Here is a 43,079-nt window from a genome sequence, read left to right as displayed (position 1 = left end):
AAGGACTGGGACATCCACGTCAATCTGGCGGCGGTGCAGCTCGAAGAGCCGGGATTCGCCCACTATCTGGAGCGCCTGCTATACAAGCATCCGGATCTGCACAAGGACGCCCTCTGGCTGGAGATCGTCGAACGTGTCGCCTTGCGCGACATCCCGGCCACCGCCGGCATGATCCAGGCCTGCCGAAAACTGGGCGTGCACTTCACCCTGGACGACTTTGGCACCGGTGCGGCAGCCATCCAATATCTGGTAGAGCTGGAATGTTCCGGCCTCAAGATCGACAAAAGTCTGGTCTCGCCCCAGGGACAGAATGGCAAACATCACACCATGGTACGGGCCTTGGTGGATATGGCACAGTCGCTATCCGTGAAGATCGTCGCCGAGGGCATAGAAGATGCCGAGACTGCCGAGAAACTGATAAACCTGGGCGTAACGCATGCCCAGGGCTACCATTTCAGTCGCCCGGTACCGGCGGAGCATCTTGAGCAAGACGTAGTGGACAGCACCTGACCAATGAGCAAATCCCCTGAAAGCGTAGCTCCGCCCTTGCCACTTCCAAACGACGCCAGACAGTCCGCTGTGCTGATCGAGGCGATTCCCGATGCTGCTTTCTGGAAGGACGGTGCGGGTCGATGGCTATTGATCAACGAAGCCGCCAAGGCACTTTTCCACCTGGAACAAACGCCTTGGCAGGGAAAAACCGACCGGCAGCTGGCCGAACTGCATCCGGAATTTCGCAATGCCTATCTGGCTTGCGCGGAAGACGACGAGAAAGCTTGGCAGGCCGGAGAGCCCATCGTGGTGGTGGAGGAAGTGACCCGCCCGGACGGAACCCCGGGCATATTCGAAACCCGCAAGATCCCCGTCTTTACTACCTATGGGAAACGGGAAGGCTTGCTGATCCTGGGGCGGGACATCACGGCCCAGAAGCGCCTGGAGGCGGAGCTGCGACGACAGGTGGAGATCCAGGAACAACTCATGCAGTACAACCGCCTGCTAGGGAATGTAAATGAGGCCATTGCTCGGGCTGTGACGGCAGAGAAGCTCTTGCAGCGCATCTGTGAACTAACGGTGACGCATACCCGCGCGGCCCTGGTCTGGATTGCCCAGCCGGATACACAGGAATGGTTCCAAACCCTTGCTGCAGCAGGTAACACGGGCTATCTGCAAAAGATCCTGGCTTCCACTCGGGCAGATCTTCCCGAGGGCAATGGGCCAACGGGACGCTGCTGGCGGGCGCAGACAGCAAATTTCAATGGTCTCTTCACGCCCGATGATCCTCGTATGGCACCTTGGCAAGAGATTGCCAGGCAATTCGGACTGGCAGCCAGTAGCGCTATTCCCATCTTGCGTAGTGGCCAGATCTGGGGCGTTTTTACGATCTATCTGGGCCAGGAAGCCGACTTCACCCCGGAACTACGCGCTATTCTGAAAGAATTGGGACGAGACATCAGTTTTGGGCTGGATCACCTGGACACCCTGGAGCGGGAGCGACAGCTGCTGGAAGAGATCAAGGCACAGGCGACCACCGATTCTTTGACCGGCCTGCCCAACCGCCGGGCCCTGGATCTGGAGCTGGAGCGTGCCCTTTTCCGGGCCAGTCGTCGGCAACGCTTGCTGGCGGCCTGCATGCTGGATCTCGATGGCTTCAAGCCGGTGAACGATACCTATGGGCACGACGTCGGCGATCAACTGCTGATCGCCATCGGCAAGCGCCTGGCGGAGGTCCTGCGTGGCACCGATTTCCTCACTCGCCTTGGGGGAGACGAATTCATACTGCTGTTCGAAGACCTGGAGAATCTGTCTGATCTGCCCGCTATTTTGGACAGGATCGTGGACGCCGTGCAGTCGCCTCTTGCGCTCGGTAACGGGCAGGAGGTCCAGGTGAGCCTCAGCATGGGCGTGGCGATCCATTATGGGGGTGATCCGAAAGCAGGCGGGGGCGAGCTGCTACGCCTTGCCGACCAGGCCATGTACCAGGCCAAGGAGCACAAGCAAGAACGTCTGAAACCTTGGCTCATTGCCGGCGAAGCTCCCCAGCTGCGACGCAACAAGGCCCAAGAACTGATCGACCAGGGGGCAGTGGAGGTCTGGTATCAACCTATCCTGAATCTGCAACAGAGCCGCATTGTCGGTGTCGAGGCCCTGGGGCGGCTTCGTGATGAGACCGGAGAAATCTGGCCCCCAGCCCGCTTCCTGCCCCAACTGCAAAAAGAAGACCTTGCCACTCTGACGCGCAGGGTCATGGAGCAGGCCATCCGCGATCTCAGCACCCTGGATGCGCAGGGTCTGCAACTCTGGACATCGGTGAATATGGACCCTAGCTCGGTTTCGCCGGATTGCATTGCCTGCGTCAAGGAACGATTGCTTGAGGGAACCATCGATCCGTGCCGCATTACCCTGGAAATCCTGGAGGGCAGCGATTTTCAGGAGCAAAAGGAGGCCGTGACGGATCTGCTGGAACTCAAGGCACTTGGGGTCCGCCTGGCCCTAGATGATGTCGGCAGCGCCTACTCTTCCCTGCTGCGGATCAAGGAGCTGCCCATCGACAAAATCAAGCTGGACCAGGGCTTCGTCCGCACCCTGGAGGAACGACCAGAAGATCTGGCGTTTGTGCGCAGCATCCAGGGATTGGCCCAGGGGCTGGGTGTTGATCTCGTTGTAGAGGGTGTAGAAACCGCGTCCATCCAGGATGCCTTGCGGGCACTGGGCGTCGATCTGCTGCAGGGCTACGCCATTGCCAAACCGATGCCCCTGGAGCAGTTGCAGGATTTTCTGCAGCAACCCATCAGACTGCCGCAAGACTGCCCAAGTACGCTACTGGGACTCTATGCCGCCTCCCTGGTACACCACGAGGGCATCAAATCCGCCATTCGACTGCACTCCCGGCTGCTGAACCCGGTCATCCTGGCAGACGCCCGCTCCTGCGAAACTGCGGCGCAACTGCAGCGGCTACTTGCCGCAGATCCTGACACACTCGCCACCCTGAACGCGCTGCATGAGGAATATCACCATCAGCTCGCACAGTTGGAAGCCGTTGCTCTTTCGGATGCAGGTCATTCCCTGGACTGGACTGCGGCCGATGGCGCCGAGCGGGCCTTTCTGCAGGCCTTGCGCGACGTCTTTCATCAGAGACAACGGGAAGGTCGTGGTCCTGAGTAGGATAATCAAATGGCTTTGTTCCATGCGAACTTCTGCTGGCGGGAGGAATTGTTACAAAGGTGATTCATTACGATAACGCAGAAGTTAGCCGCTGGGTGCTTGGTGCTGTGTTGCTCGGGAGCTCAGATAGTTGGTCGATTCCGTGCGCAGGCAAATACGGGTGCAGCCGCCTAGCTGTCCATGCTTCTGAAATCACTGACGCACTAGTGTAGAGCGGTCTGCACCAATATGGTGCGCTAAGTGCCAACTATCACCCACAAGTGCCGATATGGTCACCGAATGGCGCAATGGCACATATATTGCCTATCGTATCGCGAAGAGATACGTAAGGATAACCGCAGTGATGAAAATTTGTGCCCCTATCTCCGATGCGTCTCCACCACTTCTAAACTCGACAAATTCTGACTCCGACTCCGTAGGAGCGAGGGGAGTTCAGGCCGGTGCCGGTGGGGTAACCTTCTGCCGACAGTTCTCCCTCAGAGGTGTCGGCCCCCGTAGAACTGAGCACGTTTTTCATCGACCTGATTGTTCCTGTCCTGGACAAAAAGCCTACAAGCCGAGGTTCCATTTTGAGTGGTCTTGTCCCAATCTCTGAAGGAAATTCATTTGTGATCCCTACTCCTGTAATGGAGCGCCTGCAGGCGCTGACCCGCCAGTATGATTTTTCGGCTTTTTTCATTGCAGCGGCAGCCCTGGCTGCGGAGAGCCTGGAAGCCGATGGTGCCGCATTCATCGTTCATGAGGGCAACAATCTCCGTTACTTGTTCTTTCATGGCCTACCTGCCAACTATGAGGCGTTATCGCAACACATATTTGCTGATGACGCCGGCATCAGCGGCGCAGCTTTACAAAATGACAGCATCATTTACACCCCAAATTATCCCCAAAGTATCTGGGCCATGCCCGAATATGTGGTTACCGGCCTTATGGGTAGCCTAGCCATACCCGTGCATGGCCCCAAAGGCTGTAGCGGTATCCTAGCAGTTTCCTGGTTCCACACGGCTCCCGCTCAACTTCCGGACAGCAATCTGCATCTGGCTCAACTTTTGGCCGACATGCTCGGCGCAGCGTGGCATCGGAAGGGAGTCGAGCAGCACTTGGAGCAGATCGCCACTTGCGATGTTCTTACCGGTGTCCCCAACCGCTACCAACTCGAAGAACGCATTCTCGCCGCCTGCGCCAGGGCGCAGCACAACGAGCACATGTTTGCCGTCATCCTACTCGACCTGGATGGCTTCAAAGGGGTCAACGATGCCATGGGACACCAAGCCGGGGATCGTCTCTTACGGGAGGTCGTAAGTCGACTCCAGGACGTAATACGCTCGGCGGACGTCCTGATCCGATATGCTGGCGATGAATTTGTTCTCCTTGTTGAGAACCTGCATCGATTACGCAACCTCGAAGAGCTTATGACCCGTATCATGACGGCCTTACGTATCCGCATGGGCTTCGATGAACAGCGCGTTGGCATTACCGTCAGTGCCGGGATCAGCGTTTATCCATTAGATAATGCCGCTCCTGCAGAATTGCTGCACCATGCTGACCAAGCACTCTACCGAGCCAAGACTGAGGGTGGTAATGGCTGGCGAATCTACAATCAAGAGGAGGGCCAGCGCGTCCTGATACGACAACGGCTGCGTGGGGAGTTGGATCGAGCCCTGCAAGAGTCCGAATTCATTCTCTACTGGCAACCCATCATCTCTCTACGCACGGGTAACTGCGTCGGTGCCGAGGCACTGTTGCGCTGGCAGCACCCCAGCCGTGGGCTTCTCTTGCCTGGCGCCTTTTTGGATGTCGCCGAGGATTCCCTCATTATGCAGCGCATCGGTCAGTGGGTGATGAAGGCCGCCTGCCAGCAGGGAGAGATCTGGCACGCTGAGGGCACGGACCTGGATATCCACATCAACCTTGCCGCCCGCCAGGTAGAAAACCACCGCCTTTGTGAAGATTTGCGGCGCAGCTTGAGCGCGTGCCCTGGTCTTCCTGCCGAAAAACTGTGCCTAGAACTAGTGGAGCGCATCGCATTGCGGGACATCCAAAAGACTGCCCAGCTGATTGCCGATTGCCGAAGTATTGGCGTGCATTTTGCCTTGGACGACTTTGGTACTGGCCCAGCGGCTCTGCAGTACCTGCTGGAGTTGGACTGCAATCAAATCAAGATCGACCACAGCTTTGTCATTCCCATGGCGCATAGTCGCCGCCATGCGCAAATGGTACAGGCAATGATCCAGATGGCCCATGCCCTGGATGTGGCCATCACTGCGGAAGGGATAGAAAATGAAGATAGCCTGCGGCTGTTGCGCGATATGGATGCCGATCAGGGGCAGGGATTTGGCATTGCCAAGCCCATGCCGGCCAGCGATTTCAGCGTTTATCTGCGTGATGATTCCGTGGTCCTTTAGAGATTCAACTGCGGTGAATGGACAATTGCCGCCCAGCTTCTATTTTACTACATCAGGGAGGCGCTATGACTTTGCCTAATGAGCAGGATGACCTGAACTATCTATCAAATTTTATGGTTGGATTACGACAAGATCAGGATCGCTTGCGCGATATACAGGTCAAGTACGATCATTTGACACTACTTGGTCAAATGTTGAGCGCCGGCACGAATATCACCAGCATGCGCGAAGATTTCAATGTGTTGGCCGAGACTCTTCTCGGTCAATTAGCCAGCGAGTTGTATAATAAGACGGTACTTAACCTGAAATCGACGGCGCGGATAGCTATAGACATTTTGATCCGCAACCTTTTCGAACGCACTGCTGACATCGGTTTCCTTGCCACGGATAGTGATATCTGCGCCTATGCACAGGCTTGCGAGACTAATCGGGCGGCTGTTCATGTGGACGATCCACAGCGAGTCTCCTTAAAAGCCCGCTTTATGGAATACGTGCGCAAGTACTCCGTATATCACGATATCATATTGCTTGCCCCGGACGGCAGGATCCTGTTACGGCTGAATGGCGATAGCGTTGGAACCTGTTCGAGCGATCCACTGATTGCCGCATCGCTGGGCACCGCCGATGCCTATGTAGAGACGTTCCGTCCCATCGATCTGCTCCCAGGAGATGAATCTCCTCTGATTTATTCTTACCGGGTGATGTCCAAGGATGGAAACAGACCGGTCGGCGTTTTATGCTTGTGTTTTCGATTTCAAGATGAGTGCCAGCGAATATTTAAAAATTTAGTAACTGACTCCGACTGGACGGTAGTAACCATTCTTAATTCTGATGGGAGAATCATTGCGAGTAGCGATGCCTACCAATTCCCAGTCGGTGCAAAGGTAACAGAAGTAAAGAATGATGGATGTCGTGTTACTCGCTTTGCTGGCCGAGAATATCTAGCAACAACGCAACAGGCTCAGGGTTATCAGGGTTATATGGGAGCAGGTTGGCAGGGACATAGCCTGGCGCCGTTAAATCACGCTTTCGAGATGGCCGTCGCTCATGAAATTGTCAACGTTCCTGCGACTATTTTATCCGGTGTGTTGGAGACCGCGAGCATTTTCTCTCCGGACCTGAGAGCCATTCCCCTACGTGCTGCCAGCATTCAACGAGAGCTCAATCGGGCGGTGTGGAATGGTAACACCTGGCTATCGCGGGACCGGCAAACTCTAAACACCTCTTTTGCCAAGGTGTTGCTGCGGGAGATAGGCAATACAGGTGTCCATACGCTAGACGTCTTCAGCCAATCCACGACCAACCTTTATAAAACAGTGGTATCCTCCGTGCTCTACAATTGCTCCCTCCAAGCTGCCCTAGCCATTGACATCATGGATCGCAATTTATATGAGCGGGCAAATGATTGTCGTTGGTGGGCACTGACCAGCGCCTTCCGGGAAGTTCTCGACCAATCAGGAGATGTGGAGGAGCAGCAACGGCAACAACTCGAGGTAATCCTGACTGGTATCAATAGGCTTTACACTGTCTACCATAATTTACTGATTTTTGATCGTACGGCAAAAATTATCGCGGTGTCGAATCAGACGTATAGCAATCTAGTGGGAAAGACATTGCAAGCTGCATGGGTAATGCCCACACTCGGCCTGCATGATAGCCAAGGCTATTGTGTATCTGCTTTTGAGCCTACCGAGTTGTATGCAGGACGCCATACCTATATCTATGCCGCAGCCATACCCCCTCTGAATTGTGCCACTGCCGCCGTCGGCGGTGTAGCTATTGTCTTTGACTCCACCCCGCAATTGCGGGCAATGCTCCTCGATGCGTTACCACGGAACAGAGATGGTTCCTTCGTGGAAGGCGCCTTCGCCATTTTTGCGGAACGCAACGGACAAATTGTTGCCAGTAGTGACCAAACTATTGCTGCAGGCACAAAGATAGCGATAAATCGTGAGTTTTTTGAACTGAGTGGTGGAGAGGGATATGCTAACATCGTCGAATTTAACGAGAGGTATTATGCTGTTGGCTCACGTATGTCATCAGGTTATAGGGAATACAAGGGGCAAGCGGATGCCTATCGCAATGACATCGTCGCATTGGTGCTTGTTCCCCTGTCCAGGGAATTGAGTCGGTTTGATGTGCATAAAACTGCGCAGCGTCAATATAGCAATGATCATTCTCCCTACCGAACCAGTGGAGATGATGTTCTGGAAGTGGCGACCTTTTATGTAGGTAACGGCTGGTACGGCATCCGCCTGGAATATGAGATCCAGGCTATTGATCCACAGCCAATCACCCAGACCCCTAAATCTCCATCTTGGGTACATGGTTGTATCGTGCACCAGGATCAGGTCCTTCCCATCATCGATCTTGCGTCATTTCTCCCTCGCGGCAAAGAAGCCGTCGGTGATCGACAGATCATGGTCATCAGAGTGCCTGAAAAAGAGATGTGTTTTGCAGTGATCGTAGATGAACTGGGGGACACGCGAGAGATTGCACTTTCTCAACTGGAAGAGGCACCGACCTCTATGAGTGGTACTACTGCTTTGATCGAAAGCCTCGTCAAGCCTCGCGGGACGGATCAGGACCAGCGGATCCTGATGATCTTATCAGTGCAGCACCTCCTAGAACGCCTTTCGCCCCTAGAGATGCGCGCCCAAAGTCCGATTGGCGAGTGCGAGCATATCTGCTCGTGTTAGGGACTGTAAGTGATGATAGCGTTGTAACTAGAGGATCCGCCAAACCCACGTAGTGCTTGCCCTGAAAATTCTTTCGACTTTTGTCGAATTGTCCGCATCTTTCGGTCTGACGGAGAGTTGCTGGCATCTCCGATAGAAGGGGCTGTTTCCGTGTCCTTTCTTCGTGGCCTGCGTCTGACGTCTTTTCATGCAATGGGGCCGGGATCTTCCTGATAGTGCATCCGTGCCCGCCAAACTCTCCTCCCGGTCATTCATCTTGATCTCGGTGTTCAGGGCATCCCACATCTTGTCGGTAATCGTCATCAGCGAGTTCTTCCGGATTCCAGGGTGGCGATCCGCCGTTCGGAGGCTTCGACCAAGGCTGGTACCAGAAATGCCCAATGGTGCAGCGCAAAGTTGCCGCTTGTGGGTGATGTCGGGAATTTCTATACTGAAGTCCTAGAATGTCACAAGGGAGCGTTTTTATGCACACACATCTCGTTATCCGGGTTCCGCGGCGGAGCTGGCAGGCGTTGCTTCTGGGTTGTGCCGGTCTCTTGGCTGCGCCGCTGGCGGTCGCTGACGGGGAGTTCCCCGCCAAGGTACCAGTACCTGCCAACAACCCCATGACCCCCGCCAAGATTGAGCTGGGCAAGCAGTTGTATTTTGATCCCCGAATTTCTCTTTCTGGAACTGTGTCTTGTAACAGCTGCCATATGGTGCAAAGTAATGGTAGCGATAATCTTCCCCTGTCTTTCGGGGTTTTTGGTCGAGTCGATGTCCCGCGTAACACGCCTACGGTCTACAACGCCGCCTTCAATACGGTCCAGTTTTGGGACGGGCGAGCCAGCAGTCTGGAGGAGCAGGCGAAAGGGCCCATCCTCAATCCGGTGGAGATGGGTATGCCCAACGCACAGGCGGTAGTCGACGTTTTGCGCAAGATTCCGGGGTATCATGCGCAATTCACGCAGGTTTTTGGTGGCAAGGAACCGATCACTTTCGACCATGCGGTGGAAGCGATCGCCAGCTTTGAGCGTACCCTGGTGACACCGGATAGTCCCTATGATCGCTTTGTAAAAGGCGATAAAAAGGCCCTGGACGTGACGGCGCAAGAGGGACTGAAGTTGTTCAACTCGGTGGGCTGTGGTACCTGCCACGCCGGCCCCATGTTCGATAACCCCGGGCTGCCGATGGGCGAGGGCTTTTATCAAAAATTTCCGGCCCAACCGCAGAATACTGCCTGCGCAAAATACGTGCAGAAATATCACCTGCATGGCGATTTGGGACGCTACGACGTGACGCACAAAGACGCCGACAAGGAACGGTTCCGAGTACCGGGCCTGCGCAACGTTGCCCTTACTGCACCTTATTTCAACTACGGTACGGTTCCCACTCTGCAAGAAGCTGTCCGGGTCATGGCCGCCTGTGAGTTGGGCAAAACCCTAACGGATACCCAGACCAAGCAGATCGTGGCATTCCTGAATAGTCTGACCGGCAAGTTTCCGCAGGTAACACTCCCGCATTTGCCCCAAACCCCGGATTCCACCTTGCTCATGAAGGTCGCGGATATGGCGAAGGAGATACAGAAAAAATAGCGTATACGCCAGGGCGGCGTGTCGGTCCCGTTCCGCGCGAACGCCGACCTACGCCGCGCCGAGGGTGCTAGACGGGATGGTTCGATGCTGACGATTGCCCTGAGAATGGCAATGTAGGATTATGGCCGGCTGATCAGTAAAGGCATGTTCCCGATGCAGAACCCTCTTTTTTTCGCCCAAGACCAATATTTGCAGGATGCGGCATTCACCGGCCTGTTGCAGGAATCTGGCATAACGATTCTCCAGGATTTTATGGAGTATCGACCCTATGCCGAGCAGTTTATCCAACAGTACGTTCCCGAGCCTTTGCCCCAGACGGTGATCCTGGGGCTCAATCCGGGGCGTTCGGGGGCCGCTTTGACCGGCATCCCCTTCCTTGATTTCCGCAGTTTGGCAAATTTGCTACCGGATATGCCTTTGCCGCGCAACGACACCGAGCCCTCGGCCAACTTCTTTCAGCGGGTGGTGCAGAACGTGGGCGTTAGAAGTTCTACCGCACGTTCTATGTGAGCAATGTTGCAGCGGTGGGCTTCCTGCGCGATGGCAAAAACTGCAATTATCCAGAGCTTCCCATATCCGCGCAGCGAGTGGTCGTGGAACGTTTTCTGGCCGAGATGGCGCAGATTCAGCCGAAGCGCATCATTGCCTTGGGGCGAGAGGTGGAAGCTACGGTGCAGCGGCTCTTTCCTGACGGTAGCGTGCGTATTTCCCACCTGCCGCATCCGTCCTGGATCATGACCTACCGCTTGCGGGAGGCGCAATCATGGGTGCGGCGCTACACCCAGATGCTGTTGCAGGGCTAGCGATTGGTCGCCGCGGGCTGGCGGCGTATGATGGCACTTTGCTGATACAGAGAGGAGGCCGTCATGGCTGATGAGTTGCCGGTTCTACCTGCCAAACGCAAGCTTGAACCGCTCTGCCAAAAAATCGGTCTGCCGACCATTCGTGCCGTGGTGGACGATTTTTACGATCGCATTCAACATCATCCCACTCTGGCGGAGCCCTTCGCCATTGTTGGCGACTGGACCTTGCACAAGGAACGTCTCACCCATTATTGGTGGACGGTGATGGGAGGTTTACCGTACCAGGATTTTCGCTATGCCCTGGGCGACAAGCACGCTCCTGTCGGGGTGACCAATGCCTTGGTAGACGACTGGCTACAGCTCTTTCACGAGACGATGCTAGACCATCTCGATGCGGACCTCGCCAAGCGTTGGTTGGGCCTGGCGAGTGGAATTGGCGAGTCGCTACGACTGATGTTCGCCCGCGACGCATAGACGCGGGGTCTGTTCCTCGCCCTGTCCAAGAAAGAAGCGATAGGCGGGATTGTCGGTCTCTTCGGCGTAGGGCAGGCCGAGGCGTTCGAGCATATCCCGGAAGGCTGCGGAATCTTCGGGCGGCACTTCAAATCCGGCCAGTACGCGATCGAAATCGACGCCATTGTTGCGATAATGAAAGAGGCTGATGTTCCAGCGCCCGCCGACCTTATCGAGAAACTCCATGAGGGCGCCGGGGCGCTCGGGAAATTCAAAGCGAAAGATACGCTCATTACGGGCCTGCACCGCATGGCCGCCGACCATGTGACGGATATGCAACTTGGCCATCTCGTCATTGCTGAGGTCTAGGGCGGTATGTCCCGTATCACGGAGCCCCTGCAGTAGCCCCTCGGCGTCAGCCCGGTCCCGCACGGCAACGCCGACAAAGATCTGCGCCTCGTCACGACGATGCAGGCGGTAATTGAATTCGGTGATGACGCGCTGTCCGCCAATGGCGGCACAGAAGGCCTGGAAGGCCCCGGGACGTTCGGGGATGGTAACAGCAAACAGGGCCTCGCGCGCTTCCCCAATTTCGGCGCGCTCGGCGATAAAACGCAGTCGGTCGAAGTTCATGTTGGCGCCGGAGAGGATGGCCACCCACGCCCCTTGGCCGGCCTGTGCGGGCTCTTCCAGCGCCAGATGCTTCAGCCCGGCAAGCGCTAGGGCCCCGGCCGGCTCCATCACCGTGCGGGTCTCGTCGAAGATATCTTTGATGGCGGCGCAGATTTCGTCATTGCTGACGCGCACGATCTGATCGACGTACTGGCGGCAGAGGGCGAAGGTGTGCTCGCCTACCTTGCGCACGGCGACACCGTCGGCAAAGATGCCGACCTGATCCAATTCGATCCGCTCCCCAGCCTGCAGGGATTGATACATCGCATCAGCTTCGAAGGGTTCGACGCCAATGATGCGGATCTCCGGCACGATACTTTTCAGGTAAGCGGCCACGCCAGCGATCAGACCGCCACCCCCCACGGGCACAAATATCGCATCGAGGGCACTCCCGCGCTGGCGCAGCAGTTCCGCCCCCACGGTGCCCTGACCGGCAATCACCAAGGGGTCGTCGAAGGGATGGACAAAGACCATGCCGGTTTCGGCGATGATCTGCTGACAATAGGCCTGCGCGTCGGAATAGCTGTCACCGTGCAGAATGACCTCGGCACCCAGGGTCTGGACGGCGCGGACCTTGATTTCCGGGGTGGTGCGCGGCATGACGATGCTGGCGCGGATGCCTAGGAACTGAGCGCTACGGGCAACTCCCTGGGCATGATTGCCGGCACTCGCGGCGATGACCCCCCGGCGCCGCTCCTCATCGCTCAGTTGTGCGATCCGGTTGTAGGCGCCGCGCAGCTTGAAGCTGAATACCGGCTGCAGATCTTCGCGTTTGAAGAGGATCTCCCGCCCCAGACGGGCGCTCATTTTGGGCGCGGCTTCGAGTGGTGTTTCGCGGGCGACGTCATAGACCCGGCTGCAGAGAATTTCGCGGAGCAGATCTTTCACTCTGGGCTTCCGTGGCTTGGAGGAAGGGGACCGTCGGGGCGCAACCACTGGCGAAACTGGTCGATGTCTTTTTGCAGGGCGGTGTTGGCCTTTTCCTCCATCGCCTCATAGTGGGCCAGGACTTCTTTGCCCAGCTCGGTGAGAAAGGCGCCGCCACCGCGCGTGCCGCCCGTCGCCGTGCCTACCAATGGGCCGACGAAGGAACGATTCATGGTGTCGACCAGCAGCCAGGCGCGCCGGTAGCTCATGTTCATGGCCCGTGCCGCAGCCGAGATCGAGCCCTTTTCCTCGATGCGATGCAATAGTTCCGCCTTGCCGGGGCCAATGGCGATGGCCTCGGCCAGCAGTATGCGCAGCCTCGGCGCGATGACATGACTATGCTTCTGCATCTGGGTCCTCTCCCTGAAAAAAGCGCAGGATTCGCTCCGGAAGCCAGTCGGTATCTCCGGGGAATCTACCTTGCACGTAGGCAACATGGCCGCCGCGCTGGGTGAAACAGCGATGCACGGCGCGACCGCGGGGCCATTTCGCAACGGCATCCAAGGGTACGATAGGATCATTGCGACTATTGATCAACAGCGTGCGCGTGCGCACCTGCGCGAGGCCTGGCCCGGAAGAGCTCTGCTGCCAGTAGCTCAGGGCATCGGGAAAGCCATGGACCGGAGCGGTGAAGGCATCGTCAAAGGCGCGCAGACTCTTGCTGCAGCGCACCGCCTGCCAATCCACCAGGTCGGGAAATCGTTGGGCATAGCGCCCCATCTGTCGTTTCAGGGTGCGGACAAAATACTGTTCATAGAGGGGGCGAGCGGCGATATATGCGGCCGTGGCCACCAGATCGACCGGCGCGCAGACCGCGGTGGCTGCCGTCAAATAGTTTGGGTGATTCTCACCCAGATATTTCAGTAGGGCATTGCCGCCGAGAGACACGCCGACGGCGTATAGCGGCCGCTGCAACGCATGCAACCGCTCGATGATCCAGGCAATTTCCGCGCTGTCACCGGCGTGGTAGGCGCGCGGTAGAAGATTGTCGATGCCGCCGCAGCCGCGAAAATTGATGAAACAGCCTGTCCAGCCCACTCGCTGCAGGGCTGCGCCGAGGGATAGGGCATAATGTCCACGACTGCTACTACCCAGGCCGTGAAAAAGAACCAGCACCGGGCTATCGCCCTGGCCATCCACCCAGTCGACGGCAATGCGATCTTGATCTGGTGTCGTCCAGATTTCGCGACGCAGAGAGACCTGCGGTCGGCGGGAAAAAAACAGCGCCCAAACGGTTTCGAAATCGCCGTTTGGGAGCCAGATGGGGGAACGAAAGTGGCAGGAGAGCGTCAATCTTCGATGTAGGCGTCGTGCGCCCGGAGGTATTGCTCCAGCTCTTCGATGCAGCTGCCGCAACCGGAACCGCAGCCCGCATGCACCATCAGCAGCTCCATAAAGGGTAGGGGCTGGGCGCGCTGACGCTCGAGGATCTCCTGAAAAGTGGCTGCCGAGCAACAGCAATAGGGACTGTCGTCGATTTCCTGCGCTTCTGCTGACATTCTCGCTGCGTACCTCGATCATCCATGTGGTGCGAAGAGGGAGACTCGAACTCCCACGCCTTGCGGCGCTGGAACCTAAATCCAGTGCGTCTACCAATTCCGCCATCCTCGCGTCTGCGTTATCTTATCCCCTGGGGCCCTTCTGGACAACGACGGAGTCAAATTATGGCCAAGTCTCCGCAACGCCTACGTCAGCTTTTAGCGGTGGAAGCCGCGCGTATCATGGTCGATGAAGCCGTGGGCGATTTTCGCAGTGCCAAGGAGAAGGCCGCACGCCGGCTGGGCGTCCATGCCCAGCAACACTGGCCTAGCAACACGGAAATCCACAGCGAGTTGCAGGCGCGCCTGCAGCTTTTCCATGCGGATACCCAACCCCAGGCCTTGCGCCATTTGCGGGAAATCGCCCTGTACGCGATGGAGTGGCTGCAAGAGTTTCAGCCACGTCTGGTCGGCCCAGTGTGGGAGGGTGATGCGACGGAACACAGCAAGATCATCTTGCATCTCTTTGCCGATGCCCCGGAAAGCGTGCTGTTTTTCCTGCTCGATGCCCAGGTCGAATATGAGGAAGGCTGGCAGCGCCTGCGTTTTGGCGATGCCAATGCCATGGATTACCCCACTTTTTTACTGGAGTTTGAGGGGGCACCCCTGCGCCTGGTGGTCTTTGCCCTGGACGAAGACCGCCGCAGCCCCGCCTCGGCGCGCGATGGCAAGCCCCTGCCGCGGGGCAGCATCGCGCAGTTACAGCGGCTCTTGGCCGCGGAAAATCCCTGCTGATTTAGCCGAGCAGGGTGGGATAATCGGTATAACCCTCTGGTCCTGGGGTATAAAAGGTGTCAGGGTTGGGCTCATTGAGCGTGGCGCCGCTGCGAATGCGCGCGGGTAAATCGGGATTGGCGAGAAAGGCGGTGCCAAAAGCCACGGCGTCCGCTTTGCCCTCGGCTATCGTATTTTTTGCCTCTTCTGGGCTATATCCCATGTTGACCACGAGCTTGCCGCAATAGTTTTTACGCACGGGAGTCAATACATCTGCCGTCTGCTTCCCATAAAAATCGCCGCGCATGAGGTGGAGGTAGGCGAGGTTCTTGTCATTGAGGGAGTTCGCCAGCCAGGTATAGAGCCCTGCAGGATCGCTGTCTTTCATGTCATTGAAGCTGTTGAGTGGCGAGAAACGCACGCCAACACGATCCGCTCCGATGGCTGCACATACAGCATCCAGGACCTCGAAAAGGAAGCGGGCGCGGTTTTCCCGACTCCCTCCGTAGGGGCCCTCACGATGGTTGCTCCCGTCGCGCAGGAATTCATCGATCAGGTAGCCGTTGGCCGCATGGACTTCGACCATGTCGAATCCCGCTGCCCGAGCGTTGCGGGCCGCCTGCGCAAAGCCTTCAACGATGGCTGGGATTTCGTCGTCGGTCAGCGCGCGTGGTATGGTGTAGGCCTGTTTTCCCTTGGGCGTGTGGACTTCTTCATTGGCAATGGCGATGGCACTCGGTGCCACCGGGATCGCGCCATTGTTGAGATCGGGATGGCAGGCACGCCCACCATGCCAGATCTGCAAGGCAATTTTTCCGCCGGCCTGATGTACGGCATCGGTTACCTTACGCCAGCCGGCGATCTGCTCAGCGGAATAGATGCCGGGTTCATGCCAGAACGCTGAATTACCCGGCAAAATCATGGTCGCTTCGGCGATGATCAGGCCGGCGCTTGCGCGTTGGGCATAGTATTCGGCCATGAGCAGCGTAGGCACGTGCTCGCCTTCGGCACGGCAGCGAGTGAGAGGGGCCATCAATATTCGATTGTCGAGTTCAATGGCGCCCAAGGTCAGGGGAGAAAATAGGTCCGTCATACTGGCTCCTCATCTGGATCGACTGCCGAGAATGATACCGACCGGTCAGTCGGTGTGCAACCGTGCCTGCGTTATCGGCCCCCGACGTTGCTGTCTTTCAACTGTTTTGTGGCTTGTGTGGCCGGAAATAGACCCACGCCGCCAGGAACAGGAAGGCAAAGATGTAGATGTTGGTGGTGCCGAGGACGTCGCCCTTGTTGGCGGTGCTGCCCGGCAGATAGGGCGCACCCCAGCCCTCGGCGGTGGTCCAGACACCGAAGCTATAGGCGATGCCGACGGGAATGATCCAGCGGAGCTGCTTGCCGCCGATCAGCAGAAAAAGGGCGATCATGCTCTCCGCTAGCGCCGCGAAAACCCCGAAGAGAAAAGGCCCCAAGGCGTTGATGACGGTGATGAAGAAGGTGATGTAGGCGGCAATCCATGCCGGCTCTCCGGGCAAGGCTTGCTGGAGATATGTGACGGCGTTGTGCAGGAAAAAGGGCTGCCACTTCCAGAAGGCGTCGAAGACCCAGAGCAGGCCGAAGAGGATGCGCGCGGTGTGCATGGCCGCGGGGGAAAGACGCCCGGGGCGCGTGCCAGCTAGACTCCAGCAGTCCCAAGAGCGACTGGTAATGACAAAAACAAAGACTAGCGCGTAGATGATGGCGGTTCCCGGATCCGTGGCGCCTTGGGTGTAGGGGCCGCCGAAACCGCCAACGGTGCTCCATAGCCAAAGGTTGTAAAACACACCGACGTAGGCAAAGAAGGGCAAAAAGACTCCGCTGATCAGGCTGACGGCGAGAAGCACATCCAGCACAATGGTGATCCAAGCGACCAAGTTCGGGCCAATACCGGTGACCACTGATGCCATCCAGTGTCCATAGGCCATTACCCAGGCGGGTTGCCCACTGACCCAATCCGCACTGAAGGTATCCAGAAAATGTGCACGGTAGGCTGGACTCAACTGCAGAGCAGTGTTGATCAGCCAGACGAACCCAAAAAGGATACGCACCGCAGCAAAGGCGCGTTGTTGGGGGGAATACTCGGCAATCGTGGGTTCTGCGGTAGTGGCGGTAGTCATTCATGAACTCCTTATTTTGCTGGAGATAAAAACTCTATCATCAGGTCAGTGCATGGCTCGTTGTGAAATTGTACCTCTTTCATTCGGGAAAACCAGTTAGTACAGAATCTTCTTTCGATCATGGTTTAGCGACTCGGAGTAGTGCGATTTTTTCCCGATTGTAAATTTCATAGCGTATCAGTACGATCTTTGCCTGGTAGGGGGATTCTACCTGAGAAATAAGTTTACTTAGGTCAGTTGCCGGACAGACGACATAGAGAGGCCTGTTTCCCATGTAGTTCCTGATATTTGTTGTATCTTGTAGATGGTGGATAGTCATGGCGCCACGCGCTGCATAAAACAGAAAGTCGGGCTGAAACCACTGCCATGACGCGAGGCGATAAGGCGCCCCCGCCTGAATTTGGAAAATTTTTTCCGCCATCTCCCGAGAGGGTTTCAGCCGGTTGAACTCCGGCGTATACAGAAACACCACAAGTACGCTGAGTGCCACCGCGCCACCAGCCAAACTCAGCAGAGCCCAGAGGACACGCTGTCGCCAGATCCAGACCCCAGCTACCAGTGCGGCGACGATGTAGGGCGTACCAAGCCATAGCATGCGTGGGATTTCCGGCTGCCGCATGGGTACGATCCAGCCACCAAACGTCGTCAAGAGGACGCCGATGGCAAACAGAACGCCAAGTGACAGAGCGTCGGACTTGGTGAGGCCCTTCTGCGTTGCTTGCAGTCGCGAGTCGAGATGCGTGGCTAAGAGAATCGCCAGTGGTGGATAAGACTCCCAGACATAGCTCGGCAGCTTGGTTGCGGAGAGGCTGAAGAAGATGATCCAGACCGCCGCCCAGAGCAGCATAAACTGGTTTTTGACCTGTTGCTTGTCCTGAGTCAGTGCCCTTGTCCTTTTTAACCAAAGCAGCGCCTGTGGTAGGAACACCGACCAGGGTAACATGCCGAGGAAGACGCTAAGTACATAATAAAACCACGGGCCCCGATGACCTTGCATGCTCGCATCAAAGCGGCCAATATTCTGCTGCAATAGAAAGAGCTTGTCCCACATCCAATGCGTTTCTAGGCCGACTGCGACGTACCAAGGCATGAGCAGTATCAGGAACAGCGGTAGCCCGAGTCCAAGCTTCCCCTGCTGCCACAGAAAGTGGAGATTTTGCTGTACGATCAGAAAAATAACGACGATCAATCCTGGTAACAGGAACGCGATTGGACCTTTATCCAGCGTTCCCAAAGCAAGTGCTAGATAGAATGAGAATAAAGCGTTGCGCCTGACCTGGGGATCCAGATAGGCCAGCAAGAAAGATAGCAGCGCGGCAGTTGTGGCAAGGATCAGCAGAGGATCGGGCGTGGCGCTACGAAAGATCACGGTACTGTGGAGGATGGTGGCGATTATCAGAGCAGACAGAAAGGCGATTTTCTCGCTGTACATTCGGCGAACGACGCTGACGATCAGCAATACTAGCAGCGCTCCCACGATCGCCGATCCGATGCGTAAACCAAAAGAATCGAGGCCGAACAGTTTTATCCCTGCCCACATCATCCAATAATTCAGGATCGGCTTGTCAGGAAGAATCTGGCCGTTGTAGGTAGGCAGAATCAGGTTGTGATTCGCCATCATTTCTTTCAAGGATTGCGCGTAGATAGGTTCATCGATATCCCATAGGCTGGTGTTTCCTGTACCCCAAGAAAAATACAGTATAGAGACCGAAAAAATCAGCATCTCCTGCACTAGAAATTTATAAATTTTCTTTTTTTGTTGCATGCTCTATCAATTCTTCCTTTCGTTGTCTGGGTTATTAATCCAGAGATCCTGAATCAAATATAGTGGTCGCTGCTTGCTTTCTTCGTAAATTCTGGAAATATACTCGCCAAGCACCCCCAGTGCGATGAGCTGAACCCCACCCAGGAACAATATTGTTACCATAAGTGAGGGATATCCCTTTACCGAGTTTCCACAACATATGGTTTCGATAATCATGTAGATGGCATACAGAAAAGACGTAAATGCGATCGTTATGCCCATGTAGGAGGCGAATTGCAGCGGTACGTGGCTGAACGATGTGATCCCCTCCAGCGCCAGCTGCCATAATCGCCAATAATTCCAGCTGCTTCGTCCATTTTGGCGTGCGTCTCTTTGAAAATATATTGATGTTGTCTTAAAGCCAGTCCACGCAAACAGACCCTTCATGTAACGGCGGCGTTCGGGTAGGCGTTTCAGGGCCTCTAGCACCTTCCGCGACAGCAAACGGCAGTCCCCAGCGTCATGGGGAATTTCAATGCTACTCACCCGGTTCAGAACGCGGTAGAACAGGAAGGAACTCATTCGTTTTGCATAGGATTCTCCCGAGCGTCGCTGGCGCACCGCATTTACCACGTCGTAGCCCTCCAAGAATTTTGTAAAGAGGGGTTGGATCAACTCGGGGGGGTCCTGTAGGTCGGCGTCCAGAGGGATGGCAACATCGCCGGTAGCATGGTCTAGTCCTGCGGACAATGCCGCCTCTTTACCAAAATTGCGGGAGAGATTGATGATCATTACCCGATCATCCCGATCTCGGAGCGCGAGCAATCGCAATAGGGTGTCGTCGCTACTGCCGTCGTTGACGAAGATGATCTCCCACCTTTGCTCTAATTTTTGCAGCACCGCCCGGGTACGGTCGAAGAGGGAACTGATATTGGCGGATTCATTGTAGCAGGGAATCACCACCGATATTCTATAGAACTCGTTCTCTTGCGTTTTTTCATTTTTCAATAGGATGTGCTCTGATTCCATGTGGGCTAGCGGAAGACGCCAACGCTTGCTGATCAATATGAAGAGCGGCAGCAGAGCCTGTTCGACCACTTGCAAGGATAACGTGGCAAGCTTAGGCGAAAATTAGGGAATTCCCGATCGTGGTGGGAGAAGTGTCGAAAAACGGTCCGTTTGACCTGGCTTGGCGCCCCCTCGAGCTACCGAGGGTGGCGCACCTTTTTGGCTTCAGCGACGCAACTTACAAGTCTTGATTCCAAACAGGGAATAGGCTGGGCACCAGCCAATCAGCCCGGTGCCCAATGGGATCACTCCCAACCAACCCCAAGGACTTTGCGGCCCCCAAAATACGAGGCTGATGACTACCGCCCCGATAATGATGCGTATGCCGCGATCCAGTCCGCCCTCATTGTGCAATGTTTGCATGTTCATGACCTTACCCCCATTACCCTTGGAAAGGAGTTTCATGATTGCAGGGCAGGGGCAAGACGTCAGTGACAATATCACAAAATTAGGGGCTGTTAGCCAGCTCTTTCAGTGCCTCACGGTCCAGTAAATGAATTTGTCGATGTTGCCGTCGAATCCAGCCGCGTGCTTCGAAGTCCCGCAAGCTGCGACTGATTACCTCACGGGCGGAACCAAGCTCGGCGGCAATGGCCTGGTGCGTTATGGACAGCGTATCCCCCTCTGCGCCCTGATGCAGTAGTAGGCGGGCCAGACGGATATCCAGGCGGGTAAAAAGCACTTCTTCGACCAGGGCAAATAGTTGTGTCAGGCGGTCGCCGTAGGCGCGAAACACGAAACTACGAAAATCCGGGTTGTCTGCGATTGCGGCCTGGAAGTGTTGGCGTGAAAACGCTACGGCGCTGCCCACGTTCTCGCTGATCCCGGTCGCGGGATAGGCGTGCCCATTAAACAGGCAGGCGGTGGTCAGTATGCAAGACTCCCCTGGCCCAATCCGATACAGCACGATCTCCCGGCCACTGACAGAGACCTGCTGCACACGAATCTGACCCTCCTGCACCAGAAGATATTGCTCGCAAAGGCTCCCGTTCTGAAAGATGAGGCTACCGGCGGCAAATCGCAGCTGTCTGGCTGCAGCCAACAGCACCGCACCAGTTTTCGTCTGCTGCAAAGCGCGAAGGTCTGGAAACTGCTCCAGCCAATCGGTGTTCATCTATCGATCGTCGTCATTCATGACTCCTGGATTTGCGCAGCGGCAGAATCTTCTGCAGGGTGACATAGATTCCTGGCATTACCAACAGCACCAAGGGAATCTCGGCCACCAGACCGGAAATGATGGCAACCGCCAGCGGTGCCTGCATTTCGGCACCGGCGCCAATGCCCAGGGCCAGAGGTAACAAGGCGAGAATGGCGATAATGGCGGTCATGAGCACTGGGCGTAGGCGTATGGCGCCAGCCCGCACGAGCTCTTCCGGATTATGGTTACGCAGCTCTGCGAAGTAGAAGATCGCCGTTTCGGTGACGATGCCAACGATCATGGTCATGCCGATCATGGCCGTGAGATTGCGCTCGGTGCCGGTCAGCCACAAGCCCACGAATACCGCCCCCAATGCCAGTAGTGCGGTGATCAGGATGCTGAACACGATGGCAAAGTTTTCGTAGAGGAAGAGGAGCAGCGCCGCAACCAGAAGAATTGCTGCGAGCAGGACCAGGGCCAGGTCGTGCATGGCCTTTTGCTGTTCCTGATAGAGGCCGCCGTATTCCAGGTACACTCCGGACGGCAGTTGGAGTTTGGCCAGACGCTGCCGGATTTGCGCGAGGACCGTACCCATTGCATGGCCGTTTTCGATACGTGCGGTGACGGCAACCATGGGTTGCAGGTTTTCTGCATCCAGCTCCGCCTGGCCGGGCTGGATGGAGATCGTAGCTATCTGATTGAGGAAAAAGGTCTGTCCGTTCGGTGCAATCAGCGGCAGATGGCGCAACTGCTCGATCCGTTGCGCGAGGTCTCGCGGGGCACGCAGCCGCACGCCGATCATTTCCTCGCCGTGCGGGATTTTGGTGACCACCTGCCCCTGCAGCAGGGTGCGCAGCTGTTGGGTGACCTCGGCGGGGGTCATGCCGGCAATGGCCTGCGCGCGCAGAGGATCGACGTGGATGTCGATGGCATCCCCGGCAATGGTGATGCCGTCAAAGGCCTCGGTGACCCCGGGGACGCCCTCGATCGACCGGGTGATCTGCCGCGCAATGGGTTCCAATTCCTGGGGATGATTGCCAAAGATCTTGATTTCGATGGGTTGCGGCACGGCGGTGAGGTCGCCGATCAGGTCTTCCATGAGCTGCCCCGTTTCCACGCGCAAGCCCGGCACCTGTTCCTTGATCTGTTGCCGCACGCTGTCCATGACCTGCCAGATGTTGCGTTTGCGCTGGCTCTTCAGGCGGATGAAAAAGTCGCCGGCGTTGGCCTCGGTAATCCCACCACCCAACTGCAGTCCGGTGCGTCGTGAGTAGGTAGCGACCTCCGGGGTCTGCGCCAGAATCTGCTGCACCTGATCCAGCAGGCGATCGGTCTCGGCCAGGGAGGTGCCCGGAGGCGCGCGATAGTCCAGCACAAAGCCGCCCTCGTCCATGGGGGGCAAAAAGCCACTGCCGACCTGGGTATAGGACCAACCGGACAGGGCGATCAACAGGCCCACAGACAGCAGGAGCCACTTGGGTCTTTGCAGGAAACGGGCAAGAAACCGTCGATAGCGTTCGGTGGCCCAGCGCTGCAGCGACCCTTGATGCTCGGCCTTGTCGGCGTCCTTCTGCCGCAGCAGCAATTGCGCCAATACCGGGACGGCCAGGAAGGCGACGAGAAAGGAAATGAGGAGAGCGGCGGCAATGGCAATGGCCAAGGCTTGGAAAAACGCGCCGGTGACCCCAGACAGAAAGGCCAGGGGAATGAAAATGATCAGCGTCGCCGCCGAGGAGCCGGCCAAGGGGGTGCTAAGCTCCTGGGCGAGATGCAGGATGGACCAGTTTTCGCGCTCTTCGCTGATCCGGCGCATCAGATGCTCGAGCATGACGACCACGTCATCCACCACCAGCCCGACCGCTGCCGCCATACCGCCCAGGGTCATGATGTTAAAACTCTGGTGCAATACATAGAGGACCAATGCGCTGGCGATCAAGACACTGGGCAAGGTGATGGCGACGATCAGGGTAAGACGTAGATTGCGGAGAAAGGCGAAGAGCACCAGGGCGGCGAGGATGGCACCGATGATGATCGCGTCACGTACGCTACCCGCGGCGGCGGTGATGAGTTGACTCTGGTCGTACCAGGTGCTGATCTGCACTCCCGCGGGCAGCGATGCCGCGCTACTTTGCAAGAGTTTGCGCAGGGCCCGGTCGATGGCAACGGTGTTGCCGCCGGGTTGCTGCAGGATGTTGAGGAGTACGGCGTTTTTGCCGTTGGCGGTGACGGTGGTCCAGGCGGGACGCTTGCCCTGCTTGATCTTGGCCACATCGGCCAGATCGACAATGCCTTCGGGACCGCTTTTGAGGATGGTCTTGCCGATTTCCTCGCCATTGACCAGATGGCTCGTGCTGAGGATCTGATACAGGCGATAATGACGCTGACTGCGCCCCACCGCCTCGATGATGTTGGAACCGGCCAGGGCCTTTTCGACATCGGCATAGGACAGGCCGTAGTGTTGCAGAAGCCAGGGATCGACGACCACCTGGAATTCTTCCTGGGCGCCACCCTGTACCGTCACTTGCGCTACCCCAGGAATGCTCAGCAGGCGTGGACGCAGTTGATAGTAGGCAACCCGCCGCAAGGCCACGGGGTCCAGTTGTGACGAGGTCAGGGCGAGGCCCAGAATCGGATCGACGGTCGGGTCCATGCGACGAGCGCGGAATTGGGTGTCGGCGGGGAGTTTGGGCAGCTCCTGGTTGATGGCGGCCTCGACCTGCAAGAGCGCGCTTTGCATGTCGCTACCCCAGGCGAATTGCACCGAGATATCGGCCGCGCCCCGCGCCGTGGTCGAACGGATCTTGCGTACTCCGGGTACCGCACGCAGGGCCTGCTCCAAGGGTAGGGTCAGGGCGATCTGGGTCTGTTCGATGGGCATGTTGCCGGCATCCACCGACACCTCGATGCGCGGAAAAGAAACTTGCGGAAACAGTGCCACCGGTAGTTTCTGCGCCGCCAGCAGACCACCGAGGGTGAGGAGCAGGAGCAGAAAAAGCAGAAAACGGCGGTGTCGAAGCAGCCAGTCACCCATCAGGATTTCCCCTCCAGACGCAGGGGCATGCCCTCCTGCAATTCGTAATTGCCCAAGCTCACGACTGACTCTCCTGCCTGCAGACCCCGCCGCACCTCGATCCATTTTCCGTCCTGCCAACCGGTTTCGATCCAGCGTTTTTGCGCAATTCCGTGCTGATCGACAAAGCAGTAGGACCGTCCATGCTCGCTGAGGACGGCGGAATCAGGAATGGCCAGGGACTGCTGTTGGGCAAGGGTGATCTCGCCACTGAGCAGGGTGCCGGGGAGGGCCTGGGCGTTCGCCGGCAGGGGCACGATCACCCCCGCAAGACGGGTGCTCGTATCGACCTGTGCCAAGACCTGTTGCACCTTGGCGGACCAGGATTGCCCACGATCGTCCAGGCGGCGTAGAACGACCTTCGCTCCGGGATGAACCTGGGCGAGATCCTGCGGCTCCACGCCGAAGACGACAACGCGTGCCCCCGCCGGATTGATGGTGAGAAAGGACTGCCCCGCCGGGACGGTGTTGCCCGCCTGTACCGGTACGGCGGTGACGACGCCGGAGATCGGGGCGCGGATAGCCCCTCCCTCTAAGGATTGCTGGCGCTGTTCCAGACTTTGCAGTAGTGCTTTGGCCTTAGCGAGGTTCTGGGCCGCGCTCTGCACCTGGGCATTGGTGGCCAATTGCCGTTGCCGTAGACTCTCCTGGCGCTGCCATTCGTTTTGCGCAAAACGCAGGTCGATTTTGGCCTGATCGATCTGCAGTCGCTCGGCAGGCGAGGGGCTGACACGCAGTAGAACCTGTCCTTTTCGTACCTTTTCCCCTGGGACCACCAGGACCTGCTGCACGACACTCTCACAGCGTGCGCTGAGCAGGTCTGCCGCCTGGCTGGCAAAGGCTACGGTCCCGTAGGCGCGTAAGGTGTGAGTGAACAGCCTGCTCTGCACCGGACTGATCTGCACCAGGGCCGAGGGCGCAGCGGCGCAGATCAGAGAAGCAAGACCAAGCACGGCGGTGAGGGCGGTGCGTTGCAGCGCGCGCTGCCAGTTCATGGGTTTTTTCTCCATCGTTCCCAGGGAATTCCTACAGCCAGCTCCAAGGCTGCCTGATCTTCTGCCGCTGTCCCTTCCAGGGTCAGAAGCTGCAATTTTTTGTCGAGCAACTGACTGCGGACGCTTTCGTATTCGACGAGGGTGGCATTGTGCTCGGCTACTGCTTGGCGCAGCACCTTCTCCGCCTGCGCGAGCCCGGGCAACTGGGTGCGCAAAAGGGCGATCTCCGGATGCAAACGCTGCAGGTCCTGCACTAGGCTGGCAATCTCCGCCCGCGTTTGGAAGAGCCGGGCGCTATAGGCGGCGTGCAGTTCGGCGCGGGTTGCCTCGCTTTGCCGGATGGCCGCACGATTGCGGTTCCACAGCGGCAGGTCGAAGGTAATGCTCGGTCCCCAGGTATGGATGTTGGAGGTGTCGGCGGCGTGACTGACGCCGATACTGAAGCCCGGGTATTGACCGAGGATGGCGCGCCGCACCTGCGCCTCCTGGGCGTCGTACCCGGCGCGCAGAGCTGCGAGATCGAGACGATGCTTCAGAGCCTCGTGCACGAGTTCCTCCACTGGGGGCAATTTTGTTAGGGTCCGCGGTGCGGCCAGTTCGAGGTGAAAACCGGGGGGCAGGCCCAACTGTGCATTGAGTTCTTGTCGGGTCTTGGCTACCTGGCGGCGCAGTGCCAGTTCCCGATCCCGACTGTCTACATAAGCGATCTGGCGTAAGGCATGATTGGGCAGGGTCGTATCTCCGGCGCGCAGGTTGTCCGATGATTTTTTATAAAGCTCCAGACTCACTTGGGTAGCGGCAGCGGCAATGGATTCCTGCTGCTGCAGAAAATAGAGTTTGCGCGCCAGAATGCGGACCTGATTGGCCAGCAGCCATTCCTGCCAGGCCACGTCATAGCGGACGGAACGGGCCTGGGCGCCGGCGATAGCAAGATTGGCAGAGCGGGTGAAGAGGCTCGCCAGACTCCATTGTAGGCCCATACTATAGGCGGAATAGTAGCCAGGAGTCGTGGGCAGGTCGGCACTGAGGGAAAGCTGCGGATCGGGCAACAATCCCGCGGCAAAGACCTGGGCGTTGGCTACTCCGAGCTTGGCGCGGGTGGCACGCAGATCCGGATTGAGCAAGACCGCGATTTGCGCGAGGGCGGTACCCGAAAGGGGGGCCTGCAGATCAATCTTGTCGCTGCGTATCGGCGCGCCGGCATCGGCCTGGGCCAGGGCTGCCTGCAGAGTTTTTGGCTGTGACAGCTGCTGGTCGAGGGGGAGGGGCCGGTAACTCGCGCAACCGGCGAGTAGTGTCAACAGAATCCCGCCACAAAATCTCTGCGTCAGCCAGTGCATGTGCCGTCCTCCTGCTGGGTAGATTCCAGAGGTTGCTCATAATGGAATAACAAGCCCCTGCCGGCGCTGCCATCCAGCAGTTGCACCTGCCCTCCCAAGCGTTTTGCCGCCGCGGCAACGATGGTCAGGCCCAGACCGGTACCTTCGCCTTGAGCATCAGTGGCACGATGGAAGGCCGAAAAGGCCAGCTCGCGTTGGACCGGAGGAATCCCCGGGCCGTCGTCTTCCACTTCGAGCGTCAGGCTTTCGCCATCGGCAATTGCACGCAGCACGACCGAGCCGTTCGCTGGCGTATAGCGCAGGGCATTATCGAGGGCATTGCTGATGAGCACGCGCAGGGCCAAGGGATCGGTGCGCAATGGCAGACGGGTAGGGCGGAGCTGTAATTCCAGTTCGATACCCTTGCTTTCGGCCAGAGGCAGGCGCTCACTCAGGAGCTCCCGCAGCAGATCGCCCAGATCGATGCTTTCCTTTTTTGCTGGTCCGGCAAGCTGACGCTCCAGGGTGAGCAGTTGATCGAGCAAATGGCGGCTGCGCGCTAAGCCCGTATCGACGGCGAGTAGGCGCTCGCGACAGGCATCCCAGCTTTCTGCATGTTGGGCATTCTCCACTTGCAGGGAGAGGGCCGCCAGGGGCGTTCGCAATTCATGGGCGGCATCGGCAATGAAGCGACGCTCACGCTGCAGTAAGTCGGCGACGCGCTGCAGCAATTGCTGGATGGCCAACCAGAAGGGGAGGAGTTCCTGCGGTACATGAGTTTCGGGCAGGTGAATCCGGCTGCTCTCGGGCCGCAATATTGCAAGCTCCTGGGCTAGGCGGCGGAGGGGGCGAAAGACCGCGTAGACCTGCCAGCGCAGGGCGAGCAGGAGTATGGGCAGCAAGATGAGGATGGGCCAGATACTGCGCTGGGCGCCATCCCAGGCGGCTTCCTGCAGAACGGAGGTGGGCTGGGCAACGACAAGCTGGTCACCATCCGGCAGGGCGGCGAGAAATATCCGCCACTGCTTACCGTTCTTCTCAAGATGATGAAAGCCGGGCCGCCAGTGTCCGGGAAGCGGTAAGGGATTTTCTATCTTGCCAGGGCTGATGCGCTCGACGATGATCGTCCCGAATTCTTCATCGTGCCGGATATGCTTCTCTTTGCCCTGAAACCAGGGCACCTGCAGCGGATGGTCGGGCAGGTGGCTGGGATCCACCCAGTTGGCCATTTCTGCCAGGGTAGCGTCCTGCAACTGTTTGGCGTCTTCGTAGGCCAGCCCATAATCGACGCCGGCGGCGATAAAGCCACCAAGGAGCAACCAGAAGCTGAGGGTCCAGAACAGGCGTCTTTGCAGCGATGGAATGCGCTTTGTCATCCGTCCTTCTCTACCAGCCAACCCGCCCCGCGCAGGTTTTTGATGCTGTCCGCACCCAATTTCTTGCGCACGCTGTGAATGAGAAAGTCGATGCTGTTGCTCTCCACTTCCTCTCCCCAGCCATAGATGCGGGTTTCCAGCTCTTCGCGACTGAGAATGCGGCCGGGTCGTTGCAGTAAGGCGCTCAACAGGGCGAATTCCCGCGCCGACAGGCGTTGTGCTGGCCCGCCCTCGCGCCAGGCTTCGCGGGTGCTCGGGTCGAGGCTGAGTACGCCATTACTGAGCAGTGGTCCTGCCTGTCCCCCTTGGCGGCGCTGCACTGCCCGTAAGCGGGCGAGTAGTTCACGCGCCGAAAACGGTTTGATGAGATAGTCATCGGCGCCGGCATCCAGACCGCGCAGGCGCTCCTCCAGGGCATCGCGAGCGCTGAGAATGAGTATGGGCAGGGTATAGCCTTCTGTCCGCAAATCGTGCAGGAGCTGGATACCGTCGTCGTCGGGAAGGCCGAGATCCAGCAGCAGTACCTCATGTTCGCTGTGCGGAAGAGTGCTGCGGGCCGCCTGTCCACTGCTAACCCAGTCGACCGCATGGCCGCCGTCGCGTAGGGCCAGTAAGAGCGCCTCGGCTAGCATCCGATCATCTTCGACCAGTAAGATACGCATATTTCCTCCTCGCAGTCTCGCTCCTGCACCTGGGACCGAAGCTTAGCAGAGCATTCTTAGCTTGGGATGAGGAGTGTGGTGTTGCGCCACGCAAGAGTTCGTCGGCTCCGGATACCCTAAATATAAGCCAAAATTGACTCCAGAACTTCTAATCTTTTCCTAAGAAAGCGGCAGTATTCTGCGGACTTCTTGCTTTGGAAATTTGGATCGGTTTTTGGAGGATTTGTCATAAAAGTGTCATAAAAAGTTCATTAAGCTGTAACATTCCTGTGCTACGCTTCTAAGCTGGTTGTTTAGCAACCAAATTGTACCTATTACGCAACTAGCTACAGGAGATACAACGTGATACAAAAGGACACATCGCGCTTTTCTAAGCGTGCCTATCCCTGTTTTTCGGTTCTGCGAGTAGCCTTATTGGCCACTGGTGTTTTGACCAGCCATGTCGCTTTCGCTACGGACTCGGTAACTGCCCCAACCCAGTCCGCTATTTCCATTGGTGAGGTCAGCGCCGCGGTAGAGGCATCCACCTACCTCGGCAGCAAAGAAGCCAAGAGTCTCACCCAAAAGCATAATTTCCATTCCGGGCAGTCCATCAAGGTGTTGGACAAGGCGCAAATGGCCGCGACGGGCCCAATGGGTGGCAGTGCCCAGGCGCTGAGCTACGCGCCCGGTGTTGGCGTTTCCGGTTATGGTTCCAGCGGTGCCACTAAAACCTCCATCAGCATCAATGGCATCAAGCAGGGTTGGGGTGGTTTTTCCGGTGGCCAGATCGATGATGGCAGCCTTTCCGTCACCTTTGATGGTGTACCCATGGTCGATCCCTCCACCGGTTTGTGGCAGTCGCCGCAGGTACCGCAGACCGGCATTTTGCAGGGCATCGGCATAACTTATGGTCCCGGAAACCCGCAGGAGCGCTGGTACAACAATATCGGTGGACAGATCAATTTCGTACCCTTGCAACCGACAGCAAAACCGGGTGGTGACATCAAGCTGACCTATGGCAGCTATGATTCCAAAAACATCGTTTTCAATATTCGTACCGGCAATGTTGATGGCTGGTCCACCATCCTTGCTGGCGGCGCAGGTTCCTCCAATAGCTACCGCCAAAGTCCGGATGGCTTCAATAACCCCAGTTACAGTTACGCCTGGTTTTTGAAAACGCGCAAGACGTTCAGCAATGGTGATTTCTCGGTGGGGGCATATCTGGCGAAGGGTTCTGGCTATCGTCCGGTACCTATCCCTATCAACCCCATTGCCGGGGTGACCATGGATGGCACCGCTGGCTCTGCGCTCTACAGCCAGGCCACCAGTGGCTTTTATTCGTCCTTGCCAAAAGATGTCTGGTTCAAGCAGGATAGCAATAGCACCTGGCTGCTCTACAGCAAACTGAATGTGGATCTGGACAAGGCCTGGTCGGTACACAATATGATCTGGTACCGCTACGGCCATCGTCTGCATTTTCACTACAACAATTATGGATTGTCTAATCCCAGCAATCTGTACGAGTACAACAACCCCCATGACTCGGTCTATGGCGACAAGCTGTTTCTGACGGCAAAATTGCCCTACAACGAGGTCAGCTTTGGCGGCTTCTTCCTGAATAGTAACTACAACACGAGGAATGCCTTCTATAATACCAACGCTCCATATTTTGGCTCGCGTCTGGTTCCGAATGCGCATTATCGGAGTGATTATTTCGACCAAACTGATTTGGCCGCGTTTTTCCAGGATCGCATCAGTCCCATGGCGACCCTGCACATCACCCCAGGGGTGCGGGTCATCAATTATCAGACCCGGTATACGCCAGCCGGCCAATCCGATTTTGCCGAGGCCTATGCTATGTATCCGCAGAATGATCAGGGTGTATTGCCAGCGGCGAATACCAGTTTCACCCAGGTCGAGCCGTCCGTCGATTTCAATTGGCGCCCTATTCCTTGGTTAGCGGTGTTTGCCAATTATGCGCAGGCTTACAAGGAACCACAGGTGGGTGGTGGCGGTGGTCTGTACCAGAAAAAGGCGCCTATCTATAACCTGGAGCGCAGCGCAGATTACAATGCTGGTGTGAAAATCCATTTTGATCATGCGGCGTTCTTGCACCATTTCCTGTTTACTGCGAGCTTTTACCATTTGCATTACAGCAACCAGTACATCCCTCTGTATGACTCCAATGGCAACTATATTGGCGACGCCAATGGCGATTCGATCTATCAGGGTGTGAATCTGGCCCTGGATGATGAGATTTTGTACAACCTCGATCTCTTCATGAATGCCAACTTCGAGAAGGCTGTCTTCGCCCATTATGTGACCAGTGGCATCTCTTATGATGGCTTGCGGGTGTCGAATGTGCCGAACAAGACCTTCAATATTGGCGTGACCTACCGTATGCCGCTAGCCGGAACGGTATTGCAACCGCGCCTGTGGTATCAGTATGTGGGAGCGCAGGGCATGTTCAACAACAACACCGGCGCCCCGAGTGCAGAAAAGATGCCAGCCTACGGTACCCTGAATCTGGGTATTGACGAAAAAATCCCCACGATCGGCATGGTGCCCTTCCTGCGCCATGTGGATTTGAGTCTCAATATCCTCAACCTCACCAACAACCATTACAACGAGTTCCAGTACATCAGTTCTGGTGGTTTGTTGGGTGGCGATTCGGCCGGTCAGGTGCTGGCCCTTCCAGGTGCACCCATTACCGTTTACGGCAGTATCTCCGCACATTTCTGATCGCGGATAAGTAGGGTAGGGCGTCGGCGCAGTGGGCGCCGGTGCCCATTTTTGGTCTTGCGACGGCCTCCGAGCGCCGGTGGCTAATTGGCGACTAAGAGTTCCTTGTCATACTCTGAGGCATGATCCGCAAAACATCGCCTTCCGTTACTTGGCGCCGTTGGGCCATTCTAATCGGCCTTGCCATGACCGTGTTCTGCATCGCGCCAGCGGTGCCGGCGGAATCGTGGACACTATCGGCAGCGGTGCAGCGCGGGATTGCCGAGCGGGCGCAGGTAGCCGCAGCCAAAGACCGGGCGGAGGGTAGTCGGGATCTGGCCGACGCGGCAGCTGCCAATCGTCTGCCGCAATTATCCCTTCGCTTGGCCAGCATCTGGACGGAAAGTCGTCAGGGCCGGCCACTTTTTGTTGCCGCCAATGGGCGTCGGGAGGCGATTGGTCAGATTGTGATTACCGCCCCCGTGTTTGATGCGCAGTTGCAAGCGCTGGCAAAGGCGGCACGGGCCAGCGCCACCGCTGCTCGGTATCAGGTTCTGCTGACCCAATTACAGACGGCAGCGAGTGTTACCAACGTTTGGTATCAACTTGCCTTGGCGCAGGGGCAGGTCGCCTTTTGGCAGCAGACCGTAGCGTATGACAAGACGCTCGTGGCCCACAGTGCCAAAGCCTTTCATGCGGGCGCGGCGGCGCGCATCGACGTCGTGCAGACGCAACTACTCCTGACTCAGGCGCGCGCGCAACTGGACCAGGCCCAGGTGCAGCAGCAGACCGCAGCACGGGAACTCAACCTGCAGTTGGGGCTTCCTGACGACGCTGCCGCGACCGCTGCAAAGCACTCGATCCCCGCTGCTGGCGCTTTTGGCTCCTTCGCCCAACTTTGGCAACGGATGCAGGCCCGTCAGCCTCTGTTACAGCTCGCCCAAAAAGAGATTGGGGTAGCGCGGGCCGCGAAGGCCGTGCAAAACGCCGCGTATCTGCCGGTAGTAAATGCTCAACTTGCCTATGGGATTGATGCCAATGGGGTTCCCTCTGGTCGGGACCTCGGCTGGCAGGCCGGGCTGGGTCTGACGATGCCGTTGTTTTCTTTTGGACGGCGTCAGGATCGGGTGGCGGCCGCCGATGCCAATGTGCAGGCACTGCGCGCCGGCCGGACGGCATTGCTGTTGCAGATGCATTCGCGCCTCAATCAGGATTGGGGCGCGTATCGAGCCGCCCAAGAAAATGCCTGCCACGCTAAAAGGATTGGCCGGGAAGCCAAACTGGTCTACCACATGACTCAGGAAGGTTTCCGCGCGGGTGCGCTCAACGCTCTGAATCTGGCGCAGGCGCAGAATGCCTGGATTCAGGCACGACTGACGGCCTTGCAAGCGGGGTTACGTATGAGCCTTGCGCGTCAGCAATTACTCCTCGACACAGGACAACTGCCATGAACTTCGATCGTCACCTCAGGCCCTGGTTGCTCCTCCTGTTGCTGATACCGTCGCCCAGCGTGCTGGCAGCGGAGATCACGGTACAGGTGGCCAGAGTAGAGGCTGGGGCGGCGCAGACCAAAGTATCGGCGTTGGGGGAGGTACGCAGTCGTGCGGCCGTCACGCTGGTGGCTCCGGTCACGGGTCGGCTACTCGGGCCATTGCGTGCGGATGGTCCGGTTCGGCAGGGAGCGTTGCTGGGGCGGATACAGGTCGCAGGGCTCCCGGCGCGGGTGGCGGCGGCGCAGGAGCAGCAGGACTACGCCAAGAACGCGCTGCAACGGGCGCAAAAACTGTTTGACGACGGGATCATCGCTCGGGAGCAAGTGGATGCGGCGCGCCTGGCAGCGCGTCAGGCAGGAGACGCCCTGAGCGCTTTGCAGCAGGAGTCCGCACAACTACAAATCACGGCGCCGGTTGCAGGGCTGCTGCAGTATCTGGTCCCGGTGGGTACCCTGCTGGCGGCAGGAACACCCATCGCCCGCATCGAGGGGCGTGGCAAGCCCTGGATACAGGCTCTGGTCCCACCCCAGGTGGCAGGAACCTTGTTCGTGGGCGATACGGTGCAGATCAAAGTTATGGGCCGCAAGCTTGCCGGCAGGGTGCGCAGCGTGGGGCAAAGTGCGCGCCAATCGGGCCTGGTAGCTGTGCTCATCAATCTGCCCAAGCAGAGCAATCTGCTTCCGGGGGAATGGGTGGAGCTTCATTTGCCGGTTGTTCTCTCGCATCCTGCACGTTTCGCGGTGCCGGCACAAGCCGTCGTCATGCGCGGTGCTGAGGTCTATGTCTGGCGCGTAGACCAGGGCAGGGCGCAGGCAGTACCGGTACAGATCGTCGCGCGGACGGAAAACAGGGTGCTGATCCGAGGGGCCTTGCAGTGCGGTCAAGTGGTCGTCACCCGTGGCAATACCCGGCTCAGCCCAGGCGTAGCGGTAGCGGTACAACCATGATGCGCCGCTACCTTCAGTTTCTCTGGGAAACGCGCAGCACGCTCTTCCTTCTGGTACTGCTCTTGATTGCCTCTGGCACTTACGCCTTCCTCAACATGCCCGAAAGTGTCTTCCCTCCCGTCGCCTTTCCCAAGGTGGCGGTGCTGGTGCATACCCAGGACCTGCCGGTGAAGGTCATGCTGCTGCAGGTAACGCGACCTCTGGAAGAGGCGGCCAAGGGGGAGCCCGGCGTTACCCTGGTACGTGCCCAGACCGGCAATGGCCTGAGCAAGCTGCATATCTATTTCCGCCGAGGAACATCCCCGGAACAAGCCTACCTCCTTCTGCAAGCGCGTCTGTCCCAGATCCCGCTCCCCCCGGGGGCGACCCTGTCCGTGCGCTTGATGACACCCAACATCTATCCCCTACTGGAATATGCCCTGGTTTCCCGTCACCTGGACAGCTCCGCCATGATGGCGACCTTTGCTTTCACCCTGCGGCCTGCCCTTCTGTCCCTTCCGGGTGTCTACCATGTCGACGCGACGGGGCGCGGATGGCCCGAGGTTCGGGTGACCCTCAGCCCGCGTCGTCTGGCGCAATACCACCTCAGCAGTACAGCGGTCGTAAATGCCTTGCGGGCCTATCAGGGGCCGTATTTCTCCGGCGTCCTGCACGCCTACCATGAGCAATTTCTGCTGACGACGGCACCACGGCCGGAGAGTATCACTGCTTTGGCCGCGCTTGCTTTGCCCATTGGACCGGCCAATGCCCAGGGTATCCGCGCGCCTCTCGCCTTGGGTAGCCTCGGCCAGATTCAGATTGGACCGCCGCCATGTATGCGCGATGCGGCCGTGCTGGGTTGGCCGCATGCACTGATTCTGGATGTTTCCGCGCAGCAGGGCGCAGATCAGGTCAAAGTAGCAAGCGCAGCGCAGGCAAAACTACGGGAGCTTGCACAGCGCCTTCCACCGCAGATGCATCTGGTTCCTATCTATGACCTGAGTCATCTGATCCATTCCAGTCTGCGGGATGTCTGGATTGCGCTGGCGTTGGGCACCGCCCTCGCTTTTCTGGTGGTACTACTTTTTCTTGGGCGCCTGGACGCGGCCCTGTCGACCCTGGCGGTCGTGCCACTTGCGTTGGCGGCCACGTTGCTGACCTTGCACGCCCTCGGCTTTGGCATCGATATCATGACCTTGGGGGGGATTACCGCAGCCATTGGCGCGCTGGTGGACCATGCCATCGTCATCATCGAGCGCGGCATTCACGGCCTCCATGAGGAAGATGCCGAAGCCCGGCGAGCGCGTGCCCTGCAACGGATTCATGACATCCTGCCGCTGATGAGTTTTGCCACCCTCACCGCCTGCGTCGTATTTCTGCCGTTGGTTTTTCTGTCGGGGACCGTAGGGCTCTTGTTCCGCAGTATGGCGCTGGCGATTGTCATTGCCCTGGTTACCTCGCAGATCATTGCGCTGACGGTGACGCCCATTCTGGCCCTGTGGGTGGCGGGGCGTGCGCGGCGGCAGCATCGGTTATGGGGCGAGCGATGGTTACGGCGCCACTATGGGCACCTGCTACTTGCTGGCATGCGCCGTCCCTGGCTGGCGGTACCGCTGGTGCTCGCCCTTCTGCTGCTTGCCGGGGTAGGGGGAACGCAGCTTCCCACGGCCTTCCTGCCCCATTGGGATGAAGGAATCTTTGTCGTTCCGTTTCGGACGCCCGTCGGAAGCAGTGTTCGTGAGACCACGCAGGTTGGCCGAAGGCTGATGGCGATTGCCCAGCGCAACCCCAATGTGGAGCGGGTCTCCCTGGTGGTCGGACGGGGCTTGGGGAATGCCTACGCCACGCCCAACAAGGGTGGTTTGACGATCCTGCTTAAGAATGATCGCAGGCAAACGACCGAGCAGGTCATGCAGTCCCTGCGCCGGGAGTTTCGCGCCGCAGAACCCAATCTGACCACACTGGAAACGCAGCAGATCATGATCAATCGGCTGGGAAACCTGTCGGGTTCCCATGCCCCACTGGTCATCCAGCTATTTGGCAGTGACTCCCGCCAGTTGCAGGCCGTGGCCGCTGCCCTGACCAAGAAACTGCAAGCCAGCAATGCGTTTCAGTCGATTGTCCTGAAGGCGCCATCCGCCGGACCCGAGATCCAGATACGACCCACTGCACTCGCCTCGATGGAAGGACTTCCCCCGCAAGCGATTGCCAATGCTCTGAAGACGCGGTTCTGGGGGGAAACGGCGGGCTTTCTGTTACACGGAGAGCAGATCCTGCCCATCGCTGTCCACGTGGCACCGGCTCCGGGTACTACGCCGCAAACCCTGGGCAAGACGCTCCTCGCCTTGCCGAACGGTACTTTGGCGCCGCTGGCGCTGAGTGCCGATACCTACCTGCGGGGAGTGGTGCCCTACGCCACCTATCAGAACCTGGTGCCGGATGCCGAAATCAAGTTCCAGCCCCGTGCCGGCGAGGGACTGTCGACGGCTGCCAGTCGCGCGCATTCCATCATTGCGCAGATGGGCCTGCCGGTGGGCGTCACCAGCCAGATCGCCGGCTATTATCAGGAACAGCAGCAGGGCTTTCGGCAGATGCTCATCATTCTGGGCGCTGCCTTGCTCATCCTCTTGGTCCTGCTGGGATTCCAGTTTGGCAGCCAGCGTGCGGCGTGGGTGGCGCTGGTCTCGGTGGCACTGTCCGCCCCCGGAGCGCTGCTCCTGCTGCTGCTTACCGGTACCGATCTGGACAGTACGGCGTTTTTGGGCATTCTCCTGGTCTTCGCCATCGCGGTGAACAACGTCATCCTGATCTTTGCCCGGGCTCGGCAGTTGGGGGGTAATCATCCACGGCCATCCCTGGTCGCACTGGCGGCGCGCCAGCGCCTGCGCCCTATTCTCATGACCATGCTGGCAGATGTCCTCGGTTTTCTGCCGCTGGCGCTGGGCATTGGGCACGGAACCGATCTTCTGCAAGCCCTGGCGCTCGCTGTCATGGGTGGATTGCTCGTCGCCACCCTGATGACGCTGTGGCTGGCGCCCGTTCTGTATTCCGGTTTTTCACAAGTCTCTGCGAGGATGATATGGAAGAAAGCGCTTGGCCATCCCAACTGAAATGACTGCATACCGCCCTGGCGGTTCTAGCAACGTTTCAGCTCTTCAGTCAGTTGAAAATGCATGCGATCTGGAAGCATTCATTCCTTGGTAGCAAATCTCTTGTGGGCCTACTGGGGCGGACATATCGCCATGGCCTTGCTGCACGCCCTGAAAAACCCGCGCATCCTGCGGATTTTCGTGCCGGAGACATAGTCTCAATACCCTGGCACCGGTATCTGGCTGAAGAGTCACCGCTCGTCGCTGGTCAATGCTGCTCGCCGTGCTTTCTGGCCCCACCGCCTTGCAATCCTATCGGATTATGCTAATTACCTTTACATCTGATTATATGGAATGGGAAAGATATTTATGAGCGTATTGCTGTACGATGACGGTGAACACAAGTGCGTCGCGTTTACAGACCTGGTGGAAGGAGAAGGCATCCAGGCCAACCAATTTTTGATTGTCCACCATGGTGAGGGGATGTTGCTCGATCCGGGTGGCAATCTGACCTATAAAAACCTTCTTGCCGGCATGGCCGACTATTTTTTGCCAGCGCATCTGGACTATGTTTTTGCCTCCCACGAAGATCCGGATATCGTTGCCTCGGCCAATGGCTGGCTTCTGATCACCGATGCCAAGATTCTCATTGCCCAGGAGTGGACCCGCTTTCTGCCACACTTCTGTTCCAAAGGGATGACTGCCGGGCGGGTCATTGGCATTCCCGCGCAAGGCGCTGTGGTCTCCCTCGCGGGGCAAGAGTTGCATCTCATTCCTGCCCACTACCTGCACGCAGTAGGCAACTTTCAGGTCTATGACCCGCGCAGCAAGATCCTGTTTTCCGGAGATATTGGCGCCAATCTGGTCAGCGGCGAAGCGGCCATGCATCCCATCGAGGGTGCAGAAGCCTTCCATGCACACCGCGCGGCATCGGGCATGGATGCCTTCCATCGCCGCTACATGGGGGGTAACAAGGTTTGTCGACTCTGGGCACAGATGCTGCGCAGCATGGATGTCGACTGGATCGTGCCGCAGCATGGCGCTTCTTTCAAAGGTAAAGAGACCGTCCATGCCTTTCTCGATTGGTTTGCCGAGCTGGAATGTGGCCTCGACCTGCTGCGTGAAGACGATTTCCGATTCCCTATCCCCAACGGAGAACCGCTATGAGTCCAGAGAAATTTCAGAGCTTGTCGAGCCGGATCCACGCCGCTGTGGCCAACGTTCGCGGTATCGCCTTGATTTCCAGCGATGGGGCAATTCTGCACTACGAAGGGGAAAAGGTAGCCGACGAGCGGCTCATGGGGGTGGCCGGAGCGGCGGTAATGCGCGTGGCAGAACTTGTTGGAGATGGCCTTGCCGAATGTGCAACGCAGGAGATCATCATCCGCTGCCAGAAGCACGTCGCCCTGTTTCTCCCCCAAAGTGCCGATACCCTGCTGATGGTTGTGTTCCCCGCCGATGCTAATGCCCATGGCTTGGGTCAGCAGATTATGGCTCTGGATGGCTGAGCTGGGCAGCTAATCTGTCAGGCCCCGCTTTTCTGTTGAATGGCGGGATCCCAAAATATCGCCTATCTGACGAATCGGTCCGTCGATATGCCAGGGGTCCCCTTGTTATGTACGCTTGTCAGCCAGATCGAAATGCCAAGACCGGAGTCGTGACGCTCGATGGAGAACCGATGGTTTTCCATTGCAACCACTACAACCGCTTCCTGCAGCTCGTGGTGGAGGACTGTCATTACATTGCCCATGAGCCGATCCTGCAAGACTCAGCCACGGAGGTCATTTTTCGCCAGCTTCGGGGGATTTTTGCCAGGCATCCAGAATGGGGAAGAGAGGAACGAGCCGCCTGCGCAGAAACGCTCTACCGCTACTGTGGATTCGGTGATCTGGCCATCACCCCCGCCGTTCTGAGCAAAGAGGAATGGGTGGATGTCCGCGAGGAGCATTCTCACTACGGAAGCGCCCTACGGCTGAATTACGGAATTCGCCGTCATCCTGGCGAGTATTTTGACCTGGGTTTTGCCGTGGGCAGCCTTTCCGCCATTCAGGAGCGTCCCCTGCAGGGTGCCATGCAGACGAGTCCTGAACCCATTTCCAAAGGCGGTGATGCTACGGTTTTCCGGATCACTCCCCGTCTGGAGGGAGACTACCCATCACAGACTCCCGCCATCGCGCAGCCGATACTCCCAGAAGGGGCAGAGCAAATCCCGCCGCGTACGCAGAGTCTCCATGTAGACGAAGATGCCATCATCGCTGCTGTGGGAACGCTGCCCCTAATTGGTGACGAAAACGGATTGATCCCGGCTTTTGGTGTCTACCTGACTCGGCACTATGCCGACTACTACAATCTAGTTTCCTTCCGCTTCGAAGAGGCATTGGCGCAGGCCTTGTCCACCCATAAATACCTGGGGGAGATGCTCTGGTATGAATATCCCAGCCTATTCTACTACAAAGACAAGTTTAGCCACCTGCAAGGCAAGGCCTTAGCGCAAACCCTGCTGATCGAAGCAGGGCATATCTGCGGCTTCAACACCATGGGGGGAATCATGCGCTCCGATCCCTGGTATCAGCTCATTGTCCCCCAGCTTCGTTGCAAAGAAGACTGGCTGGCAGGGATCATTGCCTGCATCAATGCCTTGGGTTGGGGAATCTGGCGGATTGCCGAGATCATTCCCAACGAACGCTTGGTATTGCGCGCGTGGTATCCCTATGAATCGCTGGGCTACCTGCGTATCAACGGCAGCTACTCCGACCACCCCATCGATTATTTGATGACCGGCATCGGCGCCTCACTCATGAACCTACTCTACACCGCGGATATCACCACTAAGCCGGATCTTACCCTGGACTTCTATTATCGGGTGAATCGTAGCAAGGATGGCTTCTGGGGCCGACAGACTTGTTGTGTTGCCCAAGGCGACGCATATACCGAGGTAGTGGTGGAACGGAATTGTCTGTGATTTGGGGTTGTAGCGTTCTGGAACGGATTGCTGGAGAAATTTCATGACAGGGCAGGTCAAGCAATGTGCGATGGATACCAAGGATGTGGTCGATCTTCTCTACAGCATTGCCAGTCAGGTGGGGGTGCTGATTGGTGATAAAGGAGCGGTAAGCGTGTTCCGTTTTGCAGGCAAGCAAATGGGCAAAAAAATCGGCGAAGGCCATTCCGGTAAAAGCGTTGAGGAGGCGCGGACCCTGGTCTCCGACTTCTTCCGCAACAAGGAATTCATGGAAGGAGTCTGTCTGCAAGACGGCCAAGCAGAGCTTGTAGGCTGTAAGATTGGGCTCACCCTGCGCGAGCAGGGAATCCCTGCGGGCAATCACGCCCTTTGCCATTTTGGCTTTGGCCTCATTGATGGGGTCGTGGAATCCGTCACAGGTCAGAAAATCGTTACCCTGCATGTGCATTCGGAGTATCACGAAAACGGCGTGACCTGCTCCGAAACCTGGTAAACGAGAGGAGTTTTATAATTTGTCAAGATGGAAATGCGAAAAAAATACCCATGATTCGGCAAGTTCTCTATACTGAGGATGCGACCCAGTCATGACCATGAATGATTTTTTGCGCTACGTGGATGAGTGCGATTGCTCCTCGCTGCCCCGGATGGCGCTGGAACTCTTCTGCTAACGGGGCTCGAGGTCCTGGCGCGGATCCGCAGCACCCATGCGGCCAATGTCCTGGCCTGTCCTCATGGTAATAGCGTTTAATGATGGCACCTGGGAGTGGTTCCTGCCCGAAGACCGTATGGAGCATTGGATCCGCAGGGTTATCTCTTTGCTAAGCTATGCCCCGCGATGAATTGGGGGGCTGGCTGAGGGCCCAATCAACGGACAACGGAGTAGAATCATGAACGCGCAATCCTGGCTGCAGCGCTGGCAGGAAAACCGGATTGGTTTTCATCGTGCGGAATTCCATCCACAACTCGTGCGCTATTGGAGCCAGCTTGGCGCAAGTACCGATGGCTGGGTTTTCGTGCCCCTCTGTGGCAAGAGCCTGGACCTGCTGTGGCTGGCCAAGCAGGGGTACAAGGTGCGGGGAGTCGAGCTCAGCCCCATTGCTGTCGAGGCATTTTTTGCGGAGCACGGTCTGATATCCGAAGTTGAAAGCCGAGGCGCTTTTCAGCGCTACCATTGCGAAGGCATCGAAATTCTCTGCGGAGATTTTTTTGCCCTCTCGCCAGCGGATCTGGCTGACACGGTGGCTGTTTACGATCGGGCAGCGCTTATTGCCCTGCCGCCGGAGACCCGTAGCGACTACGTCCGCAAGCTGCACGAACTGCTGCCAAACCGCCCGCCTATCCTGCTGATTACGCTGGATTATCCGCAAGAAACCCGAGATGGTCCGCCATTTGCCGTGGGGGGAGCGGAAGTTCATGCGTTATATGAACCGGGATGGACGGTCCAAAAATTGGAAAGGCGAGACCTTCGTAGCCAGGAGGGTAAGGCGGAGTTTGCACGCTTCGACGAACTTATTTTCCGGCTACGTCGGAGTAAGGACTAGAAATATAATTTCCCGATGATGGAGCAGGGTAAACAAAAAGGCGCCTGGAAACATTTCCAAGCGCCTCGGTCTTTGGCTCCCCGGGACAGGCTCGAACTGCCGACCTAGTGATTAACAGTCTTGAATCGCTGGCTTTTCACCCGTCTTACATGGCCGCCTGTTCGTTTGAAATCGTTTGCATGACAGTAGGTTATGTCCTATCATTAGTCCCATGTCGTTTGAAGTTATTTGCGCTCGCGTGCTTACATAGTGCTTACACGGCGCTTACATGAATAGGGGGCCGCCATGAAGCTGACCAAGACCGCCATCGACAAGCTGCCCGCACCGGAGAAGGGGTATGCGATCCACTGGGACGCCACACTGCCCGGCTTCGGGGTTCGCATCACGTCTGCTGGCGCCAAGGCGTTCATCCTGCAAAAGCGTATCGGCGGCAAGGACCGGCGCATCACCATAGGGCGCTATGGCCCCCTGACGTTAGAGCAGGCTCGGACCCAAGCAACCGTATTACTCGGGCAGATTGCCACCGGCGGCGATCCGATAGCAGACAAGGCCCGGCGCAAAGCCGAAAAGACGACCCTGCAAACGGCCCTCGACGATTACCTGAGCACCCGCAAAACGCTCAAGGATTCCACCCGCCACGACTATGCACATACGCTGCGCTGGGGTTCTTCGGACTGGCTGGCAAGGCCTATCACGGCCATTACCCCCGATATGGTGCTCAAGCGTCATGCCAAGCTGGGCGAGCGTTCCAAAGCCAAGGCTAATCTTTGGGTGCGTTATCTGCGGGCTGTTTTGAACTCTGCCATGTCGCGCTACACCGACAGCGAAGGGCGGGCAATCCTGGCCGACAACCCGGCCCGTATCATCGGCAAAACCCGTGCATGGTTCGAGATCAAGCCGCGTAAAGGCTGGATACAGCCCCATGAACTGCGGCCTTGGTGGGATGCCGTGCAAGGGCTCGCCAACGACGCGATGCGGGATTACTTGGTAACGCTTTTGCTTACGGGCATGCGGCGCGAGGAGGGGCTAGGGCTCAAGTGGGCAGACGTGGATCAGCAAGCCAAGACACTGACCTTGCGCGACACCAAGAACCACGAGACGCACGTCCTACCGATGGGCACATGGCTTGCCGCGTTGATCGAGAGCCGCCCCCGGCATGGTGAGTATGTATTCCAGACGCCACGGGGGCGCATGAGCAATCTGCGGTATAACCTGGACTTGGTGCGGAAGCACTCGGGGCTGGATCGGTTCATCATCCATGATCTGCGGCGCACCTTCGGCACCATTGCCGAAAGCCTGGACGTGCCCGCCTATGCCCTCAAGCGGCTGCTGAACCACAAGACCGGCACGTCGGACGTGACAAGCGGCTACCTGCAAATCACCACGGAACGTCTGCGGGTGCCCATGCAACGGATCGAAGATTACGTCCTGCGGGCGGTGGGCGTCATGGAATCCGGCGTTATCGTCCCCATGCACGGGGGGGCAGAGGCAATAAAAAGCGGCAATAAATAGCCTAAAAAAATACCACTGCGCCGTATAGAAAAATAAAAATAAAACAAAAACAGCCTATTGCCACATACCTCTGACGTGACTCCATTTGCCGCAAACCTATAGGGTGGACTTGTTCCCCATGCTTATAATCAAGCCGTGGTTTGCATCTATTGGATAGATTTGGAGCACGTCATGGCAACTGTATTCGAGAGCACCCGCCTGTATGGGCAAAAGGAAATCGCCCCGCTGCTCGGCAAGTCCGAGGCTTGGTTTGAGCGCGCACGGTGGGCGGGGACCGGCCCGGCATTTAGGAAAATCGGTCGCAGCGTCCGCTATCTGGGGGCCGATCTCAATGCTTGGCTTGACCAGCAAGCCCGGAAAAGCACCAGCGCATGAACCCCACCC

The 43,079-nt window shown here is 57.6% G+C and carries 36 protein-coding genes and 1 tRNA gene; 21 read left to right on the top strand and 16 right to left on the bottom strand.

Annotation, left to right across the window (positions count from 1 at the left end; translation table 11 throughout):
• From AC2VNM_RS06905 to AC2VNM_RS06870, 8 genes are all read left to right on the top strand, one after another.
• Positions 1–510 (top strand): EAL domain-containing protein (locus tag AC2VNM_RS06905; protein ID WP_486913067.1); only part of this gene is annotated, 510 nt, incomplete at its 5' end.
• A 3-nt stretch (positions 511–513) separates the two neighbouring features.
• A complete protein-coding gene (locus AC2VNM_RS06900; RefSeq protein WP_486913066.1) occupies positions 514–3,162 on the top strand; it encodes a putative bifunctional diguanylate cyclase/phosphodiesterase in 2,649 nt (882 codons plus the stop codon).
• 608 nt (positions 3,163–3,770) lie between these two features.
• The gene (locus AC2VNM_RS06895) at positions 3,771–5,564 is read left to right on the top strand and encodes a putative bifunctional diguanylate cyclase/phosphodiesterase (protein WP_483165288.1); all 1,794 of its coding nucleotides are present in this window, start codon (positions 3,771–3,773) and stop codon (positions 5,562–5,564) included.
• A 65-nt stretch (positions 5,565–5,629) separates the two neighbouring features.
• Entirely contained in the window at positions 5,630–8,263 is a 2,634-nt protein-coding gene (locus AC2VNM_RS06890; RefSeq protein WP_486913065.1) for a chemotaxis protein CheW, read from the top strand.
• A 464-nt stretch (positions 8,264–8,727) separates the two neighbouring features.
• Complete coding sequence (locus tag AC2VNM_RS06885; RefSeq protein ID WP_483190001.1) at positions 8,728–9,837, top strand: cytochrome-c peroxidase; 1,110 nt, start codon at positions 8,728–8,730, stop codon at positions 9,835–9,837.
• A gap of 153 nt (positions 9,838–9,990) precedes the next feature.
• Positions 9,991–10,347, top strand: a complete 357-nt coding sequence (locus AC2VNM_RS06880) for a uracil-DNA glycosylase family protein (protein ID WP_486913064.1) — start codon at positions 9,991–9,993, stop codon at positions 10,345–10,347.
• Entirely contained in the window at positions 10,344–10,640 is a 297-nt protein-coding gene (locus AC2VNM_RS06875; RefSeq protein ID WP_486913063.1) for a uracil-DNA glycosylase family protein, read from the top strand. The genes AC2VNM_RS06880 and AC2VNM_RS06875 overlap by 4 nt, the downstream gene beginning before the upstream one ends.
• 63 nt (positions 10,641–10,703) lie before the next feature.
• A complete protein-coding gene (locus AC2VNM_RS06870; RefSeq protein ID WP_483165292.1) occupies positions 10,704–11,114 on the top strand; it encodes a truncated hemoglobin in 411 nt (136 codons plus the stop codon).
• Here AC2VNM_RS06870 and ilvA read toward each other — a convergent pair.
• From ilvA to AC2VNM_RS06845, 5 genes are all read right to left on the bottom strand, one after another.
• Positions 11,085–12,653 carry a threonine ammonia-lyase, biosynthetic gene (gene ilvA / locus AC2VNM_RS06865; protein ID WP_483190003.1) on the bottom strand — a complete coding sequence of 523 codons (1,569 nt, stop codon included), beginning with the start codon at positions 12,651–12,653 and terminating at the stop codon, positions 11,085–11,087. The two genes, AC2VNM_RS06870 and ilvA, sit on opposite strands and share 30 nt — an antisense overlap.
• Positions 12,650–13,042, bottom strand: coding sequence for a winged helix-turn-helix domain-containing protein (locus AC2VNM_RS06860; protein ID WP_483190004.1), 393 nt, complete (start codon positions 13,040–13,042; stop codon positions 12,650–12,652). The genes ilvA and AC2VNM_RS06860 overlap by 4 nt, the downstream gene beginning before the upstream one ends.
• Positions 13,029–13,985, bottom strand: a complete 957-nt coding sequence (locus AC2VNM_RS06855; RefSeq protein ID WP_483190005.1) for a YheT family hydrolase — start codon at positions 13,983–13,985, stop codon at positions 13,029–13,031. Before AC2VNM_RS06855 ends, AC2VNM_RS06860 begins: the two co-directional genes overlap by 14 nt.
• Positions 13,982–14,191: a (2Fe-2S)-binding protein gene (locus tag AC2VNM_RS06850; RefSeq protein WP_308389039.1), complete on the bottom strand. Its 210-nt coding sequence runs from the start codon at positions 14,189–14,191 to the stop codon at positions 13,982–13,984. Before AC2VNM_RS06850 ends, AC2VNM_RS06855 begins: the two co-directional genes overlap by 4 nt.
• Positions 14,192–14,218: 27 nt before the next feature.
• Positions 14,219–14,303 (bottom strand) — tRNA-Leu (locus AC2VNM_RS06845).
• 53 nt (positions 14,304–14,356) lie between these two features.
• Here AC2VNM_RS06845 and AC2VNM_RS06840 point away from each other — a divergent pair.
• Entirely contained in the window at positions 14,357–14,965 is a 609-nt protein-coding gene (locus AC2VNM_RS06840) for a nucleotidyltransferase (protein WP_483165296.1), read from the top strand.
• 1 nt (position 14,966) lies between these two features.
• On the opposite strand, the gene AC2VNM_RS06835 is transcribed toward AC2VNM_RS06840, so the two are convergent.
• The 11 genes from AC2VNM_RS06835 to AC2VNM_RS06785 all read right to left on the bottom strand — a co-directional run bounded on the left by AC2VNM_RS06835 (position 14,967) and on the right by AC2VNM_RS06785 (position 28,469).
• A complete protein-coding gene (locus tag AC2VNM_RS06835) occupies positions 14,967–16,037 on the bottom strand; it encodes an alkene reductase (RefSeq protein WP_483165297.1) in 1,071 nt (356 codons plus the stop codon).
• Positions 16,038–16,134: 97 nt separating this feature from the next.
• Positions 16,135–17,097 carry a hypothetical protein gene (locus AC2VNM_RS06830; RefSeq protein ID WP_483165298.1) on the bottom strand — a complete coding sequence of 321 codons (963 nt, stop codon included), beginning with the start codon at positions 17,095–17,097 and terminating at the stop codon, positions 16,135–16,137.
• A gap of 118 nt (positions 17,098–17,215) precedes the next feature.
• On the bottom strand, positions 17,216–18,862 hold the full coding sequence (locus AC2VNM_RS06825; protein ID WP_483190006.1) for an ArnT family glycosyltransferase: 1,647 nt from the start codon (positions 18,860–18,862) through the stop codon (positions 17,216–17,218).
• A gap of 6 nt (positions 18,863–18,868) precedes the next feature.
• A complete protein-coding gene (locus AC2VNM_RS06820) occupies positions 18,869–19,939 on the bottom strand; it encodes a glycosyltransferase family 2 protein (RefSeq protein WP_483165390.1) in 1,071 nt (356 codons plus the stop codon).
• 135 nt (positions 19,940–20,074) lie between these two features.
• On the bottom strand, positions 20,075–20,278 hold the full coding sequence (locus AC2VNM_RS06815; protein ID WP_483165300.1) for a YgaP family membrane protein: 204 nt from the start codon (positions 20,276–20,278) through the stop codon (positions 20,075–20,077).
• 79 nt (positions 20,279–20,357) lie between these two features.
• Positions 20,358–21,023, bottom strand: a complete 666-nt coding sequence (locus tag AC2VNM_RS06810) for a Crp/Fnr family transcriptional regulator (RefSeq protein ID WP_483165301.1) — start codon at positions 21,021–21,023, stop codon at positions 20,358–20,360.
• A 13-nt stretch (positions 21,024–21,036) separates the two neighbouring features.
• On the bottom strand, positions 21,037–24,078 hold the full coding sequence (locus tag AC2VNM_RS06805) for an efflux RND transporter permease subunit (RefSeq protein WP_486913062.1): 3,042 nt from the start codon (positions 24,076–24,078) through the stop codon (positions 21,037–21,039).
• A complete protein-coding gene (locus AC2VNM_RS06800; protein WP_483165303.1) occupies positions 24,078–25,112 on the bottom strand; it encodes an efflux RND transporter periplasmic adaptor subunit in 1,035 nt (344 codons plus the stop codon). Before AC2VNM_RS06800 ends, AC2VNM_RS06805 begins: the two co-directional genes overlap by 1 nt.
• Positions 25,109–26,452: a TolC family protein gene (locus AC2VNM_RS06795; protein WP_483165304.1), complete on the bottom strand. Its 1,344-nt coding sequence runs from the start codon at positions 26,450–26,452 to the stop codon at positions 25,109–25,111. The genes AC2VNM_RS06800 and AC2VNM_RS06795 overlap by 4 nt, the downstream gene beginning before the upstream one ends.
• Positions 26,440–27,807 carry a sensor histidine kinase gene (locus tag AC2VNM_RS06790; RefSeq protein ID WP_486913060.1) on the bottom strand — a complete coding sequence of 456 codons (1,368 nt, stop codon included), beginning with the start codon at positions 27,805–27,807 and terminating at the stop codon, positions 26,440–26,442. Before AC2VNM_RS06790 ends, AC2VNM_RS06795 begins: the two co-directional genes overlap by 13 nt.
• A complete protein-coding gene (locus AC2VNM_RS06785) occupies positions 27,804–28,469 on the bottom strand; it encodes a response regulator (RefSeq protein ID WP_483165306.1) in 666 nt (221 codons plus the stop codon). Before AC2VNM_RS06785 ends, AC2VNM_RS06790 begins: the two co-directional genes overlap by 4 nt.
• Before the next feature lie 342 nt (positions 28,470–28,811).
• On the opposite strand from AC2VNM_RS06785, the gene AC2VNM_RS06780 reads away from it, so the two are divergent.
• The 12 genes from AC2VNM_RS06780 to AC2VNM_RS06725 all read left to right on the top strand — a co-directional run bounded on the left by AC2VNM_RS06780 (position 28,812) and on the right by AC2VNM_RS06725 (position 43,070).
• A complete protein-coding gene (locus AC2VNM_RS06780) occupies positions 28,812–31,193 on the top strand; it encodes a TonB-dependent receptor (RefSeq protein WP_483165307.1) in 2,382 nt (793 codons plus the stop codon).
• 122 nt (positions 31,194–31,315) lie between these two features.
• Complete coding sequence (locus tag AC2VNM_RS06775) at positions 31,316–32,623, top strand: TolC family protein (RefSeq protein ID WP_483165308.1); 1,308 nt, start codon at positions 31,316–31,318, stop codon at positions 32,621–32,623.
• Positions 32,620–33,612 carry an efflux RND transporter periplasmic adaptor subunit gene (locus tag AC2VNM_RS06770; protein WP_483165309.1) on the top strand — a complete coding sequence of 331 codons (993 nt, stop codon included), beginning with the start codon at positions 32,620–32,622 and terminating at the stop codon, positions 33,610–33,612. The genes AC2VNM_RS06775 and AC2VNM_RS06770 overlap by 4 nt, the downstream gene beginning before the upstream one ends.
• Complete coding sequence (locus AC2VNM_RS06765; protein ID WP_483165310.1) at positions 33,609–36,701, top strand: efflux RND transporter permease subunit; 3,093 nt, start codon at positions 33,609–33,611, stop codon at positions 36,699–36,701. Before AC2VNM_RS06770 ends, AC2VNM_RS06765 begins: the two co-directional genes overlap by 4 nt.
• A 63-nt stretch (positions 36,702–36,764) precedes the next feature.
• Positions 36,765–36,896 (top strand): hypothetical protein, encoded by a 132-nt coding sequence (locus AC2VNM_RS06760; protein ID WP_483167238.1) that lies wholly within the window; start codon positions 36,765–36,767, stop codon positions 36,894–36,896.
• 153 nt (positions 36,897–37,049) lie between these two features.
• On the top strand, positions 37,050–37,847 hold the full coding sequence (locus tag AC2VNM_RS06755; protein WP_483165311.1) for an oxygen-binding di-iron domain-containing protein: 798 nt from the start codon (positions 37,050–37,052) through the stop codon (positions 37,845–37,847).
• On the top strand, positions 37,844–38,188 hold the full coding sequence (locus tag AC2VNM_RS06750) for a roadblock/LC7 domain-containing protein (RefSeq protein WP_483190015.1): 345 nt from the start codon (positions 37,844–37,846) through the stop codon (positions 38,186–38,188). Before AC2VNM_RS06755 ends, AC2VNM_RS06750 begins: the two co-directional genes overlap by 4 nt.
• A gap of 107 nt (positions 38,189–38,295) precedes the next feature.
• The gene (locus AC2VNM_RS06745; protein ID WP_483165313.1) at positions 38,296–39,642 is read left to right on the top strand and encodes a hypothetical protein; all 1,347 of its coding nucleotides are present in this window, start codon (positions 38,296–38,298) and stop codon (positions 39,640–39,642) included.
• Between the two features lie 70 nt (positions 39,643–39,712).
• Positions 39,713–40,135: a hypothetical protein gene (locus AC2VNM_RS06740; RefSeq protein ID WP_483165314.1), complete on the top strand. Its 423-nt coding sequence runs from the start codon at positions 39,713–39,715 to the stop codon at positions 40,133–40,135.
• A 394-nt stretch (positions 40,136–40,529) separates the two neighbouring features.
• The gene (locus tag AC2VNM_RS06735) at positions 40,530–41,183 is read left to right on the top strand and encodes a thiopurine S-methyltransferase (protein ID WP_483165315.1); all 654 of its coding nucleotides are present in this window, start codon (positions 40,530–40,532) and stop codon (positions 41,181–41,183) included.
• 285 nt (positions 41,184–41,468) lie between these two features.
• Complete coding sequence (locus AC2VNM_RS06730; protein WP_486913058.1) at positions 41,469–42,695, top strand: tyrosine-type recombinase/integrase; 1,227 nt, start codon at positions 41,469–41,471, stop codon at positions 42,693–42,695.
• Positions 42,696–42,866: 171 nt separating this feature from the next.
• Entirely contained in the window at positions 42,867–43,070 is a 204-nt protein-coding gene (locus AC2VNM_RS06725) for a helix-turn-helix transcriptional regulator (protein ID WP_486913057.1), read from the top strand.
• Positions 43,071–43,079: the final 9 nt, after the last annotated feature.

The organism is Acidithiobacillus sp. TH-A67 (assembly GCF_057473545.1).
Note: the sequence above shows the minus strand (reverse complement) of the source record. Positions and strands in the feature narration are given on the sequence as shown.

Excerpts from the sequence above, each read along its gene's own strand:
- AC2VNM_RS06805 (WP_486913062.1), bottom strand. The coding sequence starts at position 24,078 with ATGGGTGACTGGCTGCTTCGACACCGCCGTTTTCTGCTTTTTCTGCTC.
- AC2VNM_RS06745 (WP_483165313.1), top strand. The coding sequence starts at position 38,296 with ATGTACGCTTGTCAGCCAGATCGAAATGCCAAGACCGGAGTCGTGACG.
- AC2VNM_RS06810 (WP_483165301.1), bottom strand. The coding sequence starts at position 21,023 with ATGAACACCGATTGGCTGGAGCAGTTTCCAGACCTTCGCGCTTTGCAG.
- AC2VNM_RS06795 (WP_483165304.1), bottom strand. The coding sequence starts at position 26,452 with ATGCACTGGCTGACGCAGAGATTTTGTGGCGGGATTCTGTTGACACTA.
- AC2VNM_RS06740 (WP_483165314.1), top strand. The coding sequence starts at position 39,713 with ATGGATACCAAGGATGTGGTCGATCTTCTCTACAGCATTGCCAGTCAG.
- AC2VNM_RS06800 (WP_483165303.1), bottom strand. The coding sequence starts at position 25,112 with ATGAACTGGCAGCGCGCGCTGCAACGCACCGCCCTCACCGCCGTGCTT.
- AC2VNM_RS06880 (WP_486913064.1), top strand. The coding sequence starts at position 9,991 with ATGCAGAACCCTCTTTTTTTCGCCCAAGACCAATATTTGCAGGATGCG.
- AC2VNM_RS06815 (WP_483165300.1), bottom strand. The coding sequence starts at position 20,278 with ATGAACATGCAAACATTGCACAATGAGGGCGGACTGGATCGCGGCATA.
- AC2VNM_RS06835 (WP_483165297.1), bottom strand. The coding sequence starts at position 16,037 with ATGACGGACCTATTTTCTCCCCTGACCTTGGGCGCCATTGAACTCGAC.
- AC2VNM_RS06750 (WP_483190015.1), top strand. The coding sequence starts at position 37,844 with ATGAGTCCAGAGAAATTTCAGAGCTTGTCGAGCCGGATCCACGCCGCT.
- AC2VNM_RS06725 (WP_486913057.1), top strand. The coding sequence starts at position 42,867 with ATGGCAACTGTATTCGAGAGCACCCGCCTGTATGGGCAAAAGGAAATC.
- AC2VNM_RS06825 (WP_483190006.1), bottom strand. The coding sequence starts at position 18,862 with ATGCAACAAAAAAAGAAAATTTATAAATTTCTAGTGCAGGAGATGCTG.
- AC2VNM_RS06860 (WP_483190004.1), bottom strand. The coding sequence starts at position 13,042 with ATGCAGAAGCATAGTCATGTCATCGCGCCGAGGCTGCGCATACTGCTG.
- AC2VNM_RS06870 (WP_483165292.1), top strand. The coding sequence starts at position 10,704 with ATGGCTGATGAGTTGCCGGTTCTACCTGCCAAACGCAAGCTTGAACCG.
- AC2VNM_RS06760 (WP_483167238.1), top strand. The coding sequence starts at position 36,765 with ATGCGATCTGGAAGCATTCATTCCTTGGTAGCAAATCTCTTGTGGGCC.
- AC2VNM_RS06775 (WP_483165308.1), top strand. The coding sequence starts at position 31,316 with ATGATCCGCAAAACATCGCCTTCCGTTACTTGGCGCCGTTGGGCCATT.
- AC2VNM_RS06785 (WP_483165306.1), bottom strand. The coding sequence starts at position 28,469 with ATGCGTATCTTACTGGTCGAAGATGATCGGATGCTAGCCGAGGCGCTC.
- AC2VNM_RS06790 (WP_486913060.1), bottom strand. The coding sequence starts at position 27,807 with ATGACAAAGCGCATTCCATCGCTGCAAAGACGCCTGTTCTGGACCCTC.
- AC2VNM_RS06765 (WP_483165310.1), top strand. The coding sequence starts at position 33,609 with ATGATGCGCCGCTACCTTCAGTTTCTCTGGGAAACGCGCAGCACGCTC.
- AC2VNM_RS06885 (WP_483190001.1), top strand. The coding sequence starts at position 8,728 with ATGCACACACATCTCGTTATCCGGGTTCCGCGGCGGAGCTGGCAGGCG.
- AC2VNM_RS06730 (WP_486913058.1), top strand. The coding sequence starts at position 41,469 with ATGAAGCTGACCAAGACCGCCATCGACAAGCTGCCCGCACCGGAGAAG.
- AC2VNM_RS06830 (WP_483165298.1), bottom strand. The coding sequence starts at position 17,097 with ATGACTACCGCCACTACCGCAGAACCCACGATTGCCGAGTATTCCCCC.
- AC2VNM_RS06900 (WP_486913066.1), top strand. The coding sequence starts at position 514 with ATGAGCAAATCCCCTGAAAGCGTAGCTCCGCCCTTGCCACTTCCAAAC.
- AC2VNM_RS06770 (WP_483165309.1), top strand. The coding sequence starts at position 32,620 with ATGAACTTCGATCGTCACCTCAGGCCCTGGTTGCTCCTCCTGTTGCTG.
- AC2VNM_RS06890 (WP_486913065.1), top strand. The coding sequence starts at position 5,630 with ATGACTTTGCCTAATGAGCAGGATGACCTGAACTATCTATCAAATTTT.
- AC2VNM_RS06840 (WP_483165296.1), top strand. The coding sequence starts at position 14,357 with ATGGCCAAGTCTCCGCAACGCCTACGTCAGCTTTTAGCGGTGGAAGCC.
- AC2VNM_RS06755 (WP_483165311.1), top strand. The coding sequence starts at position 37,050 with ATGAGCGTATTGCTGTACGATGACGGTGAACACAAGTGCGTCGCGTTT.
- AC2VNM_RS06850 (WP_308389039.1), bottom strand. The coding sequence starts at position 14,191 with ATGTCAGCAGAAGCGCAGGAAATCGACGACAGTCCCTATTGCTGTTGC.
- AC2VNM_RS06735 (WP_483165315.1), top strand. The coding sequence starts at position 40,530 with ATGAACGCGCAATCCTGGCTGCAGCGCTGGCAGGAAAACCGGATTGGT.